The sequence below is a fragment of the Empedobacter sp. UBA6745 genome (genome assembly GCF_002453775.1).
GTDB classification, from domain to species: domain Bacteria; phylum Bacteroidota; class Bacteroidia; order Flavobacteriales; family Weeksellaceae; genus Empedobacter; species Empedobacter falsenii_C.
Genome location: NZ_DKHL01000026.1, coordinates 115,343 through 173,013 on the forward strand (window position 1 = coordinate 115,343; position 57,671 = coordinate 173,013).

The 57,671-nt window shown below is 30.9% G+C and carries 62 protein-coding genes, 1 tRNA gene and 1 riboswitch (2 of these 64 running past the window's edge); of the genes, 39 read left to right on the forward strand and 24 right to left on the reverse strand.

The genetic code is table 11. The features are described 5' to 3' along the window. The 5 genes in view from B4H69_RS08155 to B4H69_RS08175 are tightly spaced (at most 42 nt apart) and all read left to right on the forward strand, a layout consistent with a single transcriptional unit that may run on beyond the window. On the forward strand, window positions 1-460 hold the end of the coding sequence (locus B4H69_RS08155) for a lysophospholipid acyltransferase family protein (protein ID WP_347881518.1). The gene continues 590 nt to the left of window position 1, outside the view; only the last 460 of its 1,050 coding nucleotides appear in the window; its start codon lies off the left edge, out of view; it ends in the stop codon at window positions 458-460. Beyond that, complete coding sequence (locus B4H69_RS08160) at window positions 435-2,006, forward strand: phytoene desaturase family protein (protein ID WP_180904806.1); 1,572 nt, start codon at window positions 435-437, stop codon at window positions 2,004-2,006. The genes B4H69_RS08155 and B4H69_RS08160 overlap by 26 nt, the downstream gene beginning before the upstream one ends. Then, entirely contained in the window at window positions 1,993-3,654 is a 1,662-nt protein-coding gene (locus tag B4H69_RS08165; protein ID WP_180904805.1) for a C45 family autoproteolytic acyltransferase/hydolase, read from the forward strand. Before B4H69_RS08160 ends, B4H69_RS08165 begins: the two co-directional genes overlap by 14 nt. After that, complete coding sequence (locus B4H69_RS08170) at window positions 3,633-4,937, forward strand: phenylacetate--CoA ligase family protein (RefSeq protein ID WP_280045359.1); 1,305 nt, start codon at window positions 3,633-3,635, stop codon at window positions 4,935-4,937. Before B4H69_RS08165 ends, B4H69_RS08170 begins: the two co-directional genes overlap by 22 nt. A gap of 42 nt (window positions 4,938-4,979) precedes the next feature. Beyond that, window positions 4,980-6,266, forward strand: a complete 1,287-nt coding sequence (locus B4H69_RS08175) for an Ig-like domain-containing protein (RefSeq protein WP_291093447.1) — start codon at window positions 4,980-4,982, stop codon at window positions 6,264-6,266. A gap of 57 nt (window positions 6,267-6,323) precedes the next feature. Here the strand turns inward: B4H69_RS08175 and B4H69_RS08180 are convergent, their stop codons facing one another. The 5 genes from B4H69_RS08180 to B4H69_RS08200 all read right to left on the reverse strand — a co-directional run bounded on the left by B4H69_RS08180 (window position 6,324) and on the right by B4H69_RS08200 (window position 11,433). Next, on the reverse strand, window positions 6,324-7,886 hold the full coding sequence (locus B4H69_RS08180; RefSeq protein ID WP_280045362.1) for a M20/M25/M40 family metallo-hydrolase: 1,563 nt from the start codon (window positions 7,884-7,886) through the stop codon (window positions 6,324-6,326). A gap of 128 nt (window positions 7,887-8,014) precedes the next feature. Beyond that, on the reverse strand, window positions 8,015-9,046 hold the full coding sequence (locus tag B4H69_RS08185; protein ID WP_280045363.1) for a hypothetical protein: 1,032 nt from the start codon (window positions 9,044-9,046) through the stop codon (window positions 8,015-8,017). A gap of 242 nt (window positions 9,047-9,288) precedes the next feature. Then, on the reverse strand, window positions 9,289-9,714 hold the full coding sequence (locus B4H69_RS08190) for an Hsp20/alpha crystallin family protein (RefSeq protein ID WP_280045364.1): 426 nt from the start codon (window positions 9,712-9,714) through the stop codon (window positions 9,289-9,291). Between the two features lie 205 nt (window positions 9,715-9,919). Then, entirely contained in the window at window positions 9,920-10,711 is a 792-nt protein-coding gene (locus tag B4H69_RS08195) for a S1/P1 nuclease (RefSeq protein WP_180904801.1), read from the reverse strand. A gap of 65 nt (window positions 10,712-10,776) precedes the next feature. Beyond that, window positions 10,777-11,433 (reverse strand): hypothetical protein, encoded by a 657-nt coding sequence (locus tag B4H69_RS08200; RefSeq protein ID WP_180904800.1) that lies wholly within the window; start codon window positions 11,431-11,433, stop codon window positions 10,777-10,779. 236 nt (window positions 11,434-11,669) lie between these two features. Between B4H69_RS08200 and B4H69_RS08205 the strand changes: the two genes are divergently transcribed. The 10 genes from B4H69_RS08205 (at window position 11,670) to B4H69_RS08250 (ending at window position 20,255) form a co-directional block, all read left to right on the forward strand. Continuing rightward, window positions 11,670-12,011 carry a PadR family transcriptional regulator gene (locus B4H69_RS08205; RefSeq protein ID WP_038332243.1) on the forward strand — a complete coding sequence of 114 codons (342 nt, stop codon included), beginning with the start codon at window positions 11,670-11,672 and terminating at the stop codon, window positions 12,009-12,011. Further along, window positions 12,004-13,800, forward strand: coding sequence for a PspC domain-containing protein (locus B4H69_RS08210; protein ID WP_180904799.1), 1,797 nt, complete (start codon window positions 12,004-12,006; stop codon window positions 13,798-13,800). Before B4H69_RS08205 ends, B4H69_RS08210 begins: the two co-directional genes overlap by 8 nt. 147 nt (window positions 13,801-13,947) lie before the next feature. Then, entirely contained in the window at window positions 13,948-14,508 is a 561-nt protein-coding gene (locus tag B4H69_RS08215; protein ID WP_038332240.1) for a 1-acyl-sn-glycerol-3-phosphate acyltransferase, read from the forward strand. Between the two features lie 3 nt (window positions 14,509-14,511). Next, window positions 14,512-14,934, forward strand: coding sequence for a PaaI family thioesterase (locus tag B4H69_RS08220; protein WP_180904798.1), 423 nt, complete (start codon window positions 14,512-14,514; stop codon window positions 14,932-14,934). Next, window positions 14,927-15,964 carry an isochorismate synthase gene (locus B4H69_RS08225; protein ID WP_180904797.1) on the forward strand — a complete coding sequence of 346 codons (1,038 nt, stop codon included), beginning with the start codon at window positions 14,927-14,929 and terminating at the stop codon, window positions 15,962-15,964. The genes B4H69_RS08220 and B4H69_RS08225 overlap by 8 nt, the downstream gene beginning before the upstream one ends. Before the next feature lie 80 nt (window positions 15,965-16,044). Next, window positions 16,045-16,878, forward strand: coding sequence for a 1,4-dihydroxy-2-naphthoyl-CoA synthase (locus B4H69_RS08230; protein WP_125350193.1), 834 nt, complete (start codon window positions 16,045-16,047; stop codon window positions 16,876-16,878). Window positions 16,879-16,972: 94 nt separating this feature from the next. Beyond that, a complete protein-coding gene (locus tag B4H69_RS08235) occupies window positions 16,973-17,728 on the forward strand; it encodes a prolipoprotein diacylglyceryl transferase (RefSeq protein WP_291093454.1) in 756 nt (251 codons plus the stop codon). Continuing rightward, the gene (locus B4H69_RS08240; protein WP_286500865.1) at window positions 17,725-17,958 is read left to right on the forward strand and encodes a hypothetical protein; all 234 of its coding nucleotides are present in this window, start codon (window positions 17,725-17,727) and stop codon (window positions 17,956-17,958) included. Before B4H69_RS08235 ends, B4H69_RS08240 begins: the two co-directional genes overlap by 4 nt. A gap of 260 nt (window positions 17,959-18,218) precedes the next feature. Beyond that, the gene (locus tag B4H69_RS08245) at window positions 18,219-19,628 is read left to right on the forward strand and encodes a radical SAM protein (protein ID WP_291093459.1); all 1,410 of its coding nucleotides are present in this window, start codon (window positions 18,219-18,221) and stop codon (window positions 19,626-19,628) included. Window positions 19,629-19,634: 6 nt separating this feature from the next. After that, window positions 19,635-20,255: an SGNH/GDSL hydrolase family protein gene (locus B4H69_RS08250; RefSeq protein ID WP_180904793.1), complete on the forward strand. Its 621-nt coding sequence runs from the start codon at window positions 19,635-19,637 to the stop codon at window positions 20,253-20,255. A gap of 32 nt (window positions 20,256-20,287) precedes the next feature. On the opposite strand, the gene B4H69_RS08255 is transcribed toward B4H69_RS08250, so the two are convergent. Then, complete coding sequence (locus B4H69_RS08255) at window positions 20,288-21,061, reverse strand: T9SS type A sorting domain-containing protein (protein WP_180904792.1); 774 nt, start codon at window positions 21,059-21,061, stop codon at window positions 20,288-20,290. A gap of 158 nt (window positions 21,062-21,219) precedes the next feature. Then, a riboswitch (FMN riboswitch) is annotated at window positions 21,220-21,347 on the forward strand. Between the two features lie 131 nt (window positions 21,348-21,478). Here B4H69_RS08255 and ribB point away from each other — a divergent pair. The 3 genes from ribB to B4H69_RS08270 all read left to right on the forward strand — a co-directional run bounded on the left by ribB (window position 21,479) and on the right by B4H69_RS08270 (window position 24,321). After that, the gene (ribB, locus tag B4H69_RS08260; RefSeq protein ID WP_180904791.1) at window positions 21,479-22,141 is read left to right on the forward strand and encodes a 3,4-dihydroxy-2-butanone-4-phosphate synthase; all 663 of its coding nucleotides are present in this window, start codon (window positions 21,479-21,481) and stop codon (window positions 22,139-22,141) included. Between the two features lie 153 nt (window positions 22,142-22,294). Beyond that, window positions 22,295-23,548: an MFS transporter gene (locus B4H69_RS08265; RefSeq protein ID WP_180904790.1), complete on the forward strand. Its 1,254-nt coding sequence runs from the start codon at window positions 22,295-22,297 to the stop codon at window positions 23,546-23,548. Window positions 23,549-23,640: 92 nt separating this feature from the next. Then, window positions 23,641-24,321, forward strand: a complete 681-nt coding sequence (locus B4H69_RS08270; protein WP_180904789.1) for a hypothetical protein — start codon at window positions 23,641-23,643, stop codon at window positions 24,319-24,321. Here B4H69_RS08270 and B4H69_RS08275 read toward each other — a convergent pair. Continuing rightward, a complete protein-coding gene (locus B4H69_RS08275) occupies window positions 24,318-25,163 on the reverse strand; it encodes a glycoside hydrolase family 25 protein (RefSeq protein ID WP_180904788.1) in 846 nt (281 codons plus the stop codon). The genes B4H69_RS08270 and B4H69_RS08275 overlap by 4 nt on opposite strands. Window positions 25,164-25,251: 88 nt before the next feature. On the opposite strand from B4H69_RS08275, the gene menA reads away from it, so the two are divergent. Both menA and B4H69_RS08285 read left to right on the forward strand, forming a co-directional pair. Beyond that, window positions 25,252-26,178 (forward strand): 1,4-dihydroxy-2-naphthoate octaprenyltransferase, encoded by a 927-nt coding sequence (gene menA / locus B4H69_RS08280; protein ID WP_180904787.1) that lies wholly within the window; start codon window positions 25,252-25,254, stop codon window positions 26,176-26,178. Window positions 26,179-26,195: 17 nt separating this feature from the next. Next, window positions 26,196-26,876: a metal-dependent hydrolase gene (locus tag B4H69_RS08285; RefSeq protein WP_180904786.1), complete on the forward strand. Its 681-nt coding sequence runs from the start codon at window positions 26,196-26,198 to the stop codon at window positions 26,874-26,876. A gap of 50 nt (window positions 26,877-26,926) precedes the next feature. Here B4H69_RS08285 and B4H69_RS08290 read toward each other — a convergent pair whose 3' ends face one another. Next, window positions 26,927-27,901, reverse strand: a complete 975-nt coding sequence (locus tag B4H69_RS08290) for a tetratricopeptide repeat protein (protein ID WP_180904785.1) — start codon at window positions 27,899-27,901, stop codon at window positions 26,927-26,929. Between the two features lie 132 nt (window positions 27,902-28,033). On the opposite strand from B4H69_RS08290, the gene B4H69_RS08295 reads away from it, so the two are divergent. From B4H69_RS08295 to B4H69_RS08315, 5 genes are all read left to right on the forward strand, one after another. Continuing rightward, complete coding sequence (locus B4H69_RS08295; RefSeq protein ID WP_291093471.1) at window positions 28,034-29,665, forward strand: ABC-F family ATP-binding cassette domain-containing protein; 1,632 nt, start codon at window positions 28,034-28,036, stop codon at window positions 29,663-29,665. Between the two features lie 137 nt (window positions 29,666-29,802). After that, window positions 29,803-30,039, forward strand: a complete 237-nt coding sequence (locus B4H69_RS08300) for a hypothetical protein (RefSeq protein ID WP_291093473.1) — start codon at window positions 29,803-29,805, stop codon at window positions 30,037-30,039. Beyond that, on the forward strand, window positions 30,029-30,571 hold the full coding sequence (locus B4H69_RS08305) for a helix-turn-helix domain-containing protein (RefSeq protein ID WP_291093475.1): 543 nt from the start codon (window positions 30,029-30,031) through the stop codon (window positions 30,569-30,571). Before B4H69_RS08300 ends, B4H69_RS08305 begins: the two co-directional genes overlap by 11 nt. Window positions 30,572-30,867: 296 nt before the next feature. Then, on the forward strand, window positions 30,868-31,056 hold the full coding sequence (locus tag B4H69_RS08310; RefSeq protein WP_280045366.1) for a hypothetical protein: 189 nt from the start codon (window positions 30,868-30,870) through the stop codon (window positions 31,054-31,056). 100 nt (window positions 31,057-31,156) lie between these two features. Continuing rightward, window positions 31,157-31,462: a hypothetical protein gene (locus B4H69_RS08315; RefSeq protein ID WP_280045367.1), complete on the forward strand. Its 306-nt coding sequence runs from the start codon at window positions 31,157-31,159 to the stop codon at window positions 31,460-31,462. Between the two features lie 32 nt (window positions 31,463-31,494). Here the strand turns inward: B4H69_RS08315 and B4H69_RS08320 are convergent, their stop codons facing one another. Continuing rightward, complete coding sequence (locus B4H69_RS08320) at window positions 31,495-32,079, reverse strand: PhnA domain-containing protein (RefSeq protein ID WP_280045368.1); 585 nt, start codon at window positions 32,077-32,079, stop codon at window positions 31,495-31,497. 111 nt (window positions 32,080-32,190) lie between these two features. Between B4H69_RS08320 and B4H69_RS08325 the strand changes: the two genes are divergently transcribed. Then, on the forward strand, window positions 32,191-33,042 hold the full coding sequence (locus B4H69_RS08325) for an ATP cone domain-containing protein (protein WP_280045369.1): 852 nt from the start codon (window positions 32,191-32,193) through the stop codon (window positions 33,040-33,042). Between the two features lie 41 nt (window positions 33,043-33,083). Here the strand turns inward: B4H69_RS08325 and B4H69_RS08330 are convergent, their stop codons facing one another. Continuing rightward, complete coding sequence (locus B4H69_RS08330) at window positions 33,084-33,551, reverse strand: DUF4268 domain-containing protein (protein ID WP_052217563.1); 468 nt, start codon at window positions 33,549-33,551, stop codon at window positions 33,084-33,086. A gap of 117 nt (window positions 33,552-33,668) precedes the next feature. Here B4H69_RS08330 and B4H69_RS08335 point away from each other — a divergent pair, with 117 nt between their 5' ends. The 3 genes from B4H69_RS08335 (at window position 33,669) to B4H69_RS08345 (ending at window position 35,585) form a co-directional block, all read left to right on the forward strand. Continuing rightward, a complete protein-coding gene (locus B4H69_RS08335; RefSeq protein ID WP_280045370.1) occupies window positions 33,669-34,154 on the forward strand; it encodes a TlpA family protein disulfide reductase in 486 nt (161 codons plus the stop codon). A gap of 74 nt (window positions 34,155-34,228) precedes the next feature. After that, the gene (locus B4H69_RS08340) at window positions 34,229-34,684 is read left to right on the forward strand and encodes a hypothetical protein (RefSeq protein WP_280045371.1); all 456 of its coding nucleotides are present in this window, start codon (window positions 34,229-34,231) and stop codon (window positions 34,682-34,684) included. A gap of 1 nt (window position 34,685) precedes the next feature. After that, window positions 34,686-35,585, forward strand: coding sequence for an MBL fold metallo-hydrolase (locus tag B4H69_RS08345; protein WP_280045372.1), 900 nt, complete (start codon window positions 34,686-34,688; stop codon window positions 35,583-35,585). 34 nt (window positions 35,586-35,619) lie between these two features. Here the strand turns inward: B4H69_RS08345 and B4H69_RS08350 are convergent, their stop codons facing one another. Both B4H69_RS08350 and B4H69_RS08355 read right to left on the reverse strand, forming a co-directional pair. Beyond that, a complete protein-coding gene (locus tag B4H69_RS08350) occupies window positions 35,620-36,387 on the reverse strand; it encodes a GH12 family glycosyl hydrolase domain-containing protein (protein WP_180904780.1) in 768 nt (255 codons plus the stop codon). 61 nt (window positions 36,388-36,448) lie between these two features. Then, the gene (locus tag B4H69_RS08355; protein WP_180904779.1) at window positions 36,449-37,390 is read right to left on the reverse strand and encodes an NAD(P)H-dependent flavin oxidoreductase; all 942 of its coding nucleotides are present in this window, start codon (window positions 37,388-37,390) and stop codon (window positions 36,449-36,451) included. Between the two features lie 170 nt (window positions 37,391-37,560). On the opposite strand from B4H69_RS08355, the gene B4H69_RS08360 reads away from it, so the two are divergent. From B4H69_RS08360 to B4H69_RS08380, 5 genes are all read left to right on the forward strand, one after another. After that, window positions 37,561-37,782, forward strand: coding sequence for a DUF2795 domain-containing protein (locus B4H69_RS08360; protein WP_291093478.1), 222 nt, complete (start codon window positions 37,561-37,563; stop codon window positions 37,780-37,782). 191 nt (window positions 37,783-37,973) lie between these two features. Then, window positions 37,974-38,096 (forward strand): hypothetical protein, encoded by a 123-nt coding sequence (locus B4H69_RS08365; RefSeq protein WP_291093480.1) that lies wholly within the window; start codon window positions 37,974-37,976, stop codon window positions 38,094-38,096. Window positions 38,097-38,224: 128 nt separating this feature from the next. Beyond that, window positions 38,225-41,347: a preprotein translocase subunit SecA gene (gene secA, locus B4H69_RS08370; RefSeq protein ID WP_291093482.1), complete on the forward strand. Its 3,123-nt coding sequence runs from the start codon at window positions 38,225-38,227 to the stop codon at window positions 41,345-41,347. Between the two features lie 82 nt (window positions 41,348-41,429). Continuing rightward, on the forward strand, window positions 41,430-41,870 hold the full coding sequence (locus B4H69_RS08375; protein ID WP_291093484.1) for a hypothetical protein: 441 nt from the start codon (window positions 41,430-41,432) through the stop codon (window positions 41,868-41,870). A gap of 12 nt (window positions 41,871-41,882) precedes the next feature. Next, window positions 41,883-42,377 (forward strand): YqiA/YcfP family alpha/beta fold hydrolase, encoded by a 495-nt coding sequence (locus tag B4H69_RS08380; RefSeq protein WP_291093486.1) that lies wholly within the window; start codon window positions 41,883-41,885, stop codon window positions 42,375-42,377. Window positions 42,378-42,442: 65 nt separating this feature from the next. Here the strand turns inward: B4H69_RS08380 and B4H69_RS08385 are convergent, their stop codons facing one another. The 8 genes from B4H69_RS08385 to B4H69_RS08420 form a co-directional block, all read right to left on the reverse strand. Next, window positions 42,443-43,027, reverse strand: a complete 585-nt coding sequence (locus B4H69_RS08385; protein WP_038332172.1) for a hypothetical protein — start codon at window positions 43,025-43,027, stop codon at window positions 42,443-42,445. A gap of 99 nt (window positions 43,028-43,126) precedes the next feature. Then, window positions 43,127-44,773 carry a dipeptidyl-peptidase 3 family protein gene (locus tag B4H69_RS08390; protein WP_291093488.1) on the reverse strand — a complete coding sequence of 549 codons (1,647 nt, stop codon included), beginning with the start codon at window positions 44,771-44,773 and terminating at the stop codon, window positions 43,127-43,129. A 565-nt stretch (window positions 44,774-45,338) separates the two neighbouring features. Beyond that, window positions 45,339-45,770: a hypothetical protein gene (locus tag B4H69_RS08395; protein ID WP_180904773.1), complete on the reverse strand. Its 432-nt coding sequence runs from the start codon at window positions 45,768-45,770 to the stop codon at window positions 45,339-45,341. Window positions 45,771-45,783: 13 nt separating this feature from the next. Then, window positions 45,784-46,341: a hypothetical protein gene (locus tag B4H69_RS08400; protein ID WP_180904772.1), complete on the reverse strand. Its 558-nt coding sequence runs from the start codon at window positions 46,339-46,341 to the stop codon at window positions 45,784-45,786. 166 nt (window positions 46,342-46,507) lie between these two features. After that, window positions 46,508-46,583, reverse strand: a tRNA-His gene (locus B4H69_RS08405). Window positions 46,584-46,701: 118 nt separating this feature from the next. After that, window positions 46,702-47,403 carry a bacillithiol biosynthesis deacetylase BshB1 gene (gene bshB1, locus B4H69_RS08410; RefSeq protein ID WP_291093491.1) on the reverse strand — a complete coding sequence of 234 codons (702 nt, stop codon included), beginning with the start codon at window positions 47,401-47,403 and terminating at the stop codon, window positions 46,702-46,704. 3 nt (window positions 47,404-47,406) lie between these two features. Continuing rightward, entirely contained in the window at window positions 47,407-48,000 is a 594-nt protein-coding gene (locus tag B4H69_RS08415) for a glutathione peroxidase (protein ID WP_180904771.1), read from the reverse strand. Between the two features lie 95 nt (window positions 48,001-48,095). Then, entirely contained in the window at window positions 48,096-48,608 is a 513-nt protein-coding gene (locus tag B4H69_RS08420) for a gamma carbonic anhydrase family protein (protein WP_180904770.1), read from the reverse strand. 59 nt (window positions 48,609-48,667) lie between these two features. Here B4H69_RS08420 and B4H69_RS08425 point away from each other — a divergent pair, with 59 nt between their 5' ends. After that, entirely contained in the window at window positions 48,668-49,549 is an 882-nt protein-coding gene (locus tag B4H69_RS08425) for a NifU family protein (RefSeq protein WP_038333605.1), read from the forward strand. An 87-nt stretch (window positions 49,550-49,636) separates the two neighbouring features. Here the strand turns inward: B4H69_RS08425 and B4H69_RS08430 are convergent, their stop codons facing one another. From B4H69_RS08430 to B4H69_RS08445, 4 genes are all read right to left on the reverse strand, one after another. Beyond that, window positions 49,637-50,902, reverse strand: coding sequence for an acetyl-CoA hydrolase/transferase family protein (locus tag B4H69_RS08430; protein ID WP_180904769.1), 1,266 nt, complete (start codon window positions 50,900-50,902; stop codon window positions 49,637-49,639). A 129-nt stretch (window positions 50,903-51,031) separates the two neighbouring features. Next, window positions 51,032-51,607, reverse strand: coding sequence for a hypothetical protein (locus B4H69_RS08435; RefSeq protein ID WP_180904768.1), 576 nt, complete (start codon window positions 51,605-51,607; stop codon window positions 51,032-51,034). A gap of 84 nt (window positions 51,608-51,691) precedes the next feature. Then, window positions 51,692-52,474 carry a hypothetical protein gene (locus B4H69_RS08440; protein ID WP_180904767.1) on the reverse strand — a complete coding sequence of 261 codons (783 nt, stop codon included), beginning with the start codon at window positions 52,472-52,474 and terminating at the stop codon, window positions 51,692-51,694. A 36-nt stretch (window positions 52,475-52,510) separates the two neighbouring features. Further along, complete coding sequence (locus B4H69_RS08445) at window positions 52,511-53,530, reverse strand: isoaspartyl peptidase/L-asparaginase family protein (protein ID WP_114999768.1); 1,020 nt, start codon at window positions 53,528-53,530, stop codon at window positions 52,511-52,513. A 113-nt stretch (window positions 53,531-53,643) separates the two neighbouring features. Here B4H69_RS08445 and B4H69_RS08450 point away from each other — a divergent pair, with 113 nt between their 5' ends. From B4H69_RS08450 to ppk1, 4 genes are all read left to right on the forward strand, one after another. Then, window positions 53,644-54,678 (forward strand): AI-2E family transporter, encoded by a 1,035-nt coding sequence (locus B4H69_RS08450; RefSeq protein ID WP_244957951.1) that lies wholly within the window; start codon window positions 53,644-53,646, stop codon window positions 54,676-54,678. A 23-nt stretch (window positions 54,679-54,701) separates the two neighbouring features. After that, window positions 54,702-55,133: an acyl-CoA thioesterase gene (locus B4H69_RS08455; protein ID WP_180904766.1), complete on the forward strand. Its 432-nt coding sequence runs from the start codon at window positions 54,702-54,704 to the stop codon at window positions 55,131-55,133. 92 nt (window positions 55,134-55,225) lie between these two features. Continuing rightward, window positions 55,226-55,711, forward strand: coding sequence for a SixA phosphatase family protein (locus B4H69_RS08460; RefSeq protein WP_180904765.1), 486 nt, complete (start codon window positions 55,226-55,228; stop codon window positions 55,709-55,711). Next, a protein-coding gene (ppk1, locus tag B4H69_RS08465; RefSeq protein WP_180904764.1) for a polyphosphate kinase 1 crosses the window boundary here: on the forward strand, window positions 55,708-57,671 show its 5' portion. Its footprint extends 103 nt past the window's final position; 1,964 of the gene's 2,067 nt are visible here — the first part of the coding sequence; the start codon lies at window positions 55,708-55,710; its stop codon lies off the right edge, out of view. Before B4H69_RS08460 ends, ppk1 begins: the two co-directional genes overlap by 4 nt.

Here is a 57,671-nt window from a genome sequence, read left to right on the forward strand (position 1 = left end):
ATTATTTTTAAGTTTTTTGTACAAAGAATCTGAAATAATTCAAGTTGTAAAAAAGGATTTTAGTTTGAATAAATCTGTTTATCATCAACTGAATAATACATTTACGAAAGATGAAAAAATAGTTCATTTTTCGAATGATTTTGGACAAATTGATTTTCTATTATTGATGCAACAAGCCAACCGAAAAATAATAACGTTTGTAAAAGAGGAAGAAAAGCGAGAGGTTGCTGCAACAAATTATATTACAAAAATCCGTTCGTTAGAATATCGTTCTAATTTTAACGTTATAGATGAATATACGACGCTTTTAATTTCAACTGATATTGAGAATATTTATCAAGAAACAATAAATCAATTTGAGAAAATTGTTGTTTTAAAGAATAGAAATATTGACGAATCACTTTTTACAAGTTTTGTCCAACAAACAGAAACAAATGAATACACAGTTTACACAAAATAATTTTGAACCTCATTACGATGTAGTAGTGATTGGTAGTGGTTTGGGTGGACTTGTTTCTGCGCTTATTTTGGCAAAAGAAGGGAAGAAAGTTGTGGTATTGGAAAAGAATAATCAGTTTGGAGGAAATTTGCAAACTTTTGTTCGAAATAAAACAATTTTTGATACTGGCGTTCATTATATTGGAGGTTTAGATAAAGGAGAAAACTTGTATAACTATTTCAGTTATTTGAATATATCCGACAAATTGAAACTACGTCAGTTGGATAAAAATGGTTTTGATATGATTTCGTTTGATGATGATTCTCAGGAATATCCAATAGCGCAAACGTATCAGAATTTTGTTGATCAATTAGCTCATCTTTTTCCTAAAGAACAAGAAAATTTAATCCAATATAGTAATAAATTAGAAGAAATATGTTCTGCTTTTCCAATGTATAATTTGAATATCGGAACTTTTGCTGATGAAGAAGATTTTTTGTCGATTAATGCGAAAGAATACATTGATTCTGTTTTTACAGATGAGCGTTTGAAAGCAGTTCTGGTGGGGAATAATTTTCTTTATGTAGGACAAGCAGAGAAAACGCCTTTGTACATACATGCGCTTTCGGTTAACTCTTATATACATTCGGCTTGGCGATGTGTAAATGGAGGAAGTCAAATTGCGAAACTTTTGATCAAAGAATTAAAGAAATATGGCGGTGAAATTTATAAATACCAAGAAATAAGATCATTTGTTCAGAACGAAAATGAAGAAGTAATTGGTTGTGAAACAACAAAAGGAAAAAGTTTCTTTGGTGATTTATTCATTTCGAATATTGACATTAAAAAAACAATAGACATGTTAGGCGAGCGTAAGTTTGGTAAACCATTTTCTCGACGTGTCAAAAGCTTGGAAGTAACGCCATCTGCATTTACTATTTATATTGTTTTTAAGCCTAAAAGTTTTTCCTATATCAATCATAATATTTATCATTTTAACTCAATAAATGATGTATGGGATAGCTACGAAAAACCTACAAACGATTGGCCAAATACATACATTGCAACATTTAGTATGGATCAAAAAGATGAAGAATATTCGGAAAGTATGACGGTTATGACATATATGACGTTTGATGAAGTACAAAAATGGGAAGAATCGTATAATGTTGAGACTAACGATAATTATGGGAAAAGAGGAGAAGAATATGAAGAATTTAAACGTCAGAAAACTGAATTAATCATTCGTAAATTAGAGAAAAAATTTCCTGATATTAGAGAAAAAATTTCTTCAATTCATACTTCTACGCCTTTATCTTATCGCGATTTTATTGGTTCTGAAAAAGGAAATATGTATGGGTATTTGAAAGATAGTAATCATCCGATGAAAACATTTATTTCACCAAGATCTAAAGTGAAAAATGTGTTTTTTACTGGCCAAAATGTCCGTGTTCATGGAGTTTTGGGTGTAACGGTTGGTGCATTTGTAACCTGTTGTGAAATCCTTGGCGCTGACTATCTAATGAACAAAGTTCATCGTGAAATAAAACTAAATGCGAATGAATAAAACCATTTACTTTTTTACGCTTATTTTTTTTACGCTTATATCTTGTGGTGTTAGAAAAAGTTTAGAAAATCGTCCTGATTTGTCTACTTTTCAATCAAAACAATACAGTAGAAATGAAATCAATGATTCACTTTTTTATATTGAAAATAATTTTTTAAAGAAAAATAAAACGCAGAATTGGGAACTTTTTGTTTCCGGAGATCCGTTAGAAATTGGTCAAAAAACAGGCGTTTTAACGAAAGAATTATATGCTTTTCAAGAGCAATCTTTTATGAATTTGATAACTGATTTTATTCCTTCTGAAAAACGCAGAAAATTTCTTTTTAAAGTACTCAAATATTATAATCGAGATTTACATAAATATGTCAACAATGAATATAAAGCACAAATTTATGGACTTTCTGAGTCTGCAAATAGCCGCTACGATTCGTTAATAGACAAATATAATCGTAATCTTTTTTTACATGGGGCGCACGATATAGGACATGCTATGCATGATTTGATGTTGGTTGGTTGTTCATCTTTGGCTGTTTGGGATAATAAATCTGAAGATGGAGGCTTGTTGATTGGTCGCAATTTTGATTTTTATGCAAATGATGATTTTGCGAAGAATAAAATAGTTTCGTTTGTCAAGCCAAATTCTGGTTATCCCTATATGTCGGTGACTTGGGGCGGAATGATTGGTGTTTCGTCTGGAATGAATTTGGAAGGGCTTACAGTAACGATAAATGCTGGAAAATCTTCTATTCCACTTAAAGCAAAAACGCCCATTTCTCTCGTTGCTTTAGAGGTTTTACAATATGCCTCAACGATTGATGAAGCGGTTGAAATAGCAAAAACTAAAAAGGTTTTCGTCTCTGAGAGTATGATGATTGGTAGTGCAAAAGATCATCGTGTTGTGTTGATAGAAATTTCTCCTAAAAAGTTTGGTGTTTATGAAGTTCAGAATCAACCTTATTTAGCTTGTACGAATCATTTTCAGAGTGATGTTTATTTGGATGATAAGCGAAATAATACGCAGAAAGAGGAAAGTCATTCGGTTTATCGTTTTGAAAAAATTGAAGAGCATCTTTCGAATGAAAATAAACTGAATCCAACTAAAATGGTTGATTTATTACGAGATACAAATGGTTTGAAAAACACCAAATTAGGTTACGGAAATGAAAAGGCTTTGAATCAATTATTAGCGCATCACGCAGTTGTTTTTCAACCAGATAAACGATTGGTTTGGGTTTCATCAAATCCATATCAATTAGGCGAATTTACAGCTTATGATTTGAATAAAATTTTTAATGATTCTATTTTAAATTATACGTTAAATGTAGATAGTTTGAGAATTGAAAAAGATATGTTTGTATTATCTGATGATTATTCTAATTATGAAAAATACCGTGAGCAAACGCATGAAATCAACAAGTTGATAAAAGAAAATAAGAAGATTGAGGAAACTTTTTTAACAAGTTATATTCAGAATAATCCTGATTTTTGGTTGGTTTATGACAAAGTTGGCGATTATTATTTTCAGCAGAAAGATTATCAACAAGCGAGTTTTTATTATAAATTAGCATTGACAAAGGAGGTGACTACAGTTCCTGATCGAAATAAAATTCAGAAAAAATTATCCAAATGTTCTCGAAAAACGCGTTAACATCCATAGAACTTCAATCTATAGAAGAGATTAAAGAATTTCAAAATCAGAAACTTCAAGAACAGATTAAATATCTTGCGACGCATTCCAAATTTTATCAAGATTTATTCAAAAAATATCAAATTGATTGGCAATCTATTCAAACAACAGAAGATTTAAAATTAATTCCTGTTACAACAAAGAATGATTTACATCAATATAATTTTGATTTTTTATGTGTTCCGTCAACTGAAATCATTGATTATTCCACAACTTCTGGAACGTTAGGTGATCCTGTAACCTTTGGTTTAACGGATAAGGATTTGGATCGTTTAGCAACAAATGAAATGAATTCTTTTCAACGAATTGGTGTTCAAAAAGGTGATGTTGTACAGTTGATGACAACGATTGATCGTCGTTTTATGGCTGGTTTGGCGTATTTTCTTGGTTTGAGAAAAATAGGCGCAGGCGTTATTCGAGTTGGCGCTGGTGTTCCGCAATTGCAATGGGATTCTATTCTAAAATATCAACCTAAATTTTTGGTTGCTGTTCCATCTTTTTTATTGAAAATGTTAGATTATGCAGAGAAAAATAATATTGATTATCAAAATTCATCTGTAAAATCGGTTTTGTGTATTGGTGAATCGTTGCGTGATAAAGATTTGAATTCGTCTTTGTTGACGCAAAAAATAAATTCGAAATGGAATATTAAACTTTTTTCGACTTATGCTTCAACCGAGATGGGAACCGCGTTTACAGAATGTGATGAATCGGTAGGAGGACATCATCAGCCAGATTTGATTATCACAGAAATTTTAGATGAGAATAATGAAGTTGTACAAGATGGTGAATTAGGCGAATTGACAATTACAACTTTAGGAATAGAAGGAATGCCTTTGTTGCGTTTCAAAACAGGTGATTTGTTAAGAAAACATTCCGATAAATGTAAATGCGGGAGTAATTCGTATCGATTAGGACCAGTTGAAGGTAGAAAACAACATATGATAAAGTACAAAGGGACAACTTTGTATCCACCTGCTTTACATGATATTTTGAATCATTTTGATGAAATTAAATTACATTTAATCGAAATTTATTCAAACGAATTCGGAACTGATGAAATTTTAATTCGATTAGTTTCGTCAGATGAAACCGATGATTTTTTAGCGAAAATAAAAGATTATTTCAGAGCAAAACTACGTGTAACGCCTTCAATTAAATTTGAAACTTTCGAAGAATTACAATCAATTGTTTTCAAACCAGAAAGTAGAAAACCAATTACGTTTGTTGATTATAGAGAATAATTATTTTAAAATATTTCTCTTCCATAATAATTAAAACACTACATGAATAAATTACTAAAAATAACTTTGTTGATTGTTTTATCGATAAAGATAAATGCTCAACAAATTATTACAACTGATATTGATAATTTTTGGAAAGCTTATGATAGTATCAATAAAATGAGTGATGATAAAGTTTCAACGTTTAAAAAAATGTATTTAGATGATGGAACAATAGGATTGAAGGATTTTGCGAAACACAAAGAATTCAATGAAACTAATTATGTAACAGCTTTTGCGAAATATCCAGAATTTTGGAAAAGTATTCGAAAAAATACACTTGTTTCAAGTAAACAAATTCAAAAAACGGAGAAAGCTCTAAAAGAATTTAGAAAGCTTTATCCTAACCAATCGAAAGGAAATATTTATTATACAATTGGAGCTTTACGTTCTGGAGGAATGCCAAATGGAGCGGATTTAATTGTAGGCTTAGAGAAAGTAGTTGGAGATAAGACAACTAATACATCTGAATTTGAGAATAAGACTTTACAGAATATGTTCCAGTTTTCTAATCCTTCGTTATTAGGTTTTGTAAGTGTACACGAGTTTATCCATACTTTTCAGAAAGGTAGTGAAGTAAATGTGCTTGCGAAAGCTATAAAAGAAGGTTCGGCAGATTTTATAGCAGAATTAGCTCTTAAAGAAAAGTATAATTCACATTATTTAGATTATGGTTTTAAGAATTATGATTTAGTAAGAAATCAATTCAAAAATCAACTATTCAGTCAAAATTTTCAAAATTGGTTTTATAATAGCGAAACAAACGAACATCCTGATTTGGGATATTTTGTAGGTTATGCAATTTCTAAGAATTATTATGCGAATTCGAAGAATAAGAAGCAGGCGATAAAAGACTTGATTGAACTGAATTATGAAGATGAAAAAGCTGTATTTGAAGTATTAAATCAATCAAAATATTATTCAGAAGAATTGAATATAGAAGAATTGAAATTAAACTATGAAAAGAATCAACCTCGTGTAGTAAAAATTATTGAGTTTGAAAATGGAGCGCAAAATGTTGATACAACATTAAAGCAAATACAAATTGTTTTCTCAAAGCCTTTGAATGATAAAGTTTCAATCAATTTTTCTAAAAATGGTAAGGACCATTTTCCATTAAATAAAATTGTTGGATTAAATGCTGATAAGACAATTTTAATATTAGAAATGGCGAATTTACAAGCAAATACTTTGTATGATTTTTATGTCACTAATCGTTCGACTAGATCATTAGATGGTTATCCTTTTATAGAAGAAGAATATAAAATTGAGTTTAAAACAAAAGAATAAATTTAGAATAAAATCAAAAAAGTCCACTGAAAAGTGGACTTTTTATTTGAAAATATCTTATTTTAAATAAGTATCAGAATTTCTTGCAGGGCTTTTAACCTCTGGCCATTCTTGTTGTTTTCCATCTCTACCAGTAGGTAAAACTCGGCGCTCACGACTTACTAAATCCTTTTCTTGATCTGCCATCATCGTTAAAGTTGCACTCAAAATTGCATTTGTTTGTACTTCTTCAAAAACGATTTTATCATACGTATCTTTGTTTGTGTGCCAAGTATACGTACCGTAACCCCAATTTAACGAACTAAGTCCGAAAGCTGGCGCTCCTGCAGCGATAAAAGATGCATGATCCGATCCACCACCACTTGGCATTCCAGGGAAATCTGTCTTGATTTCTTTTGTAATAAAATTAGGAACAGCTTGTAACCAACGCGTCATGTATTCATATGATTTTTCGAAACCAGATCCATTGATATTTACTACACGCCCTGTTCCGTTATCTTGGTTAAATACAGCTTGAGTGTTTTTAATAATTTCTGGATGATCTTCTACAAATGCACGAGAACCATTCAATCCTTGCTCTTCACTTCCCCATAAACAAATCAAAATTGTACGTTTGTTATTTGGATATAATTTTTTGATGGTACGAATCGTTTCCATCATTGTAATAGTTCCAGTTCCATTGTCTGTCGCACCCTGCGCACCATCCCAAGAATCAAAGTGAGCAGAAAGAATAATGTATTCGTTTGGTTTTTCTTTTCCTTTAATTTCTCCAATAATATTGAATGTTTTCGCAACTCCATTGTGTTTAGATTGAGCATTAACAGTCAATTTTGGAGCAGTTCCATTTTCAGCTAAACGATATAACATTCCGTAATCTTCATTCGAAATATCTAACATTGGAATAGTTTTCGTTTTTGCACCAAAAATTCTATTTGCACCCATAATTCCAGTCCAATAAGAAATTGCAACTGCAGCAGCTCCATTTTTCTCAAAAACTTCTGGAAGTGTATTGTTGTTGTAACCTGTCACTTTGATAGAATTTGCCCAAGCTTCAGCTTCAGCTTTTCTTGTATCAGTAACTTTTTTATACAAATCCTCTAAACCAAAATCTTTGTATTGATAATCAGAACGTCCATATGATTGGTTTTGTGACATCAAAACAACTTTCCCTTTTACAGAAGGTAACCACGCATCAAACTCGGCTTTTGTTTTGAAAACTGGCATCGCAACAACATCTGCATTCACAGCTTTTTTAGTTGCTGGTGACCATGCTAATTGAGTAGCTTCGATAGATTTTGCTCTTGGATACGTCATATCAACATGCGTTATTCCGCGCTCCCATGCTTTCCATGTCCCATAATCTTCACGGCGTGCATCAATTCCCCAAGATTTCAAAGTTTTAATTGCCCATTCTCCTGCTTGATCCATTTGCGGAGTTCCTACTAAACGAGGTCCGATTCCGTCTAATAATTCGTGCGAAATTTTTTTCAACTGCGAATTATTTTGAATTTCGGTTACAAAACTTTGTACAGTTGGATCTAATTTTTCTTGCGCTTGCGCATGTACCGCAATAGACGATAATACGATTGTAGAGTAGGTTAATGTGTTAATCAATTTCATAATTAAAGTAATTTCGTGTGATAAATTTTACAAATTAGGTCTAAAATAGAATATTTTGTGAAATAAAAAAAGACATCCGTAGATGTCTTTCATGTATTTGTGTTTTTTTGAAAATATAATATTGTTTTTTAATTATCTTTCATCTTAATGAATCGATTATTTTGCAGCACAAATATTTTATCAGGGTTATACGCATGACTCTTTTTTGATTCTTCATTTAATGGAAAAACCGTAATTGCTAAAACAGGAAAATCATTGAAACTAAATATTTGTAAATTAATATTTTTATATAAATATTTGTCCTGAGAAAAATTTGCGTCAAGTAAATTGTAATAATTAATTAATTCGATATCGCTCATAATACTTTCGGTTAAATTTTCTGGATGATAACCAACAAATAATAAACCTCCCTGACCATGCAGCATTGCATAAATATTTTTTTCAATTTCTTTCGGACAATTTTTTTCTAAAAACTGAACATAATCAAAATCTTGATAATGAAAAAGATGGTCGTAAAGACAATCTAAAATAAATTCGCGGTTCGAAATATTATTTATAAAAAATTGTCTTGTTGGGTTATTCCACAAAAAAGGTGTGTCTAAAATTTCAAAATGATCAGCCTTAATATCAAAACTTGAGAATAGATTTTTATTTAATTTTATTGCATCTATTTGTTCTTCAAAACCTATTTTTTTTAGTAATTTATATTCGTTTATTAAATTGTTAAGTTGTTCAGAATAATTGATCTGTTCAGAATTTCGTAAAGAATAAATTTCATATTCGTTATCTTTTTTTAAAGTATCGAAATCTTCATTTAAAACAAAAGACAAACTAATTCCGTAAGGAAAAATAGTTTCATTTGGAGTGATAAAAATAGCTTCTTGATTAACTAGTTTTAAACGTTTATAATTATTTTCGTTAGGAAAATTGATTTCAGTATTTATTCGATCAATTGCTTTTGGTTGAATGAAATTACTTTCAATTTGTAGCAAACCTTCATTTGAAATAATCTCGATGTAATTTTCAAGAAAACTAAAAGCATTCAACCTGTTTTTTAATCCATTATCCGAATTAAATTCAGTTATTTGAAATTCTTTTGAGCTTGTGCAAAAACGTGTTTTTACAACGTAAGTTATTGTAGATAAAATGTTTTTGTGCATAGTTGAATTTTAGTCTTTTGTAAATGTAAAAGATTAGTTTTTAATAATTTTCACTAAAAAGCACTTTTTTCTAAAAATTATTAAGTGTTTTTGTTAAGAACTTTTTCATTCCGTTTTCGATAAAATAGTTACTTTTTTGAACATTGTTTTTGAGGAAATGATAAAATTATAAATTTGATTTAAACAAAAATCCTCAACTCCGAAGAATTGAGGATTTAATAACCAACTAAAATTAACTATATCTATGAAATTTGTATGCTACGTTTTTCTTTTGGTAAAGCTTCTTCTTTTTTAGGTAAAACTAATTGTAAAATTCCGTTTACATAAGAAGCTTCTATTTTGTCTTCGTTTATGGTTTCTGGCAATGTAAATGCTCTTTTGAAACTTGAAAAATTAAATTCTCTTCTCGAAAATTTTTCATCTTTTACTTCTTCATTTTGTTTAAATTCTGATGAAATTTTCAAAATATTTTCATCAATTTCAATTGAGAAGTCTTCTTTGTTTAAACCTGGTGCAGCTAATAAAATCTCGAAACTATCTTCATTTTCTTTGATATTTACTGCAGGAAATTGATTTTGAGAATTTACAAAAGTTTCAAATTTTGGACGCATTGCGTTTTCAAATCCAAAAGGAAAATAATTTGCTCTGTTTTTTCTAACTGTATTCATGTCTTGTATGTTTAAATTTTTGATTTCATTGTTCATGTTTACTTCTTTTCAAATTACATGCAAAATGATTTTATCGGACAAAATGACTTGTTTTGTAAGGTTGGTTATGTCAAAAAGTCCGAACATTAAATTTAACGCATAAAAAATCCTGAAAAATTGACTTTTCAGGATTTGAATTTATTTTAGAATGATCTAAAAATCTATTTTATTTGAATACATCGTCTAAAACTTTTGCTAAACGAATTCCTCCTTTTAACAATTGATCTTCGATGATAAATTTATTATCAAAATGGTAACGGTAACCTAATTTATCGTCCATTTTTACTCCTGCATAGATATTGTTTGCAAGAATGTACGAACCATAAATCCAATCAGCATAAGTACCTTCTTTCATTGCTTTTTGACGTTCTTTTGACGCAATATCCAATAAATTAGAATATTCTGTGTAAGAATAGTTTTCGTAATCTACCAATTTAGAATCCCAAACGGTGTGGATATTTACTTTATCACGGAACCATTCAACTTTGATACGATTTCCTCCCAAATCATCTGGGCGACCAACGTGAAGTGGTTGATGTGCATCACCAAGAATGTGAATCAAGAAATATAAATCGTGTTGTTTTTGCTCGATTGTAAGGTTTTTATTGTTTTTTAATTCATTCATTAAAAACAAACCTTTTTTGTACATGTTTTCATTTGAAGTTTGCTCTAAAGCAGCATCAAATTGTTGACGATTTAAATCTCCAGGAATGTTAACATAGTGATAAGAATCTGCATGTTTCCAAGAATCATCAGACTTGATAAAATCTGGCCAGTTTGCCCAATAAGCTAACTTTTGTGGACCAATAATTTTTGTAATTTCTTTACGAGTTTTCTTGCTAATGTGTTGTTCTGCAATTTGAGAAACCACTCGGTGACCTGTTAATCCCCAAGCTAAAGCACTTTCTGAAGCCAAAAATGCACCTAAAAGCATTGCGCTTCCTATAATTTTTTTCATTGTGTGAGCTCGATTTTTGACAAAGGTAAGGAAAGTTAATTATTGATGAATTATGATTAATGCTATTAAAACAATGTTTGATTATATATTAATGGGAATAATTCTAAATCAAAAGGACTATTAGTATTTGTACAAAATATAAGAGGTAAATCTTCGTAAGTAATCAAGCACCAACTTAAATCATCAGGAAAAAGAAAGTAATTAGAATCGAAATCTGAATTTTTTTGAAAATCAAGATATTCTGAAATTAAAACATTACTATTCCTTTGCTTATAATTTTCTTCCCAATAAAATTCCTCGATATTGCTGATATATAAATGTAAGGTTTGAGAATTTATAATTTTATTTAATCCTTTATCTATACAATCAATTGTTTGATTCTCTAGAAATTCAATTGCCGGATTATCTTTAAAATTATCTAAAATATTTATATTTTTTTCAAGTTTAAGTTTTTGAGAAAGTTCATCAAGATTTATTTCTCTGTAAAGATTACTTTTTTGAGGATTAAGAAATAATCCAAATTCTCTTTCAATCTTTATTCTTTGGTTGATTTCTTCTATGGTTAAGTTATTTGATGGATATTTTTCGAAAGGAAAATCATCTATAATTCCAATTTTCCAATGAATCATATAATATTTTTTAAATAAATCTGGAATAATATCAGTTAACGTTTCTATATTTTCGTTGCTTTTATAATCTTTTATCCAAGAGAATTGATCCATAATTAGCTTTAATTATTCTCTAAATTTAATAAAAATCGTCTTTAAAAGTTCTTTTTTTGGAGATTTAGAAATTTTCTAAAAAAAACTTTAAAAAAATATTAATTCAACAAACCTTGATAAACAGACCGATTGTTGTATTTTTTATTTATAATACTAAAAATAATTCAGTACTTTGTTTTGCATAATACTAAAACTTTTATATATATTTGTATAACAAAATAAAACAAGCCGTTCTTATGAATATAGAGAAAACAAAAGTTCAGATGCGAAAAGGTGTACTGGAATATTGTATTCTCAGCATTATCAAAAAAGGGGATGCGTATGCATCTGATATCATAGACGAATTGAAAAAAGCAGAGATGATTGTTGTTGAAGGAACATTATATCCGCTTTTGACAAGACTTAAAAATGATGACCTTTTACAGTATCGCTGGGAAGAATCAACGTCAGGACCACCTCGCAAATATTATGCACTTACAGAGTTAGGTGAAAATTTTTTAAAAGAATTAGCTGAAACTTGGGAACAGTTAATTGAAGCCGTGAATAAAGTAACCACAGAAACGCACAAAAATGGATAAAACAGTATCAATAAGTATAGGAGGATTTTCTTTCGTGTTAGACGAAATCGCCTATAATAAATTAAAGACCTATTTACAAGATGTAAAAACTTCTTTGAGAGGTACGGAAGGTGTAGAAGATATTATTGAAGATGTAGAAATCCGTATTTCTGAATTATTTCGTGAACGATTAAAATTTAGAGAAGTCGTAAATGAAGATGATATCAATTTTGTAATTGCAACAATGGGACATCCAGATCAATACAAAGTTGAAGAAGATGAAGAGAACGAAAAAACGTCTACAAATTCATCATACAATTATTCGTCAAATAATCAATCGTATGGAGGACAACAAACAAGTGCGAAACGTTTGTACCGCGATCCAGATGATACAATTGTAACAGGATTATCTGCTGGTTTGGCGCATTATATGGGCGTTGATCCTTGGTTTGTACGTTCTATTTGGTTAGTTCTAGGAGTTTTAGGAATTTTTACAGCAGGTGTATCGTTTTTCTTAGTAGTGTTCTGTTATTTTATCTTGTTAATTTTTGTTCCAAAAGCAAAAACAACATCAGAAAAGTTACAGATGTACGGACAACCAGCAAACATTGATACATTAAAAAAAAACGTAGAACAAGCCAGTGAAGCTGTTGTAAGTGGAAGTAAAGAATTGAGTAATAAATTAGGAGGAGCCTTTGGCGTTTTTGGTCGAATTTTACTTTGGTTCATCGGATTTATCATTTTAAGTTCAGGAATTGGATTAATCATTGGAGGATTCTTTTTCTTCTTTACAACTTGGACAGAAATGCCAACAGAATTATTCGGTTACCTTGTTGAAGAGGAATGGATGAGTATGGCAGCCAAAATATTTGGAGGAATATTAATGGTAATTCCAGGTGTTTTATTGACAATTTTAGGTGTAAAATGTTTCTGGAATAAAGTTAAAGTAAGTAAAGCTGTCATTTTTGGATCAATCGCTCTTTGGTTTGTTGCATTATTTGCAATCATTGGAATTTCGGTAAGTACAGCAAGTAAATTTAGAAGTAATGTTGAAATGACCGAGGATAAAATTTTAAATATCCCATCAGATACACTTCAAATTCAATTTGTAAACAACGAAGACGGTAACTACAAATACAGCGGTTTTAATAAATTAGAACAATTGATTGACGAAAATGGAAATTTAGTTATTCCGATTTATAAGACATTTGATATCGAAGAAAGCAATGATAATAACATTCATTTAGAAATTCGTTACTCATCAAAAGGTGGAAGTAAAGAGGAAGCAAAGCGTAATTTAGAGTCGATCAAATACAATTATCAATTGAATGGAAACAAGTTAAATTTAGATAATTTCGTTAAAATTCCTAAAGATGGTAAGTTTAGAGAGCAAACAGTTGATATCAAAATTTATGTTCCTAAAAATAAAGTAGTATTTGTTAAAAAATCTAATTCAGTAAATTTGCGTTCTGGACAATATGACACAGATTATATTAACGATGTGAATAACAATTATTTTGGATATAATGGAAAAAAATTCGTATGTTTGAATTGTCAAAAAGATTCAGATTCTGAGGACGATATCAATCTTGATTCAGAGGATCTAAACATAAATGTAAACGACGGAAACGATTCGGCGAGAGTTAGAATCGATAAAAATGGTATTCGTATCGAAAGTAAAGATGGTTCAGTAGGACTAAATTTACCAAGAACCGAAAACAAAAAAGAAAAATCAAACCAAGAAATACACTATAAAGATGATACAGATTCTATTAACATTAACTACAGAAATCATTCAAATAATCGTTGATTTCTTTGCGTAGACTTAAGAAGTATTTTAATTAATAATATTCAAAAAGAGACATTTCATTTCGGAATGTCTCTTTTTATTTTTGGTTACTTTGACTAATATCCGTTTCGAGTTTTGTATGTTTGCAAATGCATAAAGCATCATTTTATGAAAAAAATTTTAGGTAAACTTTTGTACTCATTAGGAGGTTGGAAATTAGATAATCATCTCGATTTATCGAAAGTAGATAAATGCGTTTTGGTTTGCGCTCCGCACACTTCCAATTGGGATTTTTACTACACTATTTTGGCTTTTTGGCAAATGGGAATTCCAATGAAAATGTTTATCAAAGATGCTTGGACAAAGCCTTGGTATGGATATTTTATCAAGAAAATGGGCGGAATCGGAATTGATCGTTCTCAACGACATAATATGGTTGATTTTGCTTCAGATATTTTAAAAAAATCAGATAAATTATATTTAATCAATACACCAGAAGGAACACGTTCTCGTGCAGAAAAATGGAAAAATGGATTTTTCTATATCGCACAAAAAGCAGATGTTCCGATTGTTTTGGCTTATTGTGATTTCAAGAAAAAACGAGCTGGAATTTCAAAAATTGTGGATACAGAAAACAGAACTTTAGAAGATGTGATGGATGAAATTCAAGATTTTTACAAAGATGTTACGGCGAAACATCCAGCACTTTATAACCCAAAAATACATTAAATCATGAACGAACAAGATATTTTACAGAAGTTCAACGAAATGTCGAAAAATACATTACTTGAAACTTTAGATATAGAATTTACGGCAGTTGGAGAAGATTTTTTATCAGGAAAAATGCCTGTAACGCCTAAAGTTCATCAGCCTTTTGGTTTGTTGCACGGCGGCGCTTCTATCGTTTTGGCAGAAACATTGGGAAGTACTTTGTCTAATGTTATTCTAAATTCTGATGATTTTGTGGCGGTTGGTCAACATGTTGACGCAAATCATCTTCGTCCAAAAAAGGAAGGAATAATTTTTGGGCATGCAACAGTTGTAAAACAAGGTCGTACTTCGCATTTGATTAAGATTGAAATCAAAGATGAAAACGATAAATTAATCTGTTATACACATTTAACAAACGCCATTATTTCTAAAAAACATGTTTAAAAAATTTCAAGATAAACTTGAAAGATTAATCCAGAATCAAAAACCATTTCTACTTTTTAGAAAACCAAATTCTACACAAGTGGAGTTGTGGGAAAATAAAAGTTTAGAATCGGCTAACAAGTTTATTTGTAATAGTTTCGATAATACAAAATTGATTGAATTTAATGATGATGAGGTTATAGAAATTTCGATTGATGAATTACCAAATTTCGAACTTTCTCTACCAGAATCTGATCAAAATGAAGCTATTTCGTATGAAAATTATATTAATTTAATTCAAAAAACAGTTCAAGAATTACAAAGTGATTCACCAACTAAAAAAATTGTAATTAGTCGAATCAATTCACTTCCAGAAACGAATATTAATTTAGTTGAAACGTTCAAAAATTTGCATCAACATTATCCAAATGCCTATGTGTATTTGCGATTTGATGCAGAAGAAGGTTGTTGGATTGGAGCTTCGCCGGAGCTTTTATTGAAAGAAAATAACCAATTTATACAAACTGTTTCTTTGGCTGGAACAAAAGCAAAAGAAGATGAATGGACAGAGAAAGAATATCACGAACAACAAGTGGTAACCGATTATATTTCGTCAACTTTAGAACCTTATACATCTTACATCGATGTTGATGGTCCATTTTCTGTAAATGCTGGCTTTTTTGAACATTTGAAATCATTTATTTCAGCTCAATTAAAAGACAAATCGCAGCTATATGATTTGTTGAAAGCCTTGCATCCAACACCTGCTGTAGGAGGAATGCCAAAAGATCTTTCAAAAGATTTTATCTTAAAAAATGAAGGATATGATCGTACTTTTTATGCTGGTTTTATGGGCTTTCAAAATAAAACAGAATCAGAGTATTTTGTGAATCTTCGATGTGCGAAAATCTTTTCGAATAAAGTTAATTTATATGTTGGAGGAGGTATAATGCCTGATTCTATTCCTGAAAATGAATGGCGAGAAACAGAACTGAAATCAAAAACAATAGGAGAGTTGTTGGTGAAATCAAATCTAAAAAATAACCTATAGTTTTATTAACTTTATTCTTAATTAATAGAAAAGCCTTAATTTCGAAAAGTTAAATTTTTAATCAAAAAACAAAATATATAATGGCAACAATCAATTGGCAAACGGTAAAGGAGTACGAAGATATCACGTTCAAGAAATGTGATGGTGTTATGCGTATTGCGTTTAATCGTCCTGAAGTTCGTAATGCATTTCGTCCGAAAACTGTTTTCGAATTATTAGATGCTTTTCAATTAGCAGAAGAAGATCGTGAAGTTGGTGTAATTTTATTAACAGGAGAAGGACCATCTGCAAAAGACGGTGGTTGGGCTTTCTGTTCTGGAGGAGATCAACGTGTTCGTGGTGCAAAAGGTTATGAAGGACAAGATGGTGTTGGACGTTTAAATATTTTAGAAGTTCAGCGTTTGATTCGTTTTTCGACTAAAGTTGTTGTAGCTGTGGTAAACGGTTGGGCAGTAGGTGGAGGACATTCTTTGCACGTGGTTTGTGATATGACATTGGCTTCTAAAGAACACGCAATTTTCAAACAAACTGATGCAGATGTAGCTTCATTTGATGGTGGTTACGGTTCGGCTTATTTGGCTAAACAGGTTGGTCAAAAACGTGCACGTGAAATCTTTTTCTTAGGATTGAATTACTCTGCACAAGAGGCTTACGATATGGGAATGGTGAATTTAGTTGTTCCACATGACGAGTTAGAACAAGTTGCTTTTGATTGGGCACAAGAAATTTTAACAAAATCGCCAACGGCAATTAAAATGTTGAAGTTTGCATTCAATTTAGTGGACGATGGTTTAGTTGGACAACAAATTTTTGCTGGTGAAACTACGCGTTTTGCATATGGAACAGAAGAGGCTGTAGAAGGTCGTAATGCGTTCTTAGAAAAACGTCCGAGAGATTTTTCTAAATTCCGTTAATAATATTGATAAAATATAGATTAAAAGCGATGTTCAACATCGCTTTTTTTATTTCTATAAAATCAATTACATTTACTCAAAACCTAATTAATCTGTGACAATAGATTTTCCTGTATCCATCGAAATTTTTGGACATTCGGTCTTAATTCATCCTATTCTCGAATCGGTCGGAATTTTTATTGCGATGCGTTATTACGCATTTCTACGAAAACGTAACAAATCAAGTTTAACAACAATCCAATCGTTTAGTATCATTATTGGAGCATTAATAGGTGCACTTTTGGGTTCTAAAATTATTGGAACATTAGAAAACCCGCAAGCCCTTTTGGATGCAAAAAATCAGTTTCTTTATTTTTGGACAAGTAATACAATTGTAGGTGGATTAACCTTTGGTTTGATTGGCGTAGAAATCACAAAAAAAATTATTGGCCATAAAGAAAGTACAGGCGATTTGATTGTTTTTCCATTAATTTTAGCAATGATAATTGGTCGAATTGGTTGCTTTTTAACAGGTGTTTACGAACAAACGTATGGTATAGAAACAACTTCAATTTTTGGAATGAATTTAGGCGATGGATTGATGCGTCATCCCGTTGCGTTGTACGAAATTGTTTACCTTCTTTTGCTTTGGATAGTTTTGAAGATTATTCAGAAAAAATATATTTATCCTTCTGGATATCTATTTCAAGTCTTTATGTTGGCTTATTTTTTATTTCGTTTTTGTTTAGATTTTATCAAACCAATTCATCCATTATTTTTAGGTTTAAGTTCTATACAATTAACATGCGTTTGTGTCATAATTTATTATATCTTTAAGTTATTACAAACTAAACCTAAATACATAAAATGATCTACGCAGTTATTTTTGCAGAAGGCGGTCTTGGAAGTGATTTTATTTATATTATCATTGCTATTTTGTTAGTGATTGCGATTATTGGTGGCGCTGTTGGGACATTAATTTCACTAATTATTAACTCAATTTCTGGACATAGAAAAGAAACAAAATATTATTTAATGGTTTTCGGAATGTGTGCTTTGATAACACTTATTATCTCGGGAATGATTTGTGGAGGAATGTAAAACGTAGCCAATGTTAGCAGTTATTTTTGCGCAACAATTTATTCATACAGATGATATTGTTATTTTTTTATTATTTGTAGCATTTATTTGGAGCAAGTCTTATTGCTCTTATTAGTTTAATTTATCAATCAATTCAAAAGAAAATTAATATACAACGATTAGTGATATTATTTTTTGGATCACTTATAGGATTGTTTTTATTATTTATAGCTTTAATCTATCTCATTTTTGATGGATTTTAAGTACTTAAAACTCATACTATGCCAGTTAGAAATTACACTTATTACGATTATACAATAAGCCTTTGCCCAGAATGTTTGAAACGAGTTGGTGCAAAAATTATCATTGAAGACGAAAATGTTTTTATGACAAAACGTTGTCCAGATCATGGTTTTTTCAAAACAAAAATTGCAACTGATGTCGATTATTACAAAAACATCAGAAATTATAATAAAGCTTCAGAAATGCCTTTGCATTTTGGGACGCATGTTGAATATGGTTGCCCGTACGATTGCGGTTTATGTGTCGATCACGAGCAACATTCGTGTTTATCAATTGTTGAGGTGACGGATCGATGCAATTTGACATGTCCAACTTGTTATGCCATGTCGTCGCCACATTATGGTTCTCATCGTAGTTTGGAGCAGATTGAAGCGATGTTTGATACAATTGTAAAAAATGAAGGCGAGCCAGATGTTGTCCAAATTAGTGGCGGAGAACCGACGATTCATCCGCAATTTTTTGAGATTATGGAAATTGCCAAATCAAAACCGATTAAACATTTGATGTTGAATACAAACGGAATTAGAATTGCAAATGATCCTGGTTTTGCCGAAAAATTAGCAACTTATGCGCCTGAATTTGAAATTTATCTGCAATTTGATTCATTCAAAAAAGAAGTTTTAGAAGATTTTCGAGGAAAAGATTTGACAGATGTTCGAATGAAAGCTTTAGAAAAATTGAATGAATTAAATCTTTCTACAACTTTGGTTGTTGTGTTGCAAAAAGATAAAAATATTGATGAAATAGGGAAGATTATTGATTTTGCGCTTAAACAAAAATGTGTGCGTGGCGTGACGTTTCAACCTGTCGAAATTGCGGGAAGAAATAGAGATGATTCGGCTCACGAAAAAATTACATTAACAGAAGTTCGTCAAGAAATTATTGATCAATATCCACTTTTCAATTCAGATGATATTATTCCAGTTCCGTGCAATCCAGATGCTTTGGCGATGGGTTATATGCTGAAATTGAATGATGAGGTAATTCCGCTTACACGTTATATTAATCCTGCGGATTTGTTGAATAACGAATCGAAAAATACAATTGTCTACGAACAAGATGAACAATTGAAAGTACAATTATTAGACATTTTTAGTACAGGAATTTCTGTTGATAAAGTGCAACCAAAAGTAAATCAATTACTTTGTTGTTTACCAGAAGTTTGTGCACCTGAATTGGATTTAGATTACGATAATTTGTTCCGAATAATCATTATGAATTTTATGGATGCACATGATTTTGATGTTCGTGCTGTTAAAAAATCTTGCGTACATATCGTCAACAAAGATTTGAAATTAATTCCATTCGAAACAATGAATTTATTTTATCGCGACGAAAAAGCTGCTTATTTAGAAGAATTGAGAAAAGAGGATAAAGTGTTGTTTTAGATGATGATGACAAATTGCTTATTTTTTGGTGATAGTATTACTTACGGCGAATATGACGGGGTTTTGGGAGGTTATGTAGAAATTTTGAAACGTTATTGTCATACAGAATTTTATAACAACAATGCAAATGAAGTCAATTGTTTTAATCTTGGAATTGGAGGTGAGACAACAGAAGGTTTAATGAACCGATTTGAAGTTGAGACAAAAGCACGTCTTTCTCCTGATGAAAATCTAATTTTCTTTTTTTATGGCGCAAATGATTTAGCTGAAAGATATGATGTAGAATTGGTTTCACTCGCTAATTTTGAATCAAATCTTTTTGAAGTAATTTCTCAAGCAAAAGAATTTACACCTAACATTTATGTGATAAGTATTTTACCAATTTCTAAAATGGTTGATGGAATAAAAGTTCCTGAACGTAAATTTCGTACAACTCAGAAAATTGAATTATATAATCAGAAACTAAAAGAAGTAGCGCTTCAAAATCAAATAGAATTTATTGATATTTTCTCACGTTTTAATTCAACTAAAGAAAAATATCTTTCAAAAGATGGTATTCATCCAAATGAAAAAGGATATCAATTTATTGCAAATCAAATAAAACCGATTGTTGAAAGGTATTTGTAAAAAGCACCTTTAAATAAGGTGCTTTTAATGATTTATTTTTTTAAAAATTTTGCTGAAGAATTACCTATTTTATAAATATAGTTTCCATTAGATAAATTTTGAACATCTATAGAAATTTTATTTTCAATAGGATTAAAGTCTTTTTTTAGAATCAATCGTCCTGATATATCATAAATTTCTACATTGTTTGCACCATTTTTAGGATTAACAATATTTAATGTTGATTGTGCAGGATTTGGAAAAGCTTGTAATTTAGAATTTTCTTTTACTTCTTCAATTGATAAAGACGAAGTAGGTAATAAGTAAACTTCTTGATATATATCTAAATAATCTTGTTTATTTACTTGTGAAATTATTAATTTATTTTTATTTGATTTTTCATCAAAAAATACAGTTGGATAGTAAGAAGAATAATTAGGAGAATTAGATAAATTTTTTATAATTTTCCCGTTTTCGTCAATAATTAAATATTTATAATCACTATCATTTCTTATCTCTACAATAAATTCATAATTATCATCTGTATTGAAAATATGTTTAGAGACAGATAACCAACGATCATATATATCATATGAAAAATGTAAAGAGTAATCACTTGGCATATCAACACTAATTGTTTTTATAATTGAATAATCAGAGTTATATAAAACAAGTTTATTATCATTTGTTGCTGAAACATAAGTAATATCCTTATTGTTATTTATAACAGAAACATATTCATTTTTAGAAAAAGTTTTTTCTAATGTAATTTGTGCAAATGAAATTGTAGAAGCCAATAATGCTCCAAAGAATAAATTTTTTTTCATAAATCTTTTTTTCAAAGATATAATTTAATAAATTTTAAAGGTAAAAAATTGTTTATCTTTTATCTTTATTCATTATAAATAACTCATTTTGGTTTTGTAACTTTGTTCGTGAAAGTTTATGGTAATTTTTCAAATAAAAAATTAGTATTAACAAACGAAATTTTCTTCGGGGCAAGGCGAAATTCCTTACCGGCGGTTATAGTCCGCGACTCCTTTAACTTTGTTATGGGACTGATTTGGTGAAACTCCAAAACCGACAGTATAGTCTGGATGAGAGAAGAAAATTGAACACAACTGAAAGTCATGAGTGATAAGTATTAAGTTCTGAGTAAAAACTCATGACTCACAACTTTGAACTTATTACTTAACAATGTGTTTCGCCCTGAAGTGATGTTTCATGATAAAAACAAAAATCAAATGAAAACAATCACACAATTTGGCTCAACAGCCAACGAAAGAATTGCAAATGCAATTAAAGATCTACAAAACGGAAAAGGAATTTTATTAATTGATGATGAAAACCGCGAAAACGAAGGTGATATCATTTTTCCTGCTTCCACCATTACAGCACCAGATATGGCTTTGATGATTCGCGAATGTAGCGGAATTGTTTGTCTCTGTATTTCGAAAGATAAAGCAAATGAGTTGGAGTTAAATCCGATGGTTGTGAATAACAATTCGCGCTTTCATACAGCATTTACAGTTACGATTGAGGCAAAAGAAGGTGTAACAACTGGTGTTTCTGCTACGGATCGTGTACAAACGATAAAAACGGCAATTCATCCTCAAGCAAAACCGACTGATCTTAATCGTCCTGGACATGTTTTTCCTTTAATCGCTCGTCCAAAAGGCGTTATGGAGCGACGTGGACATACAGAAGGAAGTATTGATATTGTGAAATTGGCAGGTTTGGGAAATGAAGCTGTTTTGTGCGAATTGACAAATGTTGATGGTACAATGGCGAAAGTTCCTCAAATTATAGATTTTGCCGAAAAACATGAAATGACAGTTTTGACAATTGAGGATATTTACGAATATCGTCTTCAATTAGAGGAGAAAAAACAATTAGAATTCGCTTAAATTAAACACTAAAATACATCATAAACTTTCAAAAATCTTCGGGTAGAAATACGCGAAGATTTTTTTTGATTTTATACAAATTTATTATCCAAAATCAAGGTAGTTTTGAATAAAATCAGTGTACATTTAAAAACTTAAAATTCAAATTACAAAATGACATCAGAGGAGAAAGTTCCATCCGTTTGGAAAAATAAAGAATTTATTCCATTCATATTTTTAAGGTTTTCCTTAATATTTGCTTTATTTATTCAGAGTACATCTGTTGCTTACGAAATTTTTAAAGTCACTCAGAAAGAAATTTTTCTTGGATTAATTGGTTTAGCAGAGTTTTTACCAATTCTTTTAACTGCTTTTTATGCGGGACAATTGGTTGATAAATTGGATAAACGGATGATTTTGGTACGAAGTATTGGTTGTTTTATGACTGCATCTTTTGTCTTGATGATTGTAAATTTTCCGTCAGTTCGGCAAGCAATTGGAATTCCTGTTTATTTAGGAATTTGTTATTTTGCATTTTTCATTTTGGGATTGACAAGATCTTTTAGCGGACCAGCTTTGTTTGCCCTTTTAGCTTTAGTTGTTCGCAAAGAAAACTACACAAAAGCAATTCCAGTTTCTTCGTCTGCATTTATGATTGGATCAGTTTTAGGACCTTTAGCAGGAGGAGTTATTTTAGCAAAATTTGGTATTGAAGCTGCTTTGATAACCGCTTTTACAATTATGTGTATTTCGATGGTCATGATATTGTTGATCTCTAAAAAACCAGCAGAATTATCTGAATCAGAATCGACAGAATCACCAATGACACGTATCAAAGAAGGTTTGAGATTTATTTGGGGAACACCAATTATCTTAGCTGTTTTGAGTTTGGATATGTTTGCGGTTTTCTTTGGTGGAGCAGAATCGTTGTTGCCAGCTTTCGTAGAAAAAGTACTGAATCAAGGTTCTGAAGCTTTTGGTTTATTACGTTCAGCACATGGAATTGGATCTATTATAATGATGTTTTTCTTGTCGATGATTCCAAGTTTATTGAAAGGAAATGTTGGACCAAAATTATTGGGAGCAGTCGCAATGTTTGGTGTTTGTATTATTTCTTTTGGATTTAGTCAAAATCTGTATTTATGTTTTGTTATTTTGATGTTTGGAGGTGCTTTTGATGCAATTTCGATGGTAATTCGTCAAAGTATTTTACAAATCAAAACGCCCGAAAATTTGAAAGGTCGTGTTTCATCTGTCAATTCAATATTTGTGAGCTCTTCTAACGAATTAGGAGCTTTAGAAAGTGGAATTGCCGCAACATTTTTAGGGTTAGTTCCAGGAATTATTTTTGGCGGAACAATGACAATTTTAACTGTAATTTTTATTGCTTTTTTCATCAAACCTATTCGAAAAGTAACTTTAGAATAAAATATTCATATAAAAAGAAGTAAAGGTTTTAAAATAAAGAAAAGCGAATCAAACGATTCGCTTTTTTGTTATCTTTAAGAAAATAATTATCAATGAAATCTATTGTTTACTTTTTACTTTTAGGATTTGGTTTGTTGAGTTGTAAGCGAGAATTATCGCAAGAAGAACGAGATAAATTGCATCAAGATTCGATTAATCAAAAGATTTTAGCAATGGGAATGAATGCAGATTCTTCGTTTTCTTATAGAAAGTATAACAAAGCTTTAAATGATTATTATAGTAAAGATTCTTTAATACCAGAACCTTCTTTTGATTTTGCCGAAGATCAATTTATATTTTATAATGATACTTTAATCTACTATTATAATAATGAGTTTCCTTATGATGATTTTTGTGGAACTCCTTCTTTTCAAGCTGAAAGGAATAAAGAAATTTATGAAGAATTTAAAGTTAAAAAGAAAGATCTAATTCTAATAAAATCGGATACAATAATTGATTTTATTAAAAGAATAGAACAGAAAACTGAAAAAGATAAAAGAATTCCAAAATCTATTATTATAGGAATAAATAAAGATTCAATTAAAAGTAAAGAGCTCCAAAAATTAAGAAAATATTTGATCAATACAGATTTTAGATATGTTTTTCGTCCACTTTCAACGCGCGAACGTTTGGTAGCCGATGCGAAATTCAATAATACTTCCGAAGATTTTTCTAAAATAAATTGGGATAGTGCTTATCACGAGGATTATAAGAAATTTTATCCAAAGAATTAAAGCGTCAATCCTTCCAAATCATCAATGGTTCCGTTGTAGATATTCACATCAACTTTATAACGTTTTACGCCATCTATGGTTGCTTTTTCGGTAAATTGCCAAAAATCCCAATGACCTTTCATTTCTTGCACCCAAAAATTGTAATTGGCAATCCAAATAATATAACCATCAAAATGATCTTGCAAATAATCTTCGAAATATTTGTCCGACGTATAAATAATCGGTTTGATATCGTAATGCTCTTCAACAATTTTGCACCAATTCTTAATTCCTTCCACCAAACGAACCATAGATTGTGTTCTCGGTAAGGTTTCAATATCCAAAACTGGAGGCAAATCGCCATTTTCTAATTTTACTTTTGCAATAAAATTCTGCGCTTGTAAAGTCGAATTTTCGTCTGGACGATAAAAATGATAAGCACCACGCAAAATATTATTTTCTTTTGCACCTTCCCAATTATCCTCAAAAGTCTCATCAATAGACGAAGTTCCCATTGTAGAACGGATAAAAGCAAAATTTATAGGATACAAATTGTAAATCGTATGCATTTTCGTCCAATCAATTTTTCCTTGATAATGCGAAACATCAACACCAAAAGTTTTGAGATAATATTTATCCATCACCTCAATATTTCGAATGTCAAATTTTGTAACTTTATCATCAACCAATTTTTCGCCTTTCAGCGATTTTTCTACAACCGAAAAATAGTAATGAATACCATGGCGATAACGATACGCAAAATAAACAACGCACAAAATCAGCAAACTAATTACATAAGTCGAAAGTTTGATTTTTTTTAATGTATTAAAAATAGATTGTTGTGTTTTCTTTTTACGAGGCATTTTAGTAGTTGAAATAGATAAATTCTATGCAATATTACTTCAATTTTCGATGATAAAAAAAGTAAAATCTTCATTATCTTTGTTCAGTATGAAAAAATGGATATTAGCAGCAAGGCTTCGCACATTACCACTTTCTTTGAGTGGATTATTATTGGCTGGATTTATTGCAAAATCAGAAGGAATCTTTCGAAATGATATATTTTTCTTATCACTTTTAACAACTTTGGCTTTCCAAATTTTATCAAATTTCGCAAACGATTATGGCGATGCGGTAAAAGGAACAGACGCAAATAGAGTAGGAGAACAGCGTGCTGTAGCATCTGGATTGATTACACAAAACCAAATGAAAGTTGCCATCGGAATTATGGTTGCGATTTCTTTAGCTTGTGTTGCTGCATTGTTGTATGTATCTTTTTATCCAAATGATATGAAATACATTTACATTTTTCTTGGCTTGGGTGTTGCGTCTATTTTTGCAGCAATGGCTTATACAATGGGAAAAAAACCATACGGATATATTGGTTTAGGAGATGTTTTTGTGTTCTTATTCTTTGGAATTTTAGCTGTTGCGGGTGGAGAATTTTTATATTCTAAAGTTTTTCAATGGCAAATTTTATTACCTGCAGCTTCGATGGGATGTTGGAGTGTAGCAGTGTTAAATTTGAACAATATGCGCGATGTGAAAAATGATGTCAAAAACAATAAAATTACGGTTGCATCAAAATTAGGATTTCAAAAAAGTAAATATTACCAAATGGCTTTAATGACGATTCCTTTTGCATTAAGCGCATTATATGTAACGATGTCACCACTTAAACAAGGTAAATTATCTGGTTTTGTATTTTTAATTTTAATCTTTTTTGCGAACGCCATTCGTCGTCAAATTTTCGCAGTAAAAGACCCAAAAGATTTCGATCCATTCTTGAAACAAGTAGCAATGTTAGCTTTATTTTTCGCTGTATTATTAGGATATAGCTTAATCGGTTTCGATTTTATTGATACTTTAATTCGTTAATCACAAAAAAATATATAATGAAAATTCAATACTTAGGACATGCCTCGCTTGCGATTGAAGCAAACGGCAAACACATTGTTGTTGATCCATTTATTACACCAAATGAATTAGCAAAAAACATCGATTTCAAAAGTTTAAAAGCGGATTATATTGTCATTACGCATGCGCATCAAGATCATGTGTATGATGTGGAAGAATTGGCAAAACGAACAGGCGCTTTGATTATTTCGAATGCAGAAATTGCTTCTTATTATTCGGAAAGAGGTTTGAAAGCACACGGAATGAATACGGGCGGTAAATTTAGTTTTGACTTTGGTTCGATTCAATCGACGATTGCATTTCATTCGAGTTCATTTGCTGATGGAACGTATGGAGGAGATCCGAATGGCTACATTATCGAAAGTGAAGGAAAGCGTGTTTATATCGCTGGTGATACAGCTTTGACATACGAAATGAAGTTGATTCCAGATACAATTGGACAACTTGATTTAGCAATTTTACCAATCGGAGATAACTTTACGATGGGTGCAAAAAGTGCTTCTATTGCTGCAGAATATGTGCAAGCAACTAAGGTTTTGGGTTATCATTACGATACATTTCCACCAATTAAAATTGATAAAGCAGAAGCGAAATCTATTTTCTTTTCGCGTCATATTCAATTGATTTTATTAGAAGTTGGTGAAGATTTAACAGTTTAAGAAATTCTTTACAACATATAAAAGCTCGAGATAATCTCGAGCTTTTTTTATTATTCTCCAATGTGAATATTATTTTTTTTCAAAATTTCCATAAATTTTTCTTCTTGATTATTCTTTTTCATCGCTTGATATGCAACCGAAATTACCGTTTCTGCATCAGATCTGTATGGAGAGTTATTTTCAATGTATTTATTATAGGCTTTACACATGTAATCTAAACCTTTTTCATATTCTTTAAGATCAACGATATACAAATGACCTAAACCGTAAAAAGTTTCAGGATTGTTAGGATAAATATCTGCAAACTTTTCATAGGCTTCTATTGCCGCAGTATAATTTTTTTGATGTATATAAGCCACTGCAATATTTTGTAATGGCATAGCGCCATAAGGATTGATTTGCAAAGATTTTTGATAAGCTTCTATTGCCTCATCATATCGTTCCAATCTTCTCAAATTTACCCCAAGATTATCCCACGCATAATAAAACTTCGGATCTTCTTTAACCGCATTTGCAAAAAAGTCTGCTGCAGATTTCCAATTACTTTCCTTTACAGCTTTCAAACCTTCAGAATAATAATCCAAAGCTTTTCTATTTTCAGAAGGGATTTCATTTTCTAATCCAATTTCACTTGAAGCAATAATATCTCTAAAATTATCGCAATTATCGAATAAATCTGACTCGATTGCTCTGTAATATTTTAGATATTCTCCACTTTTTTCATTTGTATCAATATTAATTTTGATTTCTTTTTTATCCTTTTTCTTTTTACCGTTTGTTTCAACTGAAATAGCACTTAATTTATCAATCATCTGAAAAGCTAGGACTTCTTCATCAATACAAGATTTGATTTTGTCATAAAGCTCTTTTCGATTATATAATTGATTTTGTTTTATTTTATGAAAACATTCGCAACTATTTTTAACAGCATTTGCTTTAAATTTATCAAAATCCGATTTTTTTTCTTGTGCAATAACATTGCTTACAGAGATTAAACTTATAATTAAAATGTAAAATTTATTCATAATGAGTATTAATATTTAGATAAATATACAATTTAATCGATTCAGTGGTAAAATAATACGATTCTAAATCCTATTGATAATAATTAATCTTTCTCATTCGATTATCTTTGCTGCAATTATTCGATAAAATTTATGATTACAGTTAATGATATTGCCGTTCAATTCGGTTCTTCAACGTTGTTTAGTGGAGTTAGTTTTGTGATAAACGAAAATGACAAAATTGCCTTAATGGGTAAAAATGGTGCAGGAAAATCTACTTTACTTAAGATTGTTGCAGGAATCAATAGACCTTCTTTGGGAAATATTTCAGCGCCAAAAGATGCGGTAATTGCTTATTTGCCACAACATTTGTTAACCGAAGATAATTGTTCTGTTCGCGAAGAAACGTCAAAAGCTTTTGCTGAATATTTATCAATGAAAAATGAAATTGATGAATTAAATGAGCAATTAACTGTACGAACTGATTATGAAAGTGATGATTATATGAAGTTAATCGAGCGCGTTTCGGAAGTTAGTGAGAAATTTTATTCGATAGAAGAAGTGAATTACGAAGCCGAAGTGGAAAAGGTTTTGAAAGGAATGGGATTTGCGCAAGAAGATTTGGATCGATCAACTTCTGAGTTTTCGGGAGGCTGGCGTATGCGAATCGAATTGGCAAAAATTCTTTTGCGTAAACCAGATTTGATTTTATTAGATGAGCCAACAAACCACTTGGATATCGAATCAATTCAATGGTTAGAGGATTTCTTGAAAAATCAAGCTAAAGCTGTTATGGTGATTTCACATGACCGCACGTTTGTCGATAATATTACAAATCGCACTATTGAAGTGACAATGGGACGAATTTATGATTACAAAGCAAAATATTCTGACTATTTAGTGTTGCGTCAAGATCGTAGAATTCATCAACAAAAAGCTTATGATGAGCAACAAAAATTCATAGCTGAAAATAAATTATTTATCGAACGTTTTCGTGGAACTTTTTCTAAAACTGAACAAGTTCAATCGCGCGTTCGTATGTTAGAAAAGCTAGATATTATCGAAGTTGATGAGGTTGATACTTCAGCTTTGAAATTGAAATTTCCAGCAGCTGCACGTTCTGGACAATATCCTGTTGTGGTTGAAAATTTAGATAAAACGTATGGTGATCATATTGTGTTTAAAGATGCAAATATGGTGATTGAACGTGGTCAAAAAGTGGCTTTGGTTGGAAAAAATGGTGAAGGTAAATCGACAATGATTAAAGCTATCATGAATGAAATTGATTTTGAAGGGAAATTAGAAATTGGTCATAATGCGCAAATCGGATATTTTGCTCAAAATCAAGCTGCTTTATTAGATGAAGATTTAACTATTTTTGAAACGGTAGACCGAATTGCTGAAGGTGATATCAGAACGCAAATCAAAAGTATTTTAGGCGCATTTATGTTCAAAGGTGATGATATCGACAAGAAAGTAAAAGTGCTTTCTGGTGGAGAAAAAACACGCTTGGCAATGGTAAAATTATTGTTAGAGCCTTATAATGTCTTGATTTTAGATGAGCCAACAAATCATTTGGATATGAAAACAAAAGATATTATCAAAGATGCGTTGAAAGAATATGAAGGAACGGTAATTTTAGTTTCCCACGATCGTGATTTCTTAGATGGATTGGCAGAGAAAGTTTTCGAATTTGGAAACAAACGTGTTAAAGAACATTTTGAAGATATCAAAGGTTTCTTAGCAACAAAGAAAATGGAAAACTTGAAAGAAATAGAAAAGTAAATTCAATTTTAGATATACAAAAAATCCTTTAAATGAGTTTTAAGGATTTTTTTAATGTTTCAAATTACCTTTACATTTAAAGAGATTACGGACTTTCTATTATGAATATTGAATACTACAAGCCGAAAAATAAAATTTTGCAGAAATATGTAGATGGGTATTATTTTATACAAGAGGATAAACAATCTGGAAGTGTAGAATATGAGACATTTCCGAACAATAATTTTTTTTATACAATCAATAAAAATACCATTGTGAAAGAGGAAAAAGAGAATATTTTTCTTAGTTCTTCTAACGATAATACAATTATTGGTTCTTTGGTTTTGAGTTATTCGAAGCCGATGAGAATTTTTTTATACGAATTTGTTCGATGAAATTACGATTTGTTTTAAACCATTAGGATTATTTCATTTTGATGTAACTAATTTTAATTCAGAAAGTAAAAAGACATTAATTGATTATAATTTGTTTGAAGATATAACAGAGTTTTCTGCCAAATTATTTGATTTAACGATGAATGAAAAGGCAATTGAATTAGAAAAATATTTGATTTCAAAGTTGATAGAAGTTGATTTATCTTTTATGGAAAATATAATTAGAGATGTTGAAAATGAAATTAAAATCGAAGATATTTCAACTAAATATTCAATTTCAAGGCAATATTTGAATCGAATTTTCAAGAAACATTTAGGAAAATCTCCTTCAGAATATAGAAAAGTATATCGATTCAGAAATTCTTTACTCAATAAAAAAGATAGTAAAAATTTAACTGAATTGTCATCAAATGATTATTACGATCAATCACATTTTATCAAAGATTTCAAATCAATCACAAAACTAAAACCGAATCAATTTTTTAAAGAAGTTGATTTAGAAAAGGACACACTTTTGAAATTTTTTGATTAGTTTACATTCTTACAATTTTGAATCTTTTTATTAAAATAGTTTAGCCAATAAATTATTGTTATATGATCAATTGGAAAAAGATTCATTATTTTACTTATACATTTTGTCGCTATTTTTTTAGCAACCATGATTATTTCTTACGCTTTTGCAAAAATTTTTGAAACTCAATTTATATCGCAACCATGTGTTTATGACAAGCCAATTGAAATCTTTCAGGGTTTGAACTTAAGTGGTTTTATTATGGTTATTCATATTGGTATGGTTTAATCTTTGCCTCAACGCAAATTATCAGTTCTTTGCTTCTATTTTTTAGACAAACAACAAGAATTGGTATCATCATTTTCTTAACGTTTATGGTTAATATTTTGCTGATGGATTTTGCTTATGATATTGATGGAGCAAAAGGAATGGCTGTAGTTTTAACCATATTGGCAATATTCGTTTTTTTCTCTGATTATAAAGAATTAATTAAATATTATTCTTAAAACGCCTCCTTTATTTGAGGAGCAAAGAACTGCTAAAATCAATAAAATAAGTAAACTGAAATTTATTTATATACCTCTTGTTTTCATAGGATTCTTTGTTTTGATTATAACGTTAAAAGATAAATTTTTAAGTCAAAATCAATTTTTTGGAGCTTGGGAAAATGTAGAAAATAATGAAAGAATTTATTTTGAATCTGCTAATACATTTCAAAAAGTGAATAATTCTACATTTAAACCAATTAATTCAGGAATGTATGATTTTGAAAAAGATTCAATTTATTTAAAAGTAATTCAAGAAGGAAACAAAAACCCTGAAATTATTCTTAAAGGAAAGTTTAATATCCATAATAATGTATTGAAAATAGAGACTGCTAAAGGAGTTGAAACCTATAAAAGAATTAGATAAAAATAAAAAATCCACTCAACTGAGTGGATTTTTTATGCTTGTTTTTTCACGAACTTCGTTAAAATAACGATTAATTGTCCGTCAACTTTTCCTTCAATTTGTTCGGTATTATCATGAACCAAACGAATATTTCGTACAGCAGTTCCAATTTTTGCATTGATAGAAGAACCTTTTACATCCAAATCTTTAATCAATGTTACGGTATCTCCATTCACCAAAATATTTCCGTTGCTATCCTTGTGCAAATTAACACTTCCGTCACCTTCATGATCTCCAGAAGCTTTTGCCCACTCCATGTTTTCGTCATCCAAATACATCATATCCAAAGCATCAGCAGCCCAAGATTCGTTTCTAAAACGATTTAGCATTCGCCAAGAAAGCACTTGTACGGCAGGAACTTCGCTCCACATAGAAGAAAGTAAAAATGATTCCCAAAATGAAGTATCTAATTCCTCTTTCTTTTCAATTTGGTTAATACATTTTTGTGTAATGTAGACATTTCGATCAGGATTACTACTCGCATCAGGATTCACTTCATAAATAGCCAAATTTTCTGTAACTCCCGTCAATTCGCATTGGTTACCACTTCTTTCTTGTAAAAATGTATCTAATTTCATGTATTGATTTTAAAACTTTTGCAAAGATAACCTTTATTTAGAATTTAAACTTTTAAGGTATTTTAATCAGAATTATTTAAATTCGTTAAGAATAAAATTCAACCTTAAAATATGTTAGTAAAGAAAAACTCGGGCGAGTTAATCCCATATGATCCAAAAGCTTTAAAACGTTCGTTAACGAAATCTGGTGCAAAAAAAGAGGAAGTTGAAGAAGTTTTCGAATTAGTTTCGAAAGATCTTTACGACGGAATTCCGACCAGAGAATTGTATCGTATAGCTTTTGCTCATCTTAAAAATTATAGAAATTCGTATGCGGCGCGTTATAGCCTAAAACGAGCTTTGAGAGATTTGGGACCAGAAGGATATTATTTCGAAAAATGGATTGGAAGAGTGATGCAAGCAGCAGGATATCAATCGTTGCATTCGGAAATTGTACAAGGAAATGCGGTGACGCACGAAATTGATGTGGTGGCTTCTAAAGGAGATCAATTGCTTTTCTGTGAATGTAAATTTAGAAATGACGAAGATGCCAAAATTTCGGTGACAACGCCTATGTATTTTTTATCACGAATGAAAGATGTAGAAAGCCATACGTATCATTTTTTTGGACGAGATATGAAACCAACAAAAGGTTTCTTGGTAACGAATGCGTATTTAACGACGGATAGTATAGATTTTGCAAATTATTATGGAATTGGATTGATTTCTTGGGATTATCCTGAAACAAATAGTATCAAATATTTGGTTGATAATGCGGCTTTGTATCCAATTACATGTTTAACGACTTTGACACCAGAGCAAGAAAAAGTTCTTTTGTCGAAAGAATGTATTTTGGTGAAAGATTTACAACAAAATAATAAGTTTTTAGATTCATTAAACTTATCCAATGAACAACGAAACGAAGTTTTGGAAGAAACGAATGAATTATTAGAAATCGAGAATTTCACCTGCGAGATTGCTTAAATTGAAATAAAAAAGAAGCTCAATATTGAGCTTCTTTTGCTTTATAATTCTTTAAAAATCTCAAAACTATCTTTGTGATCGCACCAAAATTCGTCCAAATTAATCATTCGATCTTTTAGAAACGGAATAATTTGCGGCCAATCAGTCTCTCTAAAAATACTAATGTTTTCTAAACGCATTTTTATTGTCGAAATCATTTTTCCATCTTCGTCATAATCTTCTTTTGTCCAAATCCATTTTTCGCCAAGATAACTTTCTAAAACATTTTCATATTCCTCAAACTGTTCATAAATCATCAGTTGGACGGACGGATCTGGATGCGAAATTTCAATAGAAACCTCTGCAAACTTACGCTCAACATCCGTTCTAAAATAAACACCTTTTACATCCGTTTTGTAATTTATCCAATTAATACGCGTTCCTTCGGCATTCATTTGCAATTTCATATACGTTCCATACGAAATCCAAAAATCCTTTTTTATGCGATAAGCATCTTCTTTTGAAAACAAATTGATTATTTTTTTACAAAAATCGGTTTAATATTCTATTCAACAAAATTTCGAGAAAAATAGCTTGGATTGATTCTTGTTCTATTACATTTGAATAAATATTTTTAAAAAATAAATATGAAACTATTTTGTTTCCTTGGTTTAATGGGAATTTTGGCTTTTTCTACTGTAAATGCACAATCTGTAGAAACGGTAAAATACGAAGCTTTGCACGAAAAAATAGCAAATTATAAAGATCAAGTTGTGGTGGTTAATTTTTGGGCAACATGGTGTGCGCCTTGTGTAGAGGAGATTCCGGCGTTTATGGAAATTAATGAAAAATATAAAGACAATCCAAATTTCAAGATGTTGTTGGTTTCGTTGGATCGACCAAAAATTATCGATAAAGTGAAGAAGTTTATGCTTGACAATAAGATAAATGCAGAAGTTGTTTTGTTGGATGATACAAAACGAATGAATGAATGGATTCCGTCATTTGATCCGAAATGGGCAGGAAATATTCCTGTAACAATCATTTATAATAAAGGCGAGAAAAAGGTTTTCCATGATCAAGTCATGACAAAATTTGAATTAGAAGATTACATTACCGAATATCTTAATTAAACGATAAAACTCCTAAAAATACTTTTAGGAGTTTTTTATTTTTTGTAAGTTTATACTAACATAAAACTACAAAAATGAATAAAAAACATATTAGAAAAGATGTTATTCAACATTTAATTCAATTGAAACAAAATGAAATTGATGCGTTAAAAGAATCTGAACAAATTTATGCAGAAGGTGCAGATTTGGACGAAGAATCAAGCTTAGAGTTAGATGATTTTGCACAACAAAGTCAATCGACAGATGCGGCGAGAAGTTTACGAATTCGTATCAATCAAGCAACCGAAGATTTAGAAAATTTCAAAGCGTTAAAACCTGAATTGATTGACGAAATTACAGAAGGAAATGTTGTGTTTACAGATAAAGTGAATTTTGTAATTGGTTTATCTTTCAAAGATTTTGAATGGGAAAATAAAAAGTTTGTTGGAATTAGTACACAAGCGCCTATTTTTGATGCTTTAGTAGGAAAACGAGCTGGAGATAAATTAGAATTTAACGGAATCAATTATACCATAGAAGAAATATTATAACATGCCAAAAATACATACAATCGATCTTAATTTTCAGAATGAAAACGAAGCAATCGCAACTTATTTAATCGAAACAGAACAAGGACCAATTTTGGTTGATCCAGGACCATATTCAACTTTTGAGAATTTGAAAGCTGGTATTGAAGCGTTAGGTTGGCGAGTAATCGATATCGAAAACATATTAATTACACATATTCATTTTGATCATGCTGGTGCTGCATGGAAATTTACAGAACATGGCGCAACAATTTTCTTAAATCCGATTGGTTTACCACATCTGAAAAATCCTGAGAAATTGTGGGAATCTGCAAAAATGATTTATGGTGATGATATGGATCGTTTGTGGGGAGAAATGAAACCAATTGACGAAGAATATTTGGTTGGTTTGGCAGATGGACAAAGTGTGGAGTTTGGTGATGCGGTTTTTCAGACTGTTTATACGCCTGGACATGCTGTTCATCACAATGCTTATGTGTTAGATGATGTTATTTTTACAGGTGATGTAGCAGGAGTGAAGATAGAAAACGGACCTGTTGTGCCACCTTGTCCGCCGCCAGATATTAATATCGAATTGTGGAAAGAATCGATTGCTAAATTGAGAAAAATTAATGCAAAAGGAATTTATCCGACGCATTATGGTTATCACGAAGATTTAGAAAATCATTTTGATCAATTAGAAAAATCGTTGAATGATTGGTCAAATTATATCAAACCAATGTATGATGATCAAATTCCGACCGAAGAAATTGTCCCAGTTTTTGTTGATCATGTCACAAAAAACTATAAAGATTTAGGTTTGACAGAAGATCAAATTCAAGTGTATGAATACGCCAATCCATCCTGGATGTCTGTTAATGGACTAATGCGTTATTGGAAATTAAAAGAACAAGGAAGATTATAAAACGAAAAGCTGTCAAAAATTTTGACAGCTTTTTTTATTCTATTTTTAATTCATATTGTTCAACCAAAATATTTCCAGTAGAATTTAAAATTTCAGTTCCGAATTCAAACGAAGATAAATAGATGTTTTGTCCAATATAATCTCGTTTATTCATCTCATTTATAAACTCCATCACATTTACTTTTCCCGAAGTTCGTTTTTCTTTTCGCACAAAAGCAATATAATCCCAGCTTGTATTCAAATCTTTTTTGATGATATGACCTCTGTAAATATCATATTGTCCAAATGTTGTAAAAATATTTCCAACTTTTTTACCAAATGGCTTGAATTTATTATAATCTTCGCAAATCATCACTTCAATTCCGATGGTTTGTAGAGCGACTTTTGGCGAATTGTGTAACCAAAAATCAAAAGCTAAATTATATTTTTTGTCATTAACTTTTAACTTCGTTTTATACTCAACTTCAAAAGTTTTTACCTCATTTATATTCTTGAAATAATTATCAGTTTTGATGTCAGCTAAATTAAACCAAGCACTTTCTCCAAACCAAATTTCAGGATAACCCACCACGCCATATTTCTTGCCAGGTGTTTGCCATTTCCAACCAGCCGCTGTGTCGGTTGTGAAAATTGTTTGTGAATATACACCTTTTTTTATTTTGTGTTCGCCCCATTTATTGTTGTTAATTTCATATTTCTGCCATTTTATGGTTGCTCCATTTTCTGACTTTTCTTGATCAGATTGTTGACCAAAACTAATAATCGAAAAAGAGAAAAATACAATATTTAAAAGTTGTTTCATCATTTATGCTAATTAAAAAAGGATGCTTTTGCATCCTTGTAAAAATATAAAATTGTGATGATTATAATCGAATTAATTTATCTTTTGCAGTTTGATAATCTACTAATAAATCGTCAAAAACTTCTGCAACTGTCGGAATAGAATCGATTAATGACGAAACTTGACCAATTTCTAATTCTCCATTCACCAAATCACCTTCAAACATTCCTTTCTTAGAACGACCTCTACCTAAAAGCTCTTTCAATTCTTCTGCGGTTGTACCTTGTTGATATTTTTCTTGAACTTGATTATAAAAATCATTTTTAATCAATCGAACAGGCGCTAATTCTTTCAATGTAAGTTGCGTATCGCCTTCTTGTGCATTTACAATCACATCTTTGAAAGCTTGATTCGCAGACGATTCTTGCGTTGCAGCAAAACGAGAACCAATTTGTACTCCATCTGCACCTAACGCAAATGCTGCCAAAATTTGAGAACCTGTTCCAATTCCTCCAGCAGCAATTAACGGAATATTGATTTGACGTTTCACATTCGGAATAAGACAAAGTGTAGTCGTTTCTTCTCTGCCATTATGTCCACCAGCTTCAAAACCTTCTGCCACGACAGCATCGACACCTGCATCTTGTGATTTTTGTGCAAATTTGGCACTACTGACAACATGCGCAACAGTTATTCCTTCTTTTTTTAAAGTTTCTGTCCACGTTTTTGGATTTCCAGCAGAAGTAAAAACAACTTTTACATCTTCCTCCACAATAATCTGCATAATTTCTTCAATATTCGGATAAAGCATTGGAACATTAACGCCAAAAGGATGATTTGTAGCAGCTTTACATTTCTTTATATGCTCGCGTAAAACATCAGGATACATGCTTCCAGCACCTATTAAACCTAGTCCTCCAGCATTACTTACAGCTGACGCTAATCGCCAACCACTATTCCAAATCATACCACCTTGAATAATTGGGTATTTTATTGCAAATAATTTTGTTATATTCGTGTCCATTTTCGTTATATTTAGGCATAAAATTAAATAAATATAGAGAACGAAAAAATTTAATTTTAACATAAATACTGACAGTTTGACTTTGGCAGATTATTTGATTTGCAAAAAATCAAATTTTAGAAAATAAATTAGAGTTTAATTGTCTCTACTAATAATAAAAAATATAAGCTATGTATTGGACTTTAGAATTAGCATCTTATTTAAGTGATGCACCTTGGCCAGCAACAAAAGATGAATTAATCGATTACGCTATTCGTTCGGGTGCACCTGTTGAGGTGATTGAAAACTTACAATCTCTTGAGGACGATGGTGAGCCATATGAAAATATCGAAGAAATTTGGCCCGACTATCCAACAAAAGACGATTTCTTCTTCAATGAAGATGAATACTAAAAAATAAAAAACGCCTTTTTAATAAAGGCGTTTTTTATTGAAAACATCCCCCTCTTTTCGGAGACACCTCAGTATGGTGTATACCGATTAGCTCCCGAGTTTTTTTATTCCCTAGTTTTAATCCATTTAGATGAAGCTAAGTCTTACAGATATGAAGATAAAATTAAAGCTGTTGTCNNACTGGTGCACCTTTGGAAGTTGTAGAAAACTTACAATCAATTGAGGATGAAGGAGATTCTTACGAAAGCATTGAAGAAATTTGGGCTGACTATCCAACGGACGACGATTTCCTTTGGAACGAGGACGAATATTAAAAATAAAAAAGCCCAAATTGGGGCTTTTTTCGATTCTATAATCTATAACTAACATAGTTAACGTATATTTGCATCTTAATTAGTCTCAAATATATTGTGGCTAATTTTGACGAAGAACGCAGAAAAATATGAATATTTTAAACAAAATTTTACAAGGTTTCTTAGGTGATAAGAATGCCAAAGATGTAAAAGAATTACGAAAATATGTTGACTTAGCGAATGAAGCTGGTCAAAAGCTTAGTTCATTAACAATTGATGAATTAAGAGGAAAAACAGATGGATTTAAAGCTCAATTAGTTGAAGCTACAAAAGATCTTAAAACTCAAATTGAAGAGTTAAAAAAACAAGTTGAAGAAACAGAAGATTTTGGTGTAAAAGAAGATTTATATGCTAAAATCGACAAAATCAATAAAGAAGCTTACGAAATAGAGGAGAAGATTTTATTAGAAATCTTACCAGAAGCTTTCGCAGTAATGCGCGAAACAGGAAAACGTTTTACTGAAAACGAATCGTTAGAAGTGACAGCTTCTGAGTTTGATAAAGTTTTGGTAAATCGTGGACACGATTTCGTTTCTCTTAAAGATGATAACACTGCAATCTGGAAAAACTCTTGGGATGCAGCTGGTCGTCAAGTAACATGGGATATGTCTCATTACGATGTTCAGTTTATTGGTGGTACGGCTTTACACTTAGGTCGTATTGCGGAGATGCAAACAGGGGAAGGTAAAACGTTGGTTGCAACTTTACCTATTTACTTAAATGCATTAACTGGTCGTGGAGTTCACTTAGTAACGGTGAATGATTATTTGGCAAAACGAGATATGGCGTGGATGCGTCCAATTTTCTCTTTCCATGGTTTATCAGTAGATTGTATCGATAATCACCAACCAAACTCTCCAGGTCGTCGTGATGCGTATGCATCTGATATTGTTTATGGAACAAATAACGAATTTGGTTTCGATTATTTACGTGACAATATGGCAAACACGCCTGATGCTTTGGTACAACGTGAATTAAATTTTGCGATTGTCGATGAGGTCGATTCAGTTTTAATTGATGATGCTCGTACACCATTGATTATTTCTGGTCCAGTTCCACAAGGAGATCGTCACGAATTTGATGTATTAAGACCAAAAATTGATCGTTTATATCAAATGCAACGTGAGATGTTAGGAAAAACATTGAACGAAGCAAAAACATTATTCAAACAAGGAGATTTAAAAGAAGGTGGTTTCAAATTATACCAAGTTTACCGTGGTTTACCAAAATACAAACCATTAATCAAATTCTTATCTCAAGATGGTATTCGTGCTCAATTACAAAAAACAGAAGCGCATTTTATTCAGGATAATAACCGTGAAATGCCAAAAGTTGACGAGCATTTATACTTTGTTATTGATGAGAAACAAAATCAATCAGATTTAACAGATAAAGGAATTGAGTATTTGTCTAAAGGAATGGAAGATGAAAATTTCTTCATTTTACCAGATGTTTCGACAAATATTGGAGCGATTGAAAATTCAGGAAAAACGAAAGAAGAAATTCTTCAAATGAAAGAAGAATTTTTCCGTGACTTCTCAATCAAATCTGAGCGTATTCATACATTAAGCCAATTGTTAAAAGCATATACATTATTCGAAAAAGATATCGAGTATGTTGTGGTGGAAGGTGAAGTAAAAATCGTTGACGAATCGACAGGTCGTATTATGGATGGTCGTCGTTATTCTGATGGATTGCACCAAGCAATTGAAGCAAAAGAGAATGTAAAAATTGAAGCAGCTACACAAACGTTTGCAACAATTACATTACAAAACTACTTCCGTATGTACAACAAGTTAGGAGGTATGACTGGTACAGCGGAAACTGAGGCAGGTGAGTTCTGGGAAATTTACAAATTAGATGTTGTTTCTATTCCAACAAACCGCCCAATTTTACGTAACGACAAAAATGATATTGTCTTCAAAACAAATCGTGAAAAATATAAAGCAGTAATCGAGGAAATTGTTCGTTTATCTCAAGATGACAAACGTCCAGTTTTAGTTGGTACAACCAATGTTGAGATTTCTGAATTATTATCAAAAGCTTTAAAATTACGTGGAATTAATCACAATGTTTTAAATGCGAAATTACACAAAAGCGAGGCCGATATTGTAACAGAAGCTGGTAAACCAGGAGCTGTAACTATTGCAACGAATATGGCTGGTCGTGGTACCGATATTAAATTAATCCAAGAGGTAAAAGAATCTGGAGGTTTAGCAATTATTGGTACAGAGCGTCACGATTCTCGTCGTGTAGACCGTCAGTTACGTGGTCGTGCTGGTCGTCAAGGAGATCCAGGATCATCTCAATTTTTCGTTTCATTAGAAGATTCATTAATGCGTTTATTCGGTTCAGAAAGAATTGCAAAATTAATGGACCGTATGGGACATAAAGATGGAGATGTGATTGAACATTCTATGATTACAAAATCTATCGAGCGTGCGCAGAAAAAAGTGGAGGAAAACAACTTCGGTATTCGTAAACGTTTGTTAGAGTATGATGATGTAATGAACAAACAACGTGAAGTAATTTACAAACGTCGTCACAATGCATTATTCGGAGATCGCTTGGAAGTTGATATTGCAAACATGATTTATGATGTTGCAGCTTCTGTTGTAAAATCTAACAAAGATTTCGAAGATTTTGGTCAATATGAATTAGATTTAATTAAATTCTTTACAATGGGAACTCCTGTTACAGAAGATGAATTTAGATCTAAATCAATCAAAGATTTAACAAATATTACATACGACGCAGCAATTGAAGATTACAAAGCACGTATGAAATATGTTGCAGAAACAGCTTTCCCTGTAATTTCTAATGTTTTCGAAAATCAAGGACATATGTTCTCTCGTATTCAAGTGCCATTTACAGACGGAATTCGTCAAATGACAGTTGTTTGTGATTTGAAAGAAGCATACGAATCTCAAGGTAAAACTTTAATCAAAGATTTCGAGAAATCTGTTGTTTTAAGTTTGATTGATGATAACTGGAAAGAGCACTTACGTGATGTTGATGACTTACGTAAAACGTCTCAAAATGCGGTTTACGAGCAAAAAGATCCGTTGGTTGTTTACAAACAAGAATCTTTCCATATCTTCCAAAGAATGTTGGATACAGTGAATAAAGAAATTATTTCGTTCTTGTTCAAAGGAGAATTACCAAATACTCAAAAAGAAGAATCTGTAGAGGAAACTGAATCAGTAAACTAAAAAGATTTTTTATATAACTTTTAACCCTTTCTGAAATTTTCGGAAAGGGTTTTTTAGTACTTTTACTTTTTAATTGTAATTTATGATTAAGAATATAGCTATAAAATTTATAAGCATTCTTATTTTTACAATAAGTTGTACTGTTAAAGAATATAGAAAAGTAGTAATTCCGTATTCAATTAACAATAGATCTGATTTAATGTCTTGGAAGTTAAAAGGAATTATTGACTCAGCTTTTAGAATGGAATCAGATGCTTTTAGAGATTTTATAGTGTTATCTAATACTGTCGAAGGAGAAAGTGCTTATGATTTAGGTTATGTATTAACGCAAATTATTTATATGATTGGAGAAGATGAGTTTTTAAAAACTATAAATAATTTAACAAATGATGAAAAAGCAATACTAATTAGTTTTATTAATGTTGGACTTGAATACGGTGATAATGATTATGATAATATCCAAGACAACAAAAGAATTGAAGATGAATTTCCTTTGATTCAACAAAAATTAATAAAAAAATAAAATTTTAAACAAATGAAATTTGCATACTTACACGGCTACCAAGGTTTTGTAACAGATGAAAAGAGAGAATATTTAGACTCTTTGGGAGAATGTTACGCACCATCAATTGATTATGATAATGCTCCAACTTTGATTCAAGATTTGGTTGAATATTTTACAAAAGAACCAATCGAATTTATTGCAGGAACAAGTTTAGGCGGAATGATAAGTTATTATTTGGGATTATTATTAAATGTTCCAGTTTTGATGTTTAATCCTGCTGTAATTGCGGTAGAACGTTTAAAACCATTTTTGCCAGAACAATTATTAAAAGGAGTTCCAACAAAATCTAATTTAATTTTTACAGGTTTGAAAGATGATGTGATCGAACCAAAATTTCAGATTGAATTTGTAGAAAATCTTCAAAAACAAAACGGGAATATCGAACAAATTTTCGATGCTGAAATGACACATTTAATCACATTAGAAGAATTCGAAAAAGCGTTTGAAACTTTTTTAGAGAAGTGATAATATAAAAAGGTGAATATCATTTTAATTAAATGATGTTCACCTTTTTTAATATATTAAATTCTTTATTTTTTCTTAAAATTATGAGATATATTTCCCCAAAATAAAAATTCATCTTTATGAGTAAAATCTTTTGGTGAATTAACAAGACTTGGAAAAAAATCTGCATCAGACCACAATCCAAAAAAATCACCTTCTACATTAGCTGAAGATCCATTCGTTTTAGAAATGATATTAAAAGCAAAGTAATTTCTGTAGACATGGAATGTGTTAGTTTTTTTATCAACTTTACCGAAAACAAATTCTAATGTATCATAATTTACAATTAATAAGTCGTTTTTATATGCACTTTTTAGTCGTTCAACTTCATCATCAATACTTGTAATAATTACAGAATCTTTTTTCAATTCAATACTTTTGTATGGACTTTCATTATATGTAGGCCAATGTGTTTTTAGAAAATTTAAGGCTTCTGAGGGATGATTTTCTCCGTCTGGCCCTTTATAATACTTGTAATCTGTAAAAGGACTAGTATTAGTATATGTATAAATTCCATTAACAGTAGGTGAATCTTCTACGGGAATGATAATTTCGTCTTCGTTGCACGAAATAATTGCAAATAAACCCAAAATAGCTATTAATTTTTTCATAATGTTAATTTAGTTTTTTATAAAAATAGAAAAATAAAATAGATGATAAACAAAAAAGCGAACCAATTGGTTCGCTTCTTTGTTTAATATCATTTTTTTTTACAACCCCAACATTTTAGGACCTTGTTCGAAAACAACATCAACTGGAATATTTTTCGTTTTCAAGACATCTAAATCTTTTTGTAAATCGTCGTGAATAATTCCTTTATCAGCATATAATTTTTTTACACCATCATAATCTCCATTTCCTTGAAGTGTCAAAATTAATTCTGATAAACCATTCATTGCTTTTTCCATTTTAGCAACATTTACTTTGTAACGACCATTTGCTGTTTTTTCGAAAGCACCATTTTCAGCAAAATAGTTGAACGCAATCATATTCGCTTGCCCATGAGCAGAACTCGCTCCAAAACGAACTGAACGTAAAATTCCAGCCAAGAAAGTCACAAAATAATCTTCTTGTGTTCCTGTCAATTCACCTTTTTTTAATAATTGATTGACCATATACAAACCAAGAATATCAGCTTTTCCTTCTTCTAAAGCTGAATTGGCTTCTTTCAAAGCGTCACGAACAGAACCTTTTCCATTCACCGTATTTTTGATTCCTAAACCATGAGCCACTTCATGAAACATGACATTAGAGAAGAATGCATCAAATTTGATGTTTTTCCGTTGGCTTTCATCAATCAAAGCAGTTGCAATAGGCGCTAGAATTTTATCAAATTTTGCTTTCATAGCATTTTTTAATTGCAAACGACGCGTTCCTTTTTCCAGTTGAACTTTTTCATCATTTGGCAAATTAATCGCAATTGTTTTTCCGGCAGCGTTACAATCTCCCGCATAATACACAACATCATAGGCATTAAGATCAGAATCAGTTCCAGGAACTTCTTTTTTGTAGTTTGCAGAAACAGGTAAATTCTTCTGTAATTCTGGTAAATATTGAACAAATTTTGCCAATTTCTTCGACCATTCAATATCTTTTACTAAAATATATGCAGAATAAGAAGTTTTGTACCCAAATAATTGATCTTCATAATTTTCGATAGGACCAACTACCATATCAATATTCGCATTTTTCATATCCATCCAAGCTAAATCACTTGCATAGAAATCATCGCTCATCAAAGCAGCAGCGCGTAATTTTAAATATTTTTTAAGTCCAGCATCTTCCGCTAATTCAGAAGCTTGATTTAAATAATCAGCAGCTTTTGATAATTGATTTTTGAAATTTTCATTATATGGAATTGAATATAAATTACCTTCACGGTTACGACGAATAATAGAGTAGGGCGATTTACCATCTTTGATATTTGCTTGTTCAAATTCCTCTTTCGTCATATCAATTGGATAGAAAGTTGCACCAGCAGGTTTTGCTCCAATACCGTTTATAAAAGGAGCTTCGTTATTCAATCTATCCCAAGGACCATAGTTTATTTTTGCATATTCTTTGGCTTCACCTTTTATTTCGTCCATCAAATCTATTTTAGCGCCATAAGCTTGTTGCCAAAATAAATCATCCATAATATAAGCTGTCTTGAACATTAAACGTAAAATTTCTTTTTCGTTTTGTGTCAAATGTGATATATCTGTTGTTAACGGAACCTTTGCGTATGATTGATATGCATATTCTTTTGTCACTTCTGTTGAGGTTTGAGCTGTTTCTGCTGCTGTTTTTTGAGTTGAACAAGAGCTTAAAACTCCAGCAAAAGCAATCAATCCCAAGAATATTGATGATTTTTTCATTTTGAATGTTTTGGTAAATTTAAGGAGAAATGGGTTTTTGAATTAAAATAATATTTACTATCAATTATAGTTTTCTCTAGACAGATCTTCAAAGTGTTCTTTGTGTGTGAGATACATTATTTTATCCATTAAAAATCCAATAATTAAAGGTGTAGGAATAAATATTAGCGCAATGGTAGTGTAATTTTTGAATTCATTTTCCTCAAGTATAAATACATTTATACTAAATCCGAGTACTAAAAGTATTAAGGCATAAAATATTGAGACGATGATTCTGTTTTTTCTATGAAAATATTTTTTGAAAAGATAATTATAAGCAATTGAGAATAAAATAATAATTAAAAATGGATAAACTAACCTAATCATGAGAACTGATGTCAATAAGTAAGTATATAGAAAATCACCAATACACCAAAAATTACTAATACTACAATCTGAAGTTGAATAGCTCATAAAAGATATTATTGGTATTGTAAAAATGAATATTGTAGCTATGATAATTAATATATGTTTTAATATGTACATATTGATTTGGTTTAAATGGTTGATGAATTAAAGTACTAAATCATTCAATTGGCATTCCTAAATTTTTATAATATACATTGTTGATATAAAAGTATCCATAAGAAAATTGATATTTTTTAAGATTTTCAAATAAAGTATCTATATTGAAAATTTCAAGCTGATTTGATTTCAGGTTTGGAATATTTTCTATATTAAATGTATATTTTTCTTTTTTACATTTATCACAATACTTCTTTCCTCCAGCAATTGTATAATATTTGTAACCGTTTTTCTTATTATAAGAAATATTTTCTTTGTGGTAAAGAGTAAGTGTATATTCATTTTTATAAAATGAAAGATTTCCATCTTTTAACACACTCTTTTTTTCTAAATTAATAGAATCATTTCTCGTTATATTGATAATTTGAGCATTAATTGAATAACCAATAAGAAAGGATATTAGCTGAATTTTTAAAAAGATATATTTTTTCATTTTGAATAACTATTTATAGTTGCATATCAAAATATAAAACTTCTTTTGAAATTGAGTCATAATAAATTCTATAATTTGATTGACCTCTTTGAGCTGATAAATATATTATATGATTTTTAGAAGGGGCGAACCAATTTGGTGGATTGTTAAGTTCTGGTAATGGGTCTTTTTTGGAATAGATTTTTAATTGTTTTTTTACAATTTGTTTATCTATCCATTCTTTTTTTACGTTTAATTTTAAAAATGTTTTGTATTCATAAGACCAATGTGCAGACTCCCAATAATGACCTTCTAATACTTTTATATTTGTAGAATCTGGAAAATTACCAAATTGTATTTTGTAGATTTCTTCTTTGGTTGGAGAAAATGATGTTGCAGGTTCAGTGTTATCTCCGTCTTTAGGACTATCATCTACATTATATAAGAATAATATAAATATTAATAATAGAGAAGAAAGAATTAGAAAAATGTATAGTTTTTCTTTATTTCCATCTCTATAATCTTCAATTACATAATAGATAAAAAAGAGTATAGGAACTGCTATTAATAATAAAATGGAGAATAACATCATGTTAATTATTAAGTCTTTAATAAAAATAACATTAAATTATCAAATAAAAAAATCCCAACTTCTACTGAAATTGAGATTTAATCTGGGTGAATGATGGGTCTCGAANNACTGAGCTACAATCACCATTTGGTTTGAATTTCTTTTGAAACTAATTCTAAAGTTTTTAGGGTGAATGATGGGTCTCGAACCCACGACCTCCGGAACCACAATCCGGCGCTCTAACCAACTGAGCTACAATCACCATTTTTATTGCGAAATTAACTTTTATTTAATCTCTCAATTGGACTGCAAATATAGCCTATTAATCGGTACTTGCAAATAATTTTGACAAAAAAATAAAGGTTTTTTACACCTTTATTTCTAAATTAAAGAATCTAAATTATTTACGCCAATGTAACTTCGCGAAATAAATCCTTCTCCACCTTCAGTTCCGATTAATCTTCCTAAATCATACGCACGATATCGGATAGAATCAGTAAAGTTTTTCGATGAAATTGGCGTTTGAGGTTCGCTCGAATTTGGATCAAAAAATTGCGTTTTATACGCCATACAAGCTTCCACTTTTGTATCTACAAAACCAGAGATGTCAACCACAAAATGAGGTTCTAAAGGTAACCATTGAATGTAGTGGAAGTGTTTTTTGGGACGGCAAGCTGGTAATCCATTTTCAATTTTTGGTAAACCTGATAAGAAAATAGCAGTATTCACTAAATCCGAACCTTTTCCATGATCTGGATGGCGATCGTGAGGCGCATTACTCAAAATAATATCAGGTTGATATTTGCGAATAATTTCGACAATTTTCAACTGATTTTCTTTATCATTCAAGAAAAAACCATCAGGAATTCCAAGATTTTCTCTCACAGCAACGCCTAAAATGTTTTTGGCATCATTTGCTTCTACACGGCGCGTTTCATCGGTACCACGAGTTCCTAATTCTCCTTTTGTTAAATCAAGAATACCAACCGTTTTACCGTTTTTAATTTCTTTTGCAAGTGTTCCTCCACATCCCAATTCTACGTCATCAGGATGCGCTCCAATTGCAAGAATATCTAACTTCATTTACTATTTATTTAACCAATCTATTATTTCTTTTGAATCTGGAGTTACTTTTGAAGCATAAGAAGCCTCTAAAGTTCCGTCTTCGTTAATCAAAAATTTTGTAAAATTCCATTTTACATCATTGTCAGATTTTCCGTTCAATGATTTTTTTGTTAAGAATTTGAAAATTTCATTTTGATTTTTTCCAATTACATCACTTTTTGACATCAAAGGAAAAGTTACGCCATAATTTAATTTACAAAAACTTGCAATTTCTTCGTTGTTATCAAATTCCTGACCTCCAAAATTGTCTGAAGGAAATCCAACAATTACCAAACCTTGATCTTTATATTCTTGATATAACTTTTCTAAAGCATCATATTGAGGTGTGTAACCACATTTTGAAGCTGTGTTAAGAATTAAGATTTTCTTTCCTTTCAAATCAGCGAAATTAAAATCGTCATCATTGATATCCTTGAATGTATAATCGTAAATTTTGTTCACTTTTTGAGGTGTTTTTGTTGTTTGATGAATGTTTTGCTTTTTAGAAACTTTCTTAGTTTCTTGCGCATTACAAGCTATAAATAGCCCTAAAAATCCGATGAATAAATATTTCATTGCGTACTATTTTAAACAAATTTAAAAAAAATGTTACGATTTGTAAGTTAAAGTAGGTTAAAATAAAAAAGCTCAGTTATAAACTGAGCTTTCTTTTATTTATACCAACTACTATACATCAAATAATTATTAGCGATTCTTTCTATTTCGCCTTCTTTCAATTCCTTTGGAACATCTTTAATTTTTTTAGCAGGAATTCCAGCCCATAATTCCCCTTCTTTTACATGCGTTCCTTTGGTTAAAATCGCACCAGCGGCAATCAAAGAATTAGATTCAACAATACAATCATCCATCACAATTGCGCCCATTCCAATCAAAACATTATCGTGTATTGTACAACCATGTACAATTGCATTATGCCCTATCGAAACGTTATTTCCAATTGTTGTTGGCGATTTTTGATACGTCGCATGTATTGTTGCATTATCCTGAATATTTACTTTATTTCCCATTTTGATATAATGTACATCTCCACGCACAACTGCAGAAAACCAAATTGAGCAATCGTTTCCCATTTCTACCTCTCCTACAACTACCGCATTATCCGCTAAAAAGCAGTTTTCACCGAACTTTGGTGTGTGCCCATTTAATTCTTTAATTATTGCCATAACAAAATCTATAATTCTAATGATAAAGATACATTTTTATAGCGTATTTTTGTACGACTATGAGAGTATACGAAGAAATTACACCAAATAATAACGTGATGAAGTTCGTTTGTGACGAGACTTTAACACAAGGTGGCGTGGAATTCGATAAAGAATCTACAGCTACCGAATCTCCTTTAGCGCAAGTTTTATTGACTATACCATTTATTCAAAAAATATTTATCACAGCGAATTTTGTTGCGATAGAAAAAATAGATGCAGTTGATTGGGCTGATGTTACTGAAGATTTGAAAGAAATTATCAACGAACATTTAGAAGAAAACGCAATTTTAGCGCCAATGAAAAAGGCTCCTATTTCTATTTATGCAGAAATGACGCCTAATCCTGCTGCGATGAAATTCGTTTCAAATTCTATGTTAGCGCCAGAAATCATCGAAATAAAATCGAGAGAAAAAGCTGCTGGAGTTCCATTAGCTGTTGCGATTTACAAAGAATATCCTTTTGTAGAAGAAGTTTTTATTGTTGATAATTATGTTTCTTTAACAAAAAATGAAACAGAAGATTGGTCACTTTGGGCAATGGATGTTCGTTCATTTATTACCAATTATTTACAAGCTGGAGGTCCTGTTTTTGATGAATTTTACGAATTCACAACAGAAGCTCCTGAACATGTTGTCGTAAAATCTGCCGAAGAATTTTCTTCTGTTGAGCAGCAAATCAAAGCTATTTTAGATGAATATGTTCAGCCAGCAGTTGCAAATGATGGTGGAAACATCGAATTAATTGAATTTGATGAAGAAACACGTACAGCTAAAATGTTATTGCAAGGTGCTTGCTCTGGTTGTCCGTCTTCTACAGCAACGCTTAAAAATGGTATCGAAGGAATTTTAAAACAAATGATGCCTGATGTTGTAGACAACGTTGAAGCTGTAAATGGATAAGATTAAAAATATTTTTATCTAAAAATAAAGAAAGCCTTCTAAATTAGAAGGCTTTTGTATTTTCATTAAATTATCAATATCATATTTTTAAGAAGAAATCGCTTCAAAATATTCTTTTTCGATTTGTTCTCTAAAATCTGGATGCGCAATTTCAGCCATTGCTTTTACACGTTGTCGAATATTTTTTCCGAATAAATTTGCAACACCATATTCCGTTACAATATAATTTACATGTGCTCTTGTCGTCACAATTCCCGCACCTTGTTTTAGGAATGGTACTATTTTATTTGCACCTTTTGCTGTTGTTGACGTTAATGCAATGATCGATTTTCCACCTTTACTTAAAGATGATCCGTATATAAAATCAACTTGTCCTCCAACACCAGAAAATATTCGCGAACCAATTGAATCTGCACTTACTTGTCCCGTAACATCTACCTCAATAGCCGAATTAATCGAAACCATTCTATTGTTCTGACTAATCTTAGCAGGATCATTTGTAAAAGAAGCATCGCGCATTTCTACGCCAGGATTATCATCAATAAAATCATACAATAATTGTGAACCATGCGCTAAAGTCGAAACAATTTTACCTTTTAATAATTTTTTGTGTTCGCCTGTAATCACGCCAGATTTAACCAATGGAACAATTCCATCTGAAAATAATTCGGTATGAATTCCTAAACCTTTATGATTCTTCAAATTATTCAAAACTGCATTTGGAATAGAACCAATCCCTAATTGTAAACAACTTTTATCTTCAATTAATTCAGCAATATAATTCCCAATTTTAGCTTCTTCATCTGTAATATTTCCATTATCCAAGATATCTAACGGTTGATGATGTTCTACTAAATGCGTGATAGTCGAAATATGTAAAATTCCGTCACCAAATGTGCGTGGCATATATTTGTTCACTTGCGCAATAACCACACGAGAAGTCTCAATTGCCGCTCTAATATTCTCCACAGAAGTCCCTAAAGAACAATAACCATGAGAATCTGGCTCAGAAATCTGAATTAAAACAACATCAACATTCAATTCAGTTCGAATCACTTTTCCCATTTCGCTAAAGAAAATCGGTAAATACGAACCATTTCCTTCTTTGATCGTGTGACGAACATTAGCACCTAAGAAAAAAGAATTGACAAAAAATGAGTCTTTATAAGCAGGATTTGCATATTCTGCATTTCCACTTGTATGAATATGACAAAATTCTATATCTCTCAATTCATGCGCTCTCTTCGATAATTCTGACACCAAAAATGTAGGCGTAGCCGCAGCTGCATGAACGTAAACACGATCGCCAGATTTGATTTCTTTTACAGCTTCTGTTGCAGAAGTATATTTCATAAGTAGATTTTAATAATCGTGCAAAATAAAGGCTTTGATGCTTTATAAAAAACGATATTTTTCATCAAAATCTAATCAAATTTTATTCCTAATAATTTAAGTTGTAGTTTGCGTTTTTCTTGATAAAAATTATTCATCAAAAAAGTCGATAGAACGGCGATAATTATAAAAAAATAATCTTCGACGAGCTTCTAAATCATTGACACGAATCGACGAAACATCATCAACCTGAAAATACAAAGAACCTTCGTCTGTTCCTTCCGAACCAATACATTTCAACTCAAAATCATCTTCAGTTAAATTTCGAATAAAACCTGCAAAACGACTATTGTTATTTAATTGAATACGTGTAACATATTCGGTTTGATCATTTATTTCGCCTAAAATTTGACGAACCCAATTTTCTTCTGCTGTTGCATTAAATGTAATTGGATTTTCTTGATCCAAATCGGTGTGATGTTCTTTTAAATAATTGAGACATTTGCAGTAATCATCAACATCTATTCGACTAATTTTGAAATAAGGTTCGATTAAAATCCCATCTTTTTTACCATATTTCGAAATGTGCTGCATTGTAAAAAATTCGTCATTAAAATCTAAAATATATCCAGCCCAAAAATTGTCTCCTTCGGGATCATTGTAAACGGCAATAATTGATTGATTTTCTTTTGAGTGTTGTAATATTTTATAGAAGTTAGAATTCATATTTCTTTGAGTTAAAAAGTCAAATTACGAATCTTTGTGGATAAAAAAAAGGTTCTTGATTATTTCAAAAACCTTTTCTTTCTATTAATTTGCTTTTCGGAAAATCGAAGCTTCATAACTTAATGATTGCCAATCTCCTTTTTGCAGATTATCTAATTTTATTTTTTTATAGATATTTTCTTCTCCTGCAACTGTTATTGTAAATTGTGTACGATCTAAAATATTTTTTTCAGTAATTGTATAATTTATATCAAATTTCTTTTTTGTCAATTTCTCTACAATTGGTTTTAAATAAGCAATCGCAGCTTCAGAATTTTTGAATTGTTCGTTTTGTGGAAATTGCACATCAAAATATCCTTCGTATGTAAAATCTGGTTCTGTAATAATCAAATTATAAGAATCCGCAAACAAGGCTGGACGCTGTTTTTGATATTCTTTTTCGGTTTTATATTGACGTTTTTCTTCTTTATAAATCAACGGATATTTATCAGCAAGAACAGCTAATTTATCAGCATCAAAAGAATAAGGAATTCCGTCATGAAAAACATTGTACAACGCAGGATTCACCAACCATTGATCGACAATTTTCTTATCTTTTACCATATAAATCATCACTCCATTTTCTTGCGCTTGGAAAGTAGACGATTGATATCCATACTCCAAAATTGGTTTTCCTAATTGTATAGCCGCTGCATTTTCTAACATAAAATTAAACTTCTCATAAGCCTTTGTTTCATCGCTTAAAGGAGCCATTCCATATACTTTTGTCGAAGCATCTACATTTTTATCATTAATCATAGAGGTTACTTGCGCTGTTGCAAAATTTGCAAGAACAACAGTGGCTGTAAGTAAAATTTGTTTTATCATGTATTGTATATCTTTATTTTAAAATGTGTTCCAAATTTATTGATAAATTTCGATAGTTATCTTACCTGATTGCGTAATACTTCCGCGATACATTCCGGCAGTGTTAAAAGGAAAACTTGCTTGACCATTTTTATCTAAAATAATCATTCCGCCATCGCCACCTAAATCACCAATTTTTTTGATAACTTCTTCACCAGCTTTTTTCGAAGAAAGTTTTTTGTAATTCATCAAAGCTGCAACATCATATGCCGCAACAGCTTTAATAAAATATTCGCCCCAACCTGTACTCGAAACACCAACTTCGCTATTTGCATAGGTTCCAGCTCCGATAATTGGCGAATCACCAACACGCCCAAAACGTTTGTTTGTCATTCCGCCCGTCGAAGTTCCTGCCGAGATATGACCTTTGTTATCCAAAGCAACTGCGCCAACTGTACCAAATTTTTCGTCAACAAAATTGAATGGAACATACGCTTGTGTTTTAGCATCGTGGTCTAATTCCATTTTTTCTTTATCTTTTTCCAAAACTTTTTGAAGAGAATTCCAGCGTTCTTCCGTTTTGAAATAACTTGGATCAACAATTTCTAAACCTTGAGTTTGAGCAAATTCTTCAGCACCTTTTCCAACCATCATTACATGAGCAGAATTTTGTAAAACAGCTTTTGCTGCTAAAATAGGGTTTTTAATCGTTGTAACTCCAGCCACAGCTCCAGCTTGCATTGTATTTCCGATCATCAACGAAGCGTCTAATTCATTTTTACCTTCATGTGTAAAAACCGCTCCTTTTCCTGCATTAAACAAAGGCGAATTTTCCATTACTTTTATGGCCTCTATCACCGCATTTTCACTTTCGCCACCTTGTTTGATAACTTCATAACCTTTTGTCAAAGATTCAGCTAAAGCATCTCGGTATGCTTTTTCCTTTTCGGGTGTCATATTTTTTTTCAGAATTGTACCAGCACCACCATGAATTACCAAAACAACTTTGTCTTGTTTCGTTTGCGCATATGTCGTCATCGTCAAAACGGATAAGATTAAACCAACTATTTTTTTCATGTGTAAAATTTTATTCAACGTCTAAAAATAGAAAAGTTTATAGAAATTAACTATTTTTAGCATTGAATTTGATAACGAAATATCAACAACTGTTATTAAACAAATAAATACCTATGAACTCTAATAAACACTATCTTTCTAACAATATCTTGTTACAGTTAGCATTTATTGCAATAATACTTTTAGTTTTTGGATTAATTACCAAAAATCTTTTAGCATTTTTCCCTGGTTTTCTTGGCGCTTTATGTTTGTACGTTTTGCTCCTAAATCCTTTGCAATGGCTAGTTAAAGTAAAAAAATGGAACAAATTAGGAAGTGTAATTGTCTTAATGATTAGTAGTGCAATTCTAATTATAGGACCACTTTATTTATTAATTCAAATGTTAACGAATAAAGTAATGGTGCTATTAAATGACACAGCTCAAATTAAAAAAGATGTCAATAAAATTATTGAAATGTTGCAAATCAAATTTCATATTGATGTTTTTAGCGCAACAAATATTGAAAAAATAACACAAGTTGGAGGGAAATTATTAGAAAAAACACTGAATGCTTCAATGGATATGACAGTTCAGTTGGGTGTTGCTTTCCTTATTTTGTATTTTATGTTGATGAACCATCAAAAACTTGAAAATTGGTTTTACAGAACAATTCCGCTTAAAACAAGTAATTTAGTCAAAATGAACAAAGATTTGAAAGATTTAGTTATTTCAAATGCTGTCGGAATGCCATTAACAGCCTTTCTACAAGCAATAATTGCCTACATTGGATATCTTATATTTGGTGTAGATGATGCGTTTACTTGGTTTATTTTAACCATTTTTGCTGCAATGTTGCCTGTCGTTGGTGCCGCACTTATTTATGTACCTCTTGGACTATTTTTACTTGCAAGCGGTGATACAGGACAAGCGATCGGATTATTGATTTATTGTTTTGTTATTGTTGGATTATCAGACAATTTGATTCGTTTAGTTTTACAGAAAAAAATGGCGGATGTTCATCCATTAATTACTATTTTTGGAGTAATCGTTGGAATAAATTTATTCGGATTTATTGGAATTATTTTTGGACCAATCTTATTTTCAGTATTCTTTTGGTTAGTCAAATTGTACAAATACGAATTTATTGATCCAAATCCAGAAGATTAATTATTATTAAAAACCAATTAAAAATGAGTATAGAAAACTTTAAATTCTTTAAGCCTTTAGAACCACGTTGGAGCGATTTTGATCCAATTGGTCATGTAAATAACGTATTTTATTTCGAATATTTTCAGACTGGTAGAGCCTATTATATGATGGCTTCGAGCAAAAAATGGCAGTGGACGCATCACATGTTTGTTATTGCGCATATAGAAGCAAGTTACCAAAAAGAATTACGTCCAAATGCGATAGATCCTCGTATTGGTGTGCGTGTATCAAAATTAGGAAACAAGAGTTTCGATTTTGAATATATTGTCACAAGTAAAAGCGAAAATGGCGAAGATGTTATTCATTGTATCGGAAAAAGTACACAAGTAATGTACGATATGGAAGAGAAAAAATCAATGGAATTGCCAGATTGGGTAAAAAATGATTTTAAGAATTACGAAGGTAATCTTTAGAAAATAATCCTAAAAAAATACAACAGTAGTTAAGTCTTTTCGTTAGATAATGATTAGATTTAACTACTGTTTCTTTTTAAACTCGTTGCGTTATGAAAAATTTGTTTTTAATGCGTCATGCAAAAAGTAAATGGAACGAAAATGTTTCAGATCAATTTCGTTCTATCACAGAGATTGGTGAATTCAAAACGAAGAAAATAGCGAATTATATTCATCAAAATTTTGAATTGAAATTTGATAAAATATTTTCGAGCAAAGCAGTTCGAGCAAAAGAAACTTCTCTACTTGTCAAACCTATTTTATTTCCTAATCAAACCATTCATATCGAAGATGATTTGTATACTTTTTCGCATTATTTATTAGACAAATGGATTAGAAATTTGGATAATGAATTGCAAAATGTTCTTATTTTTGGACATAATCCTGCGTTTACAGATATTACCAATCAGTTAGGAAATGATATGATTTACAATCTTTCGACTTCTGGATTTGTCTGGATACAGTTTGATTCTGATGATTGGAAATCGATACAAAAAGGAAAAACTATAAAAATAATTTTACCTAAAGAAATTAAATGAAAAAATATATAAACCGCGAAATCAGTTGGCTTTCTTTCAATGCGCGCGTGTTGCAAGAAGCTTCTGACGAAACAGTTCCGTTGTTAGAACGAATTCGTTTTTTAGGAATTTATTCAAACAATTTAGATGAATTTTATTCGGTTCGATATTCTACAATTTTGCGCTCGATACAGTTCAAAGATGTAGAAATCGTTTATCAAAATATTGTACCAGATCAAACGGACGAAGAATTGATCGATGAAATCAATGAAATTGTGCGTCAACAGCGCGTTCAGTACGATGATTTGCATAATCAATTATTCAAAGAATTAGAGAATCACAATATTTTTGTGATTGATGATAAATCAATTCCTGAGAATTATTTAGAATTTATTTCCGAATATTTTTACAACGAATTTATCCATACAGTTGGAGTTTTTATTTTAGATGACATCAAAAAAGCGCCACCTTTACGCGATGGATCGTTCTATTTAGCGGTAAAAATGCAATTAAAAGACAAAGTTCAATATGCACTTTTGATTGTTCCAACGCATTTATTTTCGCGTTTTATTGTGCTTCCAAAGTATGATCAAAATACCTATGTCATGTATTTGGAAGATATTATTCGTTTTCATTTGAAAGATATTTTCAAGATGTTTGATTTTGAAACAATTGAAGCGCATTCCATCAAAATTACCCGAGATAGCGAACTTGATTTTGATAATGATTTGGAACATAGTTTATTAGAAAAAGTCATTAATAGTTTAGAAAATCGTAAAAAAGGTGTTCCTGTACGATTAGTTTATGATGCTGAAATTGCACCAGATACGTTGAAATTTTTCTTGAAAAAATTACGATTAGACGAATATGATAGTATCAATCCGGGTGGAAAATATCACAACAAACGAGATTTGATGAGCTTTCCAAGTTTTGATATTCCTAATTTAACGTATGAAAAAATAAAGCCAATTATTCAGAAAAAACCTTTTGAATATAACAGTTATTTTCAAGCTTTTACGGAAAATGAAGAAATGATGATGGCGCCTTATCATGATTATTCTTTGTTGTTAAAATTTCTTCGTGAAGCCGCAATTGATCCGAAAGTAACCAAAATAAAAATTACTATTTATCGTGTTGCAAAAGATTCTCAAGTGATGCATTCATTGATAAACGCAGCAATGAACGGAAAAGAAGTAACTGCTGTTTTGGAACTTCGCGCGCGATTTGATGAATCCAATAATGCGATGTGGTCGAAAAAATTGCAAGAAGCTGGTGTGAATGTTATTTTTGGGGTTCCGGGACTGAAAGTACATTCGAAAATTGGTTATATCGAGCGTAAACCAGAAGGAATGTTGGCACAGAAATATGTGTTTATCAGTACAGGAAATTTTCATGCAGGAACAGCAAAAATTTATACAGATTATACGTATTTTACAACTAATCCGGGAATAACAAAGGATGTTGAACAGATTTTTAAATTTTTCGGAGCTAATTATTTGAACTTAACGTACAATCATTTATTGGTTTCACCTTATGGAACGCGTAAAAAAATTGTCAAGATGATTAAACGAGAAATCAAAAATCATCAAGCTGGTTTACCTGCAGAAATTAATATGAAACTGAACAGTTTAAGCGATAAACAAATCATTGATTTATTGTATAAAGCTTCTCAAAAAGGAGTAAAAGTTCGTTTGGTTGTGCGTGGAATTAATTGTTTGATTCCTGGAGTTAAAAATCTTTCCGAAAATATTGAATGTGTCAGCGTTATTGATAAATTTTTGGAACATCCACGTGTGTATTGGTTTAAGAATGCGGGTGATGACAAAGTATATATTTCGTCGGCAGATATGATGGAGCGTAATTTGGATAATCGTGTAGAAGTTGCGTGCCCGATTTACGATCATAAATTCAAAAAAATCGTTATGGATACGTTTAATTTGAGTTTTGAAGATAATGTAAAAGGTCGCCAAATAACGGCTGA

Coding starts and splice junctions, on each gene's coding strand:
- menA (WP_180904787.1), top strand. CDS start 25,252: ATGAAAAAATGGATATTAGCAGCAAGGCTTCGCACATTACCACTTTCT.
- B4H69_RS08350 (WP_180904780.1), bottom strand. CDS start 36,387: ATGAAACAACTTTTAAATATTGTATTTTTCTCTTTTTCGATTATTAGT.
- B4H69_RS08325 (WP_280045369.1), top strand. CDS start 32,191: ATGTTAGTAAAGAAAAACTCGGGCGAGTTAATCCCATATGATCCAAAA.
- B4H69_RS08285 (WP_180904786.1), top strand. CDS start 26,196: ATGAAAATTCAATACTTAGGACATGCCTCGCTTGCGATTGAAGCAAAC.
- B4H69_RS08360 (WP_291093478.1), top strand. CDS start 37,561: ATGTATTGGACTTTAGAATTAGCATCTTATTTAAGTGATGCACCTTGG.
- B4H69_RS08375 (WP_291093484.1), top strand. CDS start 41,430: ATGATTAAGAATATAGCTATAAAATTTATAAGCATTCTTATTTTTACA.
- B4H69_RS08240 (WP_286500865.1), top strand. CDS start 17,725: ATGATCTACGCAGTTATTTTTGCAGAAGGCGGTCTTGGAAGTGATTTT.
- B4H69_RS08200 (WP_180904800.1), bottom strand. CDS start 11,433: ATGGATCAATTCTCTTGGATAAAAGATTATAAAAGCAACGAAAATATA.
- B4H69_RS08215 (WP_038332240.1), top strand. CDS start 13,948: ATGAAAAAAATTTTAGGTAAACTTTTGTACTCATTAGGAGGTTGGAAA.
- B4H69_RS08220 (WP_180904798.1), top strand. CDS start 14,512: ATGAACGAACAAGATATTTTACAGAAGTTCAACGAAATGTCGAAAAAT.
- B4H69_RS08265 (WP_180904790.1), top strand. CDS start 22,295: ATGACATCAGAGGAGAAAGTTCCATCCGTTTGGAAAAATAAAGAATTT.
- B4H69_RS08230 (WP_125350193.1), top strand. CDS start 16,045: ATGGCAACAATCAATTGGCAAACGGTAAAGGAGTACGAAGATATCACG.
- B4H69_RS08290 (WP_180904785.1), bottom strand. CDS start 27,901: ATGAATAAATTTTACATTTTAATTATAAGTTTAATCTCTGTAAGCAAT.
- B4H69_RS08395 (WP_180904773.1), bottom strand. CDS start 45,770: ATGAAAAAATATATCTTTTTAAAAATTCAGCTAATATCCTTTCTTATT.
- B4H69_RS08170 (WP_280045359.1), top strand. CDS start 3,633: ATGTTCTCGAAAAACGCGTTAACATCCATAGAACTTCAATCTATAGAA.
- B4H69_RS08195 (WP_180904801.1), bottom strand. CDS start 10,711: ATGAAAAAAATTATAGGAAGCGCAATGCTTTTAGGTGCATTTTTGGCT.
- B4H69_RS08270 (WP_180904789.1), top strand. CDS start 23,641: ATGAAATCTATTGTTTACTTTTTACTTTTAGGATTTGGTTTGTTGAGT.
- B4H69_RS08455 (WP_180904766.1), top strand. CDS start 54,702: ATGAGTATAGAAAACTTTAAATTCTTTAAGCCTTTAGAACCACGTTGG.
- B4H69_RS08450 (WP_244957951.1), top strand. CDS start 53,644: ATGAACTCTAATAAACACTATCTTTCTAACAATATCTTGTTACAGTTA.
- B4H69_RS08460 (WP_180904765.1), top strand. CDS start 55,226: ATGAAAAATTTGTTTTTAATGCGTCATGCAAAAAGTAAATGGAACGAA.
- ribB (WP_180904791.1), top strand. CDS start 21,479: ATGAAAACAATCACACAATTTGGCTCAACAGCCAACGAAAGAATTGCA.
- B4H69_RS08320 (WP_280045368.1), bottom strand. CDS start 32,079: ATGAAATTAGATACATTTTTACAAGAAAGAAGTGGTAACCAATGCGAA.
- B4H69_RS08225 (WP_180904797.1), top strand. CDS start 14,927: ATGTTTAAAAAATTTCAAGATAAACTTGAAAGATTAATCCAGAATCAA.
- B4H69_RS08165 (WP_180904805.1), top strand. CDS start 1,993: ATGCGAATGAATAAAACCATTTACTTTTTTACGCTTATTTTTTTTACG.
- B4H69_RS08430 (WP_180904769.1), bottom strand. CDS start 50,902: ATGAAATATACTTCTGCAACAGAAGCTGTAAAAGAAATCAAATCTGGC.
- B4H69_RS08400 (WP_180904772.1), bottom strand. CDS start 46,341: ATGATGTTATTCTCCATTTTATTATTAATAGCAGTTCCTATACTCTTT.
- B4H69_RS08445 (WP_114999768.1), bottom strand. CDS start 53,530: ATGAAAAAAATAGTTGGTTTAATCTTATCCGTTTTGACGATGACGACA.
- B4H69_RS08415 (WP_180904771.1), bottom strand. CDS start 48,000: ATGAAATATTTATTCATCGGATTTTTAGGGCTATTTATAGCTTGTAAT.
- B4H69_RS08210 (WP_180904799.1), top strand. CDS start 12,004: ATGGATAAAACAGTATCAATAAGTATAGGAGGATTTTCTTTCGTGTTA.
- B4H69_RS08250 (WP_180904793.1), top strand. CDS start 19,635: ATGACAAATTGCTTATTTTTTGGTGATAGTATTACTTACGGCGAATAT.
- B4H69_RS08205 (WP_038332243.1), top strand. CDS start 11,670: ATGAATATAGAGAAAACAAAAGTTCAGATGCGAAAAGGTGTACTGGAA.
- B4H69_RS08385 (WP_038332172.1), bottom strand. CDS start 43,027: ATGAAAAAATTAATAGCTATTTTGGGTTTATTTGCAATTATTTCGTGC.
- B4H69_RS08255 (WP_180904792.1), bottom strand. CDS start 21,061: ATGAAAAAAAATTTATTCTTTGGAGCATTATTGGCTTCTACAATTTCA.
- B4H69_RS08160 (WP_180904806.1), top strand. CDS start 435: ATGAATACACAGTTTACACAAAATAATTTTGAACCTCATTACGATGTA.
- B4H69_RS08420 (WP_180904770.1), bottom strand. CDS start 48,608: ATGGCAATAATTAAAGAATTAAATGGGCACACACCAAAGTTCGGTGAA.
- B4H69_RS08245 (WP_291093459.1), top strand. CDS start 18,219: ATGCCAGTTAGAAATTACACTTATTACGATTATACAATAAGCCTTTGC.
- B4H69_RS08435 (WP_180904768.1), bottom strand. CDS start 51,607: ATGAATTCTAACTTCTATAAAATATTACAACACTCAAAAGAAAATCAA.
- B4H69_RS08180 (WP_280045362.1), bottom strand. CDS start 7,886: ATGAAATTGATTAACACATTAACCTACTCTACAATCGTATTATCGTCT.
- B4H69_RS08380 (WP_291093486.1), top strand. CDS start 41,883: ATGAAATTTGCATACTTACACGGCTACCAAGGTTTTGTAACAGATGAA.
- B4H69_RS08345 (WP_280045372.1), top strand. CDS start 34,686: ATGCCAAAAATACATACAATCGATCTTAATTTTCAGAATGAAAACGAA.
- bshB1 (WP_291093491.1), bottom strand. CDS start 47,403: ATGAAGTTAGATATTCTTGCAATTGGAGCGCATCCTGATGACGTAGAA.
- secA (WP_291093482.1), top strand. CDS start 38,225: ATGAATATTTTAAACAAAATTTTACAAGGTTTCTTAGGTGATAAGAAT.
- B4H69_RS08190 (WP_280045364.1), bottom strand. CDS start 9,714: ATGAATACAGTTAGAAAAAACAGAGCAAATTATTTTCCTTTTGGATTT.
- B4H69_RS08275 (WP_180904788.1), bottom strand. CDS start 25,163: ATGCCTCGTAAAAAGAAAACACAACAATCTATTTTTAATACATTAAAA.
- B4H69_RS08390 (WP_291093488.1), bottom strand. CDS start 44,773: ATGAAAAAATCATCAATATTCTTGGGATTGATTGCTTTTGCTGGAGTT.
- B4H69_RS08335 (WP_280045370.1), top strand. CDS start 33,669: ATGAAACTATTTTGTTTCCTTGGTTTAATGGGAATTTTGGCTTTTTCT.
- B4H69_RS08440 (WP_180904767.1), bottom strand. CDS start 52,474: ATGATAAAACAAATTTTACTTACAGCCACTGTTGTTCTTGCAAATTTT.
- B4H69_RS08340 (WP_280045371.1), top strand. CDS start 34,229: ATGAATAAAAAACATATTAGAAAAGATGTTATTCAACATTTAATTCAA.
- B4H69_RS08425 (WP_038333605.1), top strand. CDS start 48,668: ATGAGAGTATACGAAGAAATTACACCAAATAATAACGTGATGAAGTTC.
- B4H69_RS08355 (WP_180904779.1), bottom strand. CDS start 37,390: ATGGACACGAATATAACAAAATTATTTGCAATAAAATACCCAATTATT.
- B4H69_RS08175 (WP_291093447.1), top strand. CDS start 4,980: ATGAATAAATTACTAAAAATAACTTTGTTGATTGTTTTATCGATAAAG.
- B4H69_RS08295 (WP_291093471.1), top strand. CDS start 28,034: ATGATTACAGTTAATGATATTGCCGTTCAATTCGGTTCTTCAACGTTG.
- B4H69_RS08185 (WP_280045363.1), bottom strand. CDS start 9,046: ATGCACAAAAACATTTTATCTACAATAACTTACGTTGTAAAAACACGT.